At 66.7% G+C, this 57,671-nt stretch carries 46 protein-coding genes, 1 tRNA gene and 1 pseudogene (1 of these 48 running past the window's edge); 29 read left to right on the top strand and 19 right to left on the bottom strand.

All coding sequences use genetic code 11. The features are described 5' to 3' along the window. On the top strand, positions 1-883 hold the 3' portion of the coding sequence (locus ACFUTU_RS13625; RefSeq protein ID WP_377965086.1) for a MaoC family dehydratase. Its footprint begins 41 nt before the window's first position; 883 of the gene's 924 nt are visible here — the last part of the coding sequence; its start codon lies off the left edge, out of view; its stop codon occupies positions 881-883. 82 nt (positions 884-965) lie between these two features. On the opposite strand, the gene ACFUTU_RS13620 is transcribed toward ACFUTU_RS13625, so the two are convergent. The 4 genes from ACFUTU_RS13620 to ACFUTU_RS13605 form a co-directional block, all read right to left on the bottom strand. Then, positions 966-2,009 (bottom strand): aromatic acid exporter family protein, encoded by a 1,044-nt coding sequence (locus ACFUTU_RS13620; protein WP_377965098.1) that lies wholly within the window; start codon positions 2,007-2,009, stop codon positions 966-968. 94 nt (positions 2,010-2,103) lie between these two features. Continuing rightward, positions 2,104-3,285 (bottom strand): glutathione S-transferase family protein, encoded by a 1,182-nt coding sequence (locus ACFUTU_RS13615; protein WP_377965084.1) that lies wholly within the window; start codon positions 3,283-3,285, stop codon positions 2,104-2,106. A 9-nt stretch (positions 3,286-3,294) separates the two neighbouring features. After that, a complete protein-coding gene (locus ACFUTU_RS13610; RefSeq protein ID WP_377965082.1) occupies positions 3,295-4,059 on the bottom strand; it encodes a M50 family metallopeptidase in 765 nt (254 codons plus the stop codon). Positions 4,060-4,099: 40 nt separating this feature from the next. Continuing rightward, entirely contained in the window at positions 4,100-4,258 is a 159-nt protein-coding gene (locus ACFUTU_RS13605) for a hypothetical protein (protein WP_377965080.1), read from the bottom strand. A gap of 191 nt (positions 4,259-4,449) precedes the next feature. On the opposite strand from ACFUTU_RS13605, the gene ACFUTU_RS13600 reads away from it, so the two are divergent. Beyond that, positions 4,450-4,914 (top strand): GatB/YqeY domain-containing protein, encoded by a 465-nt coding sequence (locus ACFUTU_RS13600; protein ID WP_377965078.1) that lies wholly within the window; start codon positions 4,450-4,452, stop codon positions 4,912-4,914. A 79-nt stretch (positions 4,915-4,993) separates the two neighbouring features. Next, entirely contained in the window at positions 4,994-5,185 is a 192-nt protein-coding gene (locus ACFUTU_RS13595) for a hypothetical protein (protein WP_377965076.1), read from the top strand. Positions 5,186-5,233: 48 nt separating this feature from the next. Here the strand turns inward: ACFUTU_RS13595 and ACFUTU_RS13590 are convergent, their stop codons facing one another. The 4 genes from ACFUTU_RS13590 to ACFUTU_RS13575 form a co-directional block, all read right to left on the bottom strand. Continuing rightward, positions 5,234-6,436, bottom strand: coding sequence for a glycerate kinase (locus ACFUTU_RS13590; RefSeq protein ID WP_377965074.1), 1,203 nt, complete (start codon positions 6,434-6,436; stop codon positions 5,234-5,236). A gap of 1 nt (position 6,437) precedes the next feature. After that, entirely contained in the window at positions 6,438-7,883 is a 1,446-nt protein-coding gene (gene dctA, locus ACFUTU_RS13585; RefSeq protein ID WP_377965072.1) for a C4-dicarboxylate transporter DctA, read from the bottom strand. A gap of 204 nt (positions 7,884-8,087) precedes the next feature. After that, the gene (locus tag ACFUTU_RS13580) at positions 8,088-9,185 is read right to left on the bottom strand and encodes a tartrate dehydrogenase (RefSeq protein WP_377965070.1); all 1,098 of its coding nucleotides are present in this window, start codon (positions 9,183-9,185) and stop codon (positions 8,088-8,090) included. 135 nt (positions 9,186-9,320) lie between these two features. Next, complete coding sequence (locus ACFUTU_RS13575; RefSeq protein WP_377965068.1) at positions 9,321-10,226, bottom strand: LysR family transcriptional regulator; 906 nt, start codon at positions 10,224-10,226, stop codon at positions 9,321-9,323. A 206-nt stretch (positions 10,227-10,432) separates the two neighbouring features. Between ACFUTU_RS13575 and ACFUTU_RS13570 the strand changes: the two genes are divergently transcribed. Next, on the top strand, positions 10,433-10,909 hold the full coding sequence (locus tag ACFUTU_RS13570; RefSeq protein ID WP_377965066.1) for a cyclase: 477 nt from the start codon (positions 10,433-10,435) through the stop codon (positions 10,907-10,909). Between the two features lie 9 nt (positions 10,910-10,918). Here the strand turns inward: ACFUTU_RS13570 and ACFUTU_RS13565 are convergent, their stop codons facing one another. From ACFUTU_RS13565 to ACFUTU_RS13535, 7 genes are all read right to left on the bottom strand, one after another. Then, positions 10,919-14,053: an efflux RND transporter permease subunit gene (locus tag ACFUTU_RS13565; protein WP_377965064.1), complete on the bottom strand. Its 3,135-nt coding sequence runs from the start codon at positions 14,051-14,053 to the stop codon at positions 10,919-10,921. A gap of 1 nt (position 14,054) precedes the next feature. After that, entirely contained in the window at positions 14,055-14,510 is a 456-nt protein-coding gene (locus tag ACFUTU_RS13560) for a hypothetical protein (protein WP_377965062.1), read from the bottom strand. A gap of 15 nt (positions 14,511-14,525) precedes the next feature. Then, the gene (locus tag ACFUTU_RS13555) at positions 14,526-17,693 is read right to left on the bottom strand and encodes an efflux RND transporter permease subunit (RefSeq protein WP_377965060.1); all 3,168 of its coding nucleotides are present in this window, start codon (positions 17,691-17,693) and stop codon (positions 14,526-14,528) included. Between the two features lie 328 nt (positions 17,694-18,021). Further along, the gene (locus ACFUTU_RS13550) at positions 18,022-19,140 is read right to left on the bottom strand and encodes an aminotransferase class V-fold PLP-dependent enzyme (RefSeq protein ID WP_377965058.1); all 1,119 of its coding nucleotides are present in this window, start codon (positions 19,138-19,140) and stop codon (positions 18,022-18,024) included. Positions 19,141-19,167: 27 nt separating this feature from the next. Next, positions 19,168-19,644, bottom strand: coding sequence for a hypothetical protein (locus ACFUTU_RS13545; protein ID WP_377965056.1), 477 nt, complete (start codon positions 19,642-19,644; stop codon positions 19,168-19,170). A 103-nt stretch (positions 19,645-19,747) separates the two neighbouring features. Then, positions 19,748-21,424, bottom strand: coding sequence for a monocarboxylate uptake permease MctP (gene mctP, locus ACFUTU_RS13540; RefSeq protein WP_377965054.1), 1,677 nt, complete (start codon positions 21,422-21,424; stop codon positions 19,748-19,750). Further along, positions 21,421-21,792, bottom strand: coding sequence for a DUF3311 domain-containing protein (locus ACFUTU_RS13535; protein ID WP_377965052.1), 372 nt, complete (start codon positions 21,790-21,792; stop codon positions 21,421-21,423). The genes mctP and ACFUTU_RS13535 overlap by 4 nt, the downstream gene beginning before the upstream one ends. A gap of 333 nt (positions 21,793-22,125) precedes the next feature. Here ACFUTU_RS13535 and ACFUTU_RS13530 point away from each other — a divergent pair, with 333 nt between their 5' ends. Both ACFUTU_RS13530 and ACFUTU_RS13525 read left to right on the top strand, forming a co-directional pair. Then, the gene (locus tag ACFUTU_RS13530; RefSeq protein WP_377965050.1) at positions 22,126-28,065 is read left to right on the top strand and encodes an Ig-like domain-containing protein; all 5,940 of its coding nucleotides are present in this window, start codon (positions 22,126-22,128) and stop codon (positions 28,063-28,065) included. A gap of 334 nt (positions 28,066-28,399) precedes the next feature. Further along, positions 28,400-28,882 carry a DUF3592 domain-containing protein gene (locus ACFUTU_RS13525; protein ID WP_377965048.1) on the top strand — a complete coding sequence of 161 codons (483 nt, stop codon included), beginning with the start codon at positions 28,400-28,402 and terminating at the stop codon, positions 28,880-28,882. Between the two features lie 170 nt (positions 28,883-29,052). Here ACFUTU_RS13525 and ACFUTU_RS13520 read toward each other — a convergent pair. Then, a tRNA-Leu gene (locus ACFUTU_RS13520) sits at positions 29,053-29,135 on the bottom strand. A gap of 192 nt (positions 29,136-29,327) precedes the next feature. Between ACFUTU_RS13520 and ACFUTU_RS13515 the strand changes: the two genes are divergently transcribed. Both ACFUTU_RS13515 and ACFUTU_RS13510 read left to right on the top strand, forming a co-directional pair. Beyond that, entirely contained in the window at positions 29,328-30,632 is a 1,305-nt protein-coding gene (locus tag ACFUTU_RS13515; RefSeq protein WP_377965046.1) for a M20/M25/M40 family metallo-hydrolase, read from the top strand. A 24-nt stretch (positions 30,633-30,656) separates the two neighbouring features. Continuing rightward, the gene (locus ACFUTU_RS13510) at positions 30,657-31,817 is read left to right on the top strand and encodes an acyl-CoA dehydrogenase family protein (RefSeq protein ID WP_377965044.1); all 1,161 of its coding nucleotides are present in this window, start codon (positions 30,657-30,659) and stop codon (positions 31,815-31,817) included. 72 nt (positions 31,818-31,889) lie between these two features. Here the strand turns inward: ACFUTU_RS13510 and ACFUTU_RS13505 are convergent, their stop codons facing one another. Continuing rightward, positions 31,890-32,123 carry a DUF5703 family protein gene (locus tag ACFUTU_RS13505; RefSeq protein WP_377965042.1) on the bottom strand — a complete coding sequence of 78 codons (234 nt, stop codon included), beginning with the start codon at positions 32,121-32,123 and terminating at the stop codon, positions 31,890-31,892. A gap of 39 nt (positions 32,124-32,162) precedes the next feature. Here ACFUTU_RS13505 and ACFUTU_RS13500 point away from each other — a divergent pair, with 39 nt between their 5' ends. Beyond that, on the top strand, positions 32,163-32,426 hold the full coding sequence (locus tag ACFUTU_RS13500) for a hypothetical protein (protein WP_377965040.1): 264 nt from the start codon (positions 32,163-32,165) through the stop codon (positions 32,424-32,426). A gap of 5 nt (positions 32,427-32,431) precedes the next feature. Here the strand turns inward: ACFUTU_RS13500 and ACFUTU_RS13495 are convergent, their stop codons facing one another. Continuing rightward, positions 32,432-33,370 (bottom strand): aldo/keto reductase, encoded by a 939-nt coding sequence (locus tag ACFUTU_RS13495; protein ID WP_377965038.1) that lies wholly within the window; start codon positions 33,368-33,370, stop codon positions 32,432-32,434. Between the two features lie 51 nt (positions 33,371-33,421). On the opposite strand from ACFUTU_RS13495, the gene ACFUTU_RS13490 reads away from it, so the two are divergent. Next, a complete protein-coding gene (locus ACFUTU_RS13490) occupies positions 33,422-34,255 on the top strand; it encodes an undecaprenyl-diphosphate phosphatase (RefSeq protein ID WP_377965036.1) in 834 nt (277 codons plus the stop codon). A gap of 15 nt (positions 34,256-34,270) precedes the next feature. Next, positions 34,271-35,548 carry a cysteine--1-D-myo-inosityl 2-amino-2-deoxy-alpha-D-glucopyranoside ligase gene (mshC, locus tag ACFUTU_RS13485; protein ID WP_377965034.1) on the top strand — a complete coding sequence of 426 codons (1,278 nt, stop codon included), beginning with the start codon at positions 34,271-34,273 and terminating at the stop codon, positions 35,546-35,548. 84 nt (positions 35,549-35,632) lie between these two features. Here mshC and ACFUTU_RS13480 read toward each other — a convergent pair whose 3' ends face one another. Then, on the bottom strand, positions 35,633-36,538 hold the full coding sequence (locus ACFUTU_RS13480; RefSeq protein ID WP_377965032.1) for a PAC2 family protein: 906 nt from the start codon (positions 36,536-36,538) through the stop codon (positions 35,633-35,635). Positions 36,539-36,678: 140 nt separating this feature from the next. Here ACFUTU_RS13480 and ACFUTU_RS13475 point away from each other — a divergent pair. The 18 genes and pseudogenes from ACFUTU_RS13475 to ACFUTU_RS13390 all read left to right on the top strand — a co-directional run. Beyond that, positions 36,679-37,341, top strand: a pseudogene (locus ACFUTU_RS13475) (HAD family hydrolase); the annotation flags it as partial. A gap of 79 nt (positions 37,342-37,420) precedes the next feature. Continuing rightward, positions 37,421-38,665, top strand: coding sequence for a site-2 protease family protein (locus ACFUTU_RS13470; protein WP_377965030.1), 1,245 nt, complete (start codon positions 37,421-37,423; stop codon positions 38,663-38,665). A 130-nt stretch (positions 38,666-38,795) separates the two neighbouring features. Further along, entirely contained in the window at positions 38,796-39,863 is a 1,068-nt protein-coding gene (locus ACFUTU_RS13465; protein ID WP_377965028.1) for a tRNA (adenine-N1)-methyltransferase, read from the top strand. Positions 39,864-39,945: 82 nt separating this feature from the next. Beyond that, on the top strand, positions 39,946-41,685 hold the full coding sequence (arc, locus tag ACFUTU_RS13460; RefSeq protein WP_377965026.1) for a proteasome ATPase: 1,740 nt from the start codon (positions 39,946-39,948) through the stop codon (positions 41,683-41,685). A 50-nt stretch (positions 41,686-41,735) separates the two neighbouring features. Continuing rightward, the gene (gene dop / locus ACFUTU_RS13455) at positions 41,736-43,355 is read left to right on the top strand and encodes a depupylase/deamidase Dop (RefSeq protein ID WP_377965096.1); all 1,620 of its coding nucleotides are present in this window, start codon (positions 41,736-41,738) and stop codon (positions 43,353-43,355) included. Between the two features lie 84 nt (positions 43,356-43,439). Continuing rightward, positions 43,440-43,640, top strand: a complete 201-nt coding sequence (locus tag ACFUTU_RS13450; protein WP_104138540.1) for a ubiquitin-like protein Pup — start codon at positions 43,440-43,442, stop codon at positions 43,638-43,640. 85 nt (positions 43,641-43,725) lie between these two features. After that, positions 43,726-44,547: a proteasome subunit beta gene (gene prcB, locus ACFUTU_RS13445; protein ID WP_377965024.1), complete on the top strand. Its 822-nt coding sequence runs from the start codon at positions 43,726-43,728 to the stop codon at positions 44,545-44,547. Between the two features lies 1 nt (position 44,548). Then, complete coding sequence (gene prcA / locus ACFUTU_RS13440) at positions 44,549-45,256, top strand: proteasome subunit alpha (RefSeq protein WP_377965022.1); 708 nt, start codon at positions 44,549-44,551, stop codon at positions 45,254-45,256. Between the two features lies 1 nt (position 45,257). After that, positions 45,258-46,622: a Pup--protein ligase gene (gene pafA / locus ACFUTU_RS13435; protein WP_377965020.1), complete on the top strand. Its 1,365-nt coding sequence runs from the start codon at positions 45,258-45,260 to the stop codon at positions 46,620-46,622. Positions 46,623-46,735: 113 nt separating this feature from the next. Then, a complete protein-coding gene (locus ACFUTU_RS13430; RefSeq protein ID WP_377965018.1) occupies positions 46,736-47,665 on the top strand; it encodes an FKBP-type peptidyl-prolyl cis-trans isomerase in 930 nt (309 codons plus the stop codon). Between the two features lie 35 nt (positions 47,666-47,700). After that, a complete protein-coding gene (locus ACFUTU_RS13425; RefSeq protein WP_377965016.1) occupies positions 47,701-48,096 on the top strand; it encodes an FKBP-type peptidyl-prolyl cis-trans isomerase in 396 nt (131 codons plus the stop codon). A gap of 158 nt (positions 48,097-48,254) precedes the next feature. Then, positions 48,255-50,255, top strand: a complete 2,001-nt coding sequence (locus ACFUTU_RS13420; protein WP_377965014.1) for a helix-turn-helix transcriptional regulator — start codon at positions 48,255-48,257, stop codon at positions 50,253-50,255. 58 nt (positions 50,256-50,313) lie between these two features. Next, a complete protein-coding gene (locus tag ACFUTU_RS13415) occupies positions 50,314-50,679 on the top strand; it encodes a hypothetical protein (RefSeq protein ID WP_377965012.1) in 366 nt (121 codons plus the stop codon). Positions 50,680-50,714: 35 nt separating this feature from the next. Then, positions 50,715-50,984 carry a Sec-independent protein translocase subunit TatA gene (gene tatA / locus ACFUTU_RS13410; RefSeq protein WP_377965010.1) on the top strand — a complete coding sequence of 90 codons (270 nt, stop codon included), beginning with the start codon at positions 50,715-50,717 and terminating at the stop codon, positions 50,982-50,984. Between the two features lie 48 nt (positions 50,985-51,032). Beyond that, complete coding sequence (gene tatC, locus ACFUTU_RS13405; RefSeq protein WP_377965008.1) at positions 51,033-51,827, top strand: twin-arginine translocase subunit TatC; 795 nt, start codon at positions 51,033-51,035, stop codon at positions 51,825-51,827. Positions 51,828-51,850: 23 nt separating this feature from the next. Next, positions 51,851-54,745, top strand: a complete 2,895-nt coding sequence (locus ACFUTU_RS13400) for a DEAD/DEAH box helicase (RefSeq protein ID WP_377965006.1) — start codon at positions 51,851-51,853, stop codon at positions 54,743-54,745. 78 nt (positions 54,746-54,823) lie between these two features. Next, on the top strand, positions 54,824-56,485 hold the full coding sequence (locus tag ACFUTU_RS13395; protein ID WP_377965004.1) for an amidohydrolase: 1,662 nt from the start codon (positions 54,824-54,826) through the stop codon (positions 56,483-56,485). 379 nt (positions 56,486-56,864) lie between these two features. Beyond that, positions 56,865-57,602 (top strand): polyprenol monophosphomannose synthase, encoded by a 738-nt coding sequence (locus tag ACFUTU_RS13390; protein WP_377965002.1) that lies wholly within the window; start codon positions 56,865-56,867, stop codon positions 57,600-57,602. Positions 57,603-57,671: the final 69 nt, after the last annotated feature.

Raw genomic sequence — 57,671 nt, 5'->3', positions numbered from 1 at the left:
CTCCAAGCTCTACGTCAATGCCGCCGCAACAGCCGCGCGCCGCAGGATCCTCGGCTCCTCCGCGGCGGCAGTGCTGCCCACGGTGAGCCACGAAGTCCGGGAAGTCCGTCCCGACGTCGAAATCCTTACCGCCTACCAGCACCTGCTGGGTGAGACCGCAAGCGATGTACTGCCGGCCGGGTTCATCCATGCCCTGGCGTTCCCGGTGGCCATGAGCGTCATGAACCGCGACGACTTTCCGCTGCCGCTGCTGGGGATGATCCACCTGCGGAACGTGATTGAGTACCGCAGGCCGGTCACCTTCACCGAACCGCTGGACATCGTGGCCCGGGCCGATGCGCTCCGGGCCCACCGCGCCGGAACCCAGGTGGATGTGGCGGTGGAGGTCCGCGCCTCGGGTGACGGTGCCTCGGGTAAGAACAGCGTGTGCTGGTGCGGCGTATCCACTTATCTCGCCAAGGGGGTGTTCCTCCCGGGCATCGACAAGGCCTCCGCAGCGCCCGCGCCGCAGGCATTCTCCGCACCGGATCCCACGGCTCTGTGGCAGCTTGGAGTGGACACCGGCCGTGCCTACGCTGCCGTCTCAGGGGACTTCAATCCGATCCACCTGAGCGTGCTGTCCGCCAAGGCCATGGGTCTGCGACGGTCGATTGCCCACGGCATGTACCTGGCGTCCCGGGCGCTGGCAGATGTGGGCGCCGTCAAAGGCGACGCCTTCCGCTGGGAGGTGGGGTTTGAGGCCCCCGTTTTCCTTCCCGCGCGGGTGGCGCTGGATATCTCGACGGCGGAGTCCGGGGAAGGCGGCTGGCTGCGGTCCGACTATGTGGCGTGGAGTCCGCGGTCCGGGCGGAAGCACTTCAGCGGCACTGTGTCGGCCCTTTAGGACTGTGTCGGCCCATGCATACAGGGCAGCTAAGACGCAAGGATGCTTAAATACCGGGCAGTGCGTGACCAGGCCTTGGCTGCTACTTGCCGGGGTCGGCGACGCGGAGGATGCGGTGCAGGCTGAGCAGGATTGATCCGGCGGCGCTCGGCCTGCCGCGCCCGATTCCTTCTGCGGCTGTGCGGTCCTCAAGTGAGGCGAGCGCCGAGCGGGCCGCCTGGAAAAGCTCGGCCTGCCGGTCCGCGTCTTCTTCCTCCGCCGAACGGAGCACCTCGCCCACGGCGGTGAGGGCCTCCGCCAAAGGTTCGCTGTAGGGCAGGGGGATGGTGAACGGCATGTCCTCGTTCCAGATGACGTCGGCAAGCACCTCGGTCATGTCCTGGATGTGGAACGTGATTTGCTCCAGGTCGCGGACGCTGCGGTAGTCCCTGTCCACGTCGCGCGGATGGAGCCGGCGCCGGGGATTCGCTGCCCGGCTCGCATCTGCCTTCTCCACGGCCGCACGGACGGACCGGGCCGAGCGGGCCAGGTCCTCCGAGCGCCGGGACCAGTCCTCGTGTTCGGGTGGCCATTTTTCATGCATGGCCGCTCCCATGTCGTGCAGCTGGCGGGCCAGCGAAAGCCTCAGCTCCGCGAGGCTCAACGCGGCGGCATTGAAGTGCAGGGGCGGAAACACCAGCAGGTTGACCGCGACGCCCACGACGACGCCCACGCCCATTTGCAGAAGGTAGGCGAAGGAGAAATCGTCCGGGTTCTGCCGGCCCACCAGCAGCACCAGCAGGGCCGCCGTCGGAATCCAGTCCCGGCCGGCGCCCAGGCGCGGCAGCCCCGCCAGCAGTACGCCCAGGGCCATGACCAGCGCAACCGACACCGGTGTGGCGCCGAAGCTGAAGAGCAGGAAGGCCAGGCCGATGCCTGCCCCCAGGCCCACCAGGGTCTGGAAGCCCTGGCGCATCGAACCCGAGACGTTCTCGTACATGGCCACCAGTGCGCCGAGCGGGGCATAGTACGCATAGTTCGCGGCGGCTCCGGGCATAAGCGGCGCCACGGAAAAGGCGATGCCGGCGGCGAGCCCTGCCTTGGCGGCGAGCTGAAGGCGCGGGGCGGCAAGGGCCCGGGCAACCATGGCGGACCATGACCGCCAGAACCGGCGCAGCAGTGGATCCCGGTTATCCGTTTGCTGTTGTTGGGGGGTGCTCATCACTGCTGTTGCGGCGCTTCTAGGCAGCTCCGTGCCCGGCAGCCACTTCCTCGCCTGCCTTCACCGGCCCCGGCGGGGTCCCGTCGCCGAAGGGCCTGCCGCCCAGGGACTCCCGCCCGTGCGGCGTCAGCCACCCGGACAGGTCCGGGCCGGCCGGGACGATCTGCGTGGGGTTGATGTCCTCGTGAACGATGTAGTAGTGCTGCTTGATCTGCACGAAGTCGATGGTGTCACCGAAGCCGGGCGTCTGGAACAGGTCCCGGGCATAAGCCCACAAAACCGGCATTTCGCTGAGCTTGTTCCGATTGCACTTGAAGTGCCCGTGGTACACGGCGTCGAACCGTGCCAGTGTGGTGAACAGCCGGACGTCTGCTTCGGTGATGGTGTCGCCCACCAGGTACCTCTGGCCGGCCAGCCGCTCCTCGAGCCAGTCCATGGCGTCCCACAGCCGGGCGTAGGCAGCGTCATAGGCCTCCTGCGACCCCGCGAAGCCGCACCTGTACACACCGTTGTTGACCTCGGTGAACACCCGCTTGTTGACGGTGTCAATCTCCGCGCGCAGGTGTTCGGGGTACAGCTGCGGCGCGCCCGGCCGGTGGAACTCCGTCCATTCGGTGGAGAAGTCCAGCGTGATCTGTGGGTAGTTGTTGGTCACCACGCCTCCGCTGGCGGTATCCACCAGCGCGGGAACGGTGATGCCGCGGGGATAGTCCGGGAACCGGGTGAAGTAGGCGTCCTGCAACCGCTCAATGCCCAGCACAGGATCCTTGCCGTCCGGATCCAAGTCAAAGGTCCAGGACCGGGCATCGTGGGTGGGGCCGGGCTGGCCGAGGCTGATGACATCTTCCAGTCCCAGGAGCCGGCGGACGATGACGGTGCGGTTGGCCCACGGGCATGCCCGCGCGGCTATGAGCCGGTAGCGCCCCGATTCAACCGGCCAGCCCGGTTCGCCGTTGGGCCCCGGCGTGCCGCCGCGGGTGATGCGGTCCTCAACGTAGTTGGTGTCTCGGTTGAACTCGCCGCCGGTGACGTAGGCGCCCAGTGTGCTGTGGGAGTCTGTGCTGGATTGGCCTGTGCCCGGCTGGTCCTTGCTGGGCTGGTCCTTGCTGCGCGGTTCCGCGGCGTGAAGTTCGGGGTTGCGCGGTTCCCCGGCGTGGCGGCCCCTGCTGTGTGCTTCGACTGTGCTGGTCTTCTCACTCATGGCACCAGACTATGTTGCCCCCGCGAAGACCCGCGACATTGGCTGCCAGGCAATCAGCCAGCAGGCCGCCACCACCAGGGAGAACAGTGCGATCCACACGCCGGACGGTACGGCCGTGGCGCGGTAGAGGATATACGCGTCGGAAGACCGCAGCTGGTCGCGGCGGCGGAGGTGGACGTTGGTGAGCTTGAGCAGGTCCCGGACGGCGGCGACGAGGAGCGCGACGCCCAGAATGATGGCCGCGTGGCCGGTGAACGCGGCGGGAACGTTGATGATCATGGCCGCCACTGCCACCACCGTCCCGAGGAGAATGAGCACGCCGGCGGCGTTGCGGATGAAGAGCAGCGATGCCAGCAGGATCAGCAGTCCGGCAGACAGGGCGGCCGGGCCCCAGCCGCTGAAGCCTGCCCACACCAGCACGGCGCCGGTGATGCCGGGAACAGGATAGCCCCAGAAGCCCGACCACACGGCGGCGGCACGTCCCCGCGTGTAGGAGGTGGTGGTGCCGCCATGGTTGAGCTGCAGCCGGATGCCGCCCAGCCGCTGGCCGCTGGTCAGGGCAGCAAAGGCGTGCCCCAGTTCATGGGTCACTGTGGCGAGCAGGCCGAAATAGCGCCACGTGGCACGGGGGACGGACAGCACGGCCGCAATGAGCACCACGGCCAGAAGTTCGGTGACGGAGACCGAGGGAACGGCAGTTTGGGTGAATCCGGAAGCCACGCGGTCCCACCATTGTTCGGGCAGCGACGGGCCGGGGACTTGCAGGTAAACCATGGGAATCAAGGCTACAGGGGCATGGTCCTTTGGACGGAGTTCAGAGCCCAGGCAGCGGCGGCGGGTCCTCCGTCAGTGCGGAGGCGTCGTCCGGGACCACCAGATCCAGCATGCTTACCACGGGGGCCTCGCCCATCGCGACGAGGAGCTCATTGATTGACATCTGCCCCTCGAGTTCACCCGGATGTTCCTCTTCCATACATAGAACATATGTGCGAAAACCGCCGGTAACGGCGAAAGACACGCGGCAACACCCCATCACGCCGCACCGGCAACCGGGCTGCAGACGTCTATGGCCTGAACGGCGAGTAAGGCCTGGCCAGGGTCTATGGTCCGGCCAGGGCCCGCTGGTCCACGATGGAGGTACACCGTTAACGAGAGAAGGACACCATGACCACGCTGAAGGAACGCCTGCATGCGGACGTCGTTGCACATCTGAAGGAGCGCAACAAGGTGGCGCTGGGCACCGTGCGCAGCGTCCTGGGCGAGATCGAGACCCGCGAGAAGTCGGGCAAGACGCCCGTGGAACTGGACGACGCCCAGGTAACGGCCCTGCTGCAAAAGGAGGCGGCAAAGCGCCGCGACACGGCCCGCATCTACATGGACGCGGGCGAGTCGGAGCGGGCAGCGGCAGAGATTGCCGAAGCGGAGGTTATTGAGGCGTACCTGCCCAAAGCACTCTCCGCCGCCGAAGTGGAGGGCATCGTCGACGAGGTTATCGCAGGATTGCGCGAGGACGGTTCAGAGCTGTCCGTGCGGCACATGGGTGCGGTGATGAAGCCGGTGACCGCGCGGGTGGCCGGCCGGTTCGACGGTAAGGCCGTGAGCGACATCGTCCGCCAGCGGCTCACCTGACCAGCGGCCCAACCGGGCAATCGACACCCGCCGGCTATGGGAGGACGATTAACGTACACCCACTGTTAGGAGGTCGGTGATGTGCTATTCATCGTGTGAGGGATGGCGGAATTACAGGAAAGAAGCGGCCAGGGAAGCCGAGGGACGCCGGGAAGCGAAACCGGCCGAGACCACCGAATCCCAGGTGCAGGCGGAGGAAAGCAGGATGTGGGCCTACCTCGCCCGGCTGGAGGAAGCCGCTGAGAAAGACCGCGTCCGCGAGAACGCGTAAGCACATAAGGAAAGGCCCCGCCGCAGCGGGGCCTTTCTTTGCATCTGGCTACTGGAAGCCGGCCGCTATGTCCTGCCCGATTTCACGGAGCAGCGCCGCGGACAGCGCCGGATCCCGGGCCGAGTCCCGGTCCGTGTACTCGGCCAGTGCATAGACCCGGGCCACAGCCATTTCGGACCAGCGTTCCCTAGGGAGCAGGGACCTGCCTGCCACCGCGATGACCGGGCGGGTGCCCGACCGCCGGGCGACGGCGGCCGGGAGCTTGCCGGCCAGGGTCTGTTCATCAATGCTGCCCTCGCCGGTGATGATGACGTCGCAGCCGTCCTTGCGGGTATCGAAGTCCAGCAGGTCCAGGAAGTAGTCGGCACCGGAGACCTGCGTTGCGCCCAGCAGCAGGCAGGCGAAACCGAGGCCCCCTGCGCTTCCCGCGCCCTCGTGCCCTGCGAGCGCCCTGGCGTCGGTCATTCCCGCGTTTTCCATTGCGGCGATGAGGTTCTCCAGGCCGGCGTCCAGGACCGCGATCTGGCGGGGGCCGGCTCCCTTTTGCGGACCAAACACCGCGGGTGCGCCGCCCGGGCCGGTCAGCGGGTTGTGGACGTCGCTCGCCACTACCAGCTCGACGCCGGCAAGGCCCGGGAAGGGCGGACGCCGGACAGAGCGGATCCTCGCCAGGTCCCGTCCGCTGCCGGAGAGTTGAGCACCGTCCGCATCCTGGAAGCGGTAACCCATGGCGGCGAGCATGCCCATTCCGCCGTCGGTGCTGGAACTGCCGCCGAGGGCCAGGACTACCTTGGCCGGCTTCAGGCTGAGCGCGAAGGCCACCGCTTCGCCGAACCCGCGGCTGGACGCGTCCAGCGGTTCCAGTTGTCCGTCCCGGAGGAGGGCCAGACCACAGGTGTTCGCTACCTCCACGACTGCCGTGACGCCGTCGAACGCTATGTCCGCCCGGACCGGCCGCCCCGTGGGGCCGGCGACGGTGACGCTGTGGCGGGTGAAGCCGGAGGCGACGGCGGCGTCGACGCTGCCGTCACCCCCGTCCGCCAGGGGAAGGAGCTCGCAGTACACCGTCCCGGCTCCGGCGGACAGCTCTGCGGAGCGGAGCCCGGCTGCCAGGGCACCGGCCACCTCAGCCGCGGTGAGGCTGCCTTTGAACTTGTCAGGCGCGATCAGGGCCCGCACGGTCTTCGGCGCGGCGGTCTCCAGGACAGTGGTCTGCAAGACAGTGGTCTCCAGGGCGGCGGGGTTGGTCATGTCAGAGGGATTCCGAGTAGGCGGGGCGGCGGTCGGTGGCGGAAGAAGGATCCGCCTGGTGCTTTGGTCCGTGGTGGCCGTAGGAGGCCAGGTCGCCGTCGAGATCGGAGACGTCGTCCACATGGACCGGATCTTCACTGGCCAGCGGCTCCACGCTTTCCCCGGCAAAGACGCGGCGGACGCGGTCGGCGTCGAGGGTGCGGTCCCACCAGGCGATGAAGAGGGTGGCCACGGCGTTGCCGGTGAAGTTCACCAGGGCGCGGCACTCGGACATGAACTTGTCGATGCCGAAGATGAGCATGATGCCGGCCGCCGGGATGGTGCCGATGGTGGTCAGGGTGGCGGTGAGGGCAATGAAGCCGCCGCCGGCGACGCCCGCCGCGCCCTTGGAGGTGAGCAGCATGACGGCGAGCAGGCCCAATTGCTGGCCGATGGTCAGGTTCGTGTTAGTTGCCTGGGCAATGTAGAGGGCCGCAAGTGAAAGATAGATGGCGGCGCCGTCCAGGTTAAAGCTGTAGCCGGTGGGGACCACCAGGCCCACGGTTTCCTTCTTCACACCGGCATGCTCCAGCTTGCGCATCAGGCCCGGAAGGGCGGGTTCGGCGGTGGAGGTGCCCAGGATGAGCATGTACTCCTCTTTGAAGTGCCGGATCATCGTGAAGATGTTCAGCTTGAGGAACGCCATGATCGATCCGAGCACAACCACCACGAAGAGGATGGAGGTGGCGTAGAACAGCGCGATCAGGCCGCCCATGCTGGTCAGGGAGGAGACACCGAACTTGCCCACCGCATAGGCCATGGCACCGAATGCGCCCACGGGGGCAGCCTTCATGATGAAGCCCAGGATCTTGAACATCACTCCGGTGAGACGCTGCACGCCGTCCAGCACGGGGGCGCCAACCTTGCCCATGGCGTTCAGGGCGATGCCGAACACCACGGCGATGAAGATGATCTGCAGGATGTCCCCTTCAACGAAGGGCGCCACCACACTGTTGGGGATGATGTGGGTCAGGAACTGCCACCACTCCTGGTGCTGGCCGGCGTCGATGAGCTTGGCCGCGGACTCGGACGTCTTGATGGCGCTCGCATCCGCGTTGACACCCTCACCCAGGCGGAAGATGTTGATGGCCACCAGGCCGAAGGCCATGGCACAGATGGTGCCGATCTGGAAGTACGTGAGGGCCTTCAGGCCGGTCATCCCCACCTTTTTCAGGTCGGCCACGCTGGCGATGCCGCCCACGATGGTCAGGAACACGATCGGGCCGATGAGCATCTTCATCGCGTTGACGAACGTGGTACCGATGGGTTCCATGGCGATACCGGCAGCCGGCGCCAGCCAGCCGAGCAGGATGCCAAAGACAATGGCTGTCAGTACCCAGAAATACAGCTGCCTGTACCAACGTGTTTTGCGGGCCGGGATCGCCTGGCCGGGGGTGGTGTGGTCCATGATTCCTACCTCATTGTGGAACGCGGTGGTCCCTTCCCGACACTCGCATGCTCGTGTCGGGACCCTCGGGACGCCGCTTATGGCTAAGGGGCTTACGACGGCGGCCGGCTGGCCGCCCGCGGAGGTCCCGTCCCAACGTCCGCAAGCTCGCGTCGGGACCCTCGGGACGCCGCTTGGGACGGGTCCTCCGTGGAAAAGTTGGAACTAGACCGCCGCCGGGGCGAGTGTCAGTGCCTTGATAATGGCCTCGGTGACGTCCTCGGTATCGGAGTTGCCGCCGACGTCGCGGGTCAGGTGGCCGGCGCCGGTGGCTGCTTCGATGGCGGCCTCCACGCGGCGGGCTTCCTCGTGCAGGCCGAAGTGGTCCAGCATGAGCGCGGCGCTGGCGATGGCACCGATCGGGTTGCTGATGCCCTGGCCGGCGATGTCCGGGGCCGAGCCGTGGACCGGTTCGAACATGGAGGGGAAGCGGCGTTCCGGGTTCAGGTTGGCGCTCGCCGCCAGACCGAGGCTGCCGGCCAGGGCGGAGCCGAGGTCGGAAAGGATGTCTGCGTTGAGGTTGGAGGCGACGACTACGGACAGGTCCTCCGGCTTGAGGATGAACTTGGCGCTCATGGCGTCCACCAGGACACTTTCGGTCTGCACGTCCGGGTAGTCGAGGGCCACACGGTTGAACACTTCGTCCCAGAGGACCATGCCGTACTGCTGGGCATTGGACTTGGTCACCGAGGAAACCTTCTTCACGGTACGGGTGCGGGCGAGATCGAAGGCAAACCGCATGATGCGCTCGCAGCCCTTTTCGGTGAACAGTGCGGTCTGCAGGGCCACCTCGTTGCCGGGTCCGCGGCCGCTGAGGTTCCGGCCGCCGAGGCCTGCGTATTCGCCTTCACTGTTCTCGCGGACCACGATCCAGTCAAGCTCGGTGTTGTCCGCCTTGCGGAGTGGGGACTCGATGCCGGGCAGGAACTTGACGGGGCGGATGTTGGCCCACTGGTCGAAGTTCTGCGTGATGTTCAGGCGCAGGCCCCACAGGCTGATGTGGTCCGGGACGTTTTCCCAGCCGACGGCGCCGAAGTAGATGGCGTCAAAGTCCTTGAGGGCGTCCAGGCCTTTGGGGTCCATCATCTGGCCGGTCTTCTCGTAGTAGCCGCAGCCCCAGGGGAACTCGGTCCACTCGAAGGCGAACCTGCCGCTGGACTCCTTGGCCAGGGCATCCAGGACGCGGCGGCCGGCGGCCACGACTTCCTTGCCCACGCCGTCGGCGGGGATTGCGGCGATGCTGAATTTCTGGGCGGCGCTCATGGCGTTCCTCCTCGTTGAGTGTGTTGGCAGTGCGTTCCTGTTGTCGGGGTCACACTGTTTTCTTCCTCTTCAAGTAGAGGCCACACGGCCACACCGCGTCTAAGACCAAGATTCAATCCGGCAAATAGGCTCAGCCTATGATTGCTGCGCCGCCTCCTGTGCCGCGTACCGCTCCGCAACTTTGAGGAACGCAGCCGCCGCCGGCGTCAGGCCGTCCTTCCTGCTCAGGATGGCCACATCCAGGTGGGAAACGGGTTCAATCCGGGCCGTGCGGAGCCCCGCCTTCCGGGCAGTCGGCGCCCACGAGGACGGCATGACGGCGTGCCCCACGCCTGCCAGCACCAGGGGCAGGATCGAGGTCCGGTGGGCGGCCTCGACGACGATCTCGACTTTGACGCCGTGGGCCAGGGCGTCGTCCACGAGCCAGCGCATCAGTGATCCGCGCTGGCTGGCGATCAGCCGGTGGCCGCCCAGATCCTCGCGCTTCAGGGTGGCTCCCTCGGGGAAGGTGTCCGCCTGCGGGTTGACGATGAGGATCAAGGGCTGGCGCTCAAGGTCGAGCACGTTGACGCCCGGGACCCGGATCGGCGTGGACGAGCCGGCCAGGCCGATTTCGGTGCTGCCCGCGCGGACCGACTCGATGACTTCCTCCGGCGTGAAGGCGGCACCGACGTTGAGGCGGACCTCCGGATGCTGCCGGGTGTAGGCGGCGATCATCGACGTGAGCGGCTCGATGCCGGGGGAGGGCATGGTGATGATGTCCAGCCGGCCGCTCCGGAGGCCGCGCAGTGCCTGCACCGCGGACTGGGCGACATCCAGGTCCCGCATCACCAGGCGGGCCGGACCGACAAGTTCCTTGCCGGCTTCGCTGAGGACTGCCCGCCGGCCGATGCGGTGGAACAGGGGGACGCCCAGGTCCTTCTCCAGGCTGGCGATGGTCTGGGACAGGGAGGGCTGGGCGATCAGCAGGTGTTCGGCGGCACGGTTGAAGCCGTCATGGTCCACGACGGCCAGAAAATACTTCAGCTTTCGGGTGTCCACGCCGGCTCCTTCATCCGTTGTGCTGACTGCCCGGACACGGCAGTGCAGGCTGCAGCGCGCGGGAGTGGAGTTTTTGTACAGATACCGCGGGTTCCAGACCCCTTTGCGGCCTTATCTGTACAAAAACTCCACCCCGGAAAGGTCCAGGGGCACTGATAGCCTACGCCTATCAGCGCTCTTCGGGATTCTGCTGGCATACTCTGGGCATGGCTGTCACCTTCGTCTGCACCACCCGCACCTCCATGGCGATGACCGAACTGTTTGACCTGTCCCGAAGCATTGACGCGCACAAGGACTCGATGGCCCGGTCCCGCGAGAAAGCCGTCTCGGGTGTCACCTCCGGGCTTATCTCCCTCGGGGAGGAGGTGACATGGCGCGCCTGGCACTTCGGGCTGCCGGTGCAGATGACCAGCCGGATTACCCGGATGCGGGCGCCGCACTGCTTCGTCGACGAACAGGTCAGGGGACCGTTCCGCTGCTTCCGCCACGTCCACGAGTTCAGCACGGATTCGAACGGAACCGTCATGGTGGACCGGATCGAGTTCGCGGCGCCGCTCGGGCTCCTGGGCCGCCTGGCCGAGAAACTCTTCCTGGCGCGCTACCTCCGCAGCCTCATCGAGACGCGCAACCGGCACCTGACCGCCGGGCACGTCGTGGGTGGGGCGCCCGGCGGCCGCGCGTAAGCAGGTCCGCTACTGGATTGCCGGTTCCAGTTCCGCCGCCCTCCTGGCTTTCCTCGACCGGGCGAACCTCAGATAGAGCGAGGGCACGATGAACAGGTTGAGCAGCGTGGAGGTCAGGAGTCCTCCGAGGATGACCACGGCCATCGGGTATTCGATCTCATGTCCCGGCACGTCCCCCATGACCACCAGCGGCACGAGGGCAAGCCCGGTGGCGAGCGTGGTCATGAGGATGGGGGAGAGCCGTTCACCGGCGCCGCGCAGCACGAGTGCGCCGCTGAATGGAACCCCCTCGACCCTTTCCAGGTGCTGGCAGTGGCTGATGAGCAGGATGCCGTTCCGGGCCGCGATGCCCATGACCGTCAGGAACCCCACGAGCGAGCCCAGCGACAGGACGCCGCCGGTGAAGTAAGCGGCCAGGACTCCTCCCACGAGCGCGATGGGCAGGGTCAGGAGCGCCAGGATAGCCAGCCGCCAGCTCCGGAACGAGGCCTGCAGCAGCACCAGGATCACAATCAGCGCTGCGACGGCAAAAATCGCCAGGCGTTCTGTGGCCTGCTGCCGCTCGGTGTACTCCCCGAGGAGCTGGACGCTGTAGCCGGCAGGCAGTTTCAGGGCTTCCAGGCGTTCCTGCACCTGTGAGACCACGCGGCCAAGGTCGGCCCCGGCGTCGATGAAGGACCCGACCTCGACCCTGCGGGATCCGTTGGTCCGGTCGATGAGGTTCGGCGTGGGCTGGACGCTGACTGAGGCGACGTCGGCAAGGCGCACGCGCTGCCCGCCTGGCGTGTCAATGGGCAGGTTCTGGACGGTGGTGACGCTGGTCCTGGTCTCCGGTGTGCTCCATACCTGGACGTCGTAGGCCCGCCCGTCCCGGAAGACGTCGCCCACTTCCTCGCCGGCCATCAGCGTTGCAGCAGCGCGGCGGACGTCGCCGGGCTTAAGGCCGTACTTCTCCGCCGCCGCGAGGTTCACTTTGACGGTGATCTGCGGGACGTCGACTTCCAGTGAGATATGGGGCTCGTCGGTCCCATTAACATCGGTGAGGAGCTGCTTGACCCGTTGCGCCTGCTCGCGCAGCACGTTCAGGTCGTCGCCGTAAATCCGGACGAGGATCGGTTCGCTGGCACCTGTCAGGACCTCTTCAATCCTCTCCTTCAGGTACGTCTGCACGTCGCGGTGCAGGCCCGGGTACCCGTCGACGACCTCCTGGACTGCCGCGACCGTCTGCTCATAGTTGGCATGGCGGTCAATGCTGATCCAGTGCTCGCCGGCATTGACGCCGACAATTTCGTCCGCCTGGAAGGCCTGGCCGATGTGCGTCCCGCAGTTGAGTACGCCCGGTACCTTGAGGAACGCCGCGCAGCCCCGCTGGGCTATGCGGTATTCCTCTGCCGCCGAGGTGCCAGGCTCCGATACCCAGTGCATCAGGAAGTCGCGTTCCTTGAACGTGGGGAACAGGGACTGCCCGAGCAGGGGTGCGATCAGCACACCCGCAATGGCGAGCGCCCCGAAGCCGGCGTAGCCGTAGCGCGGCCGGTTCATGGTGCGGGACAGGACGGCATGGTAGGCACGCTTGAGCACCCTCACCAAGGGCGGGTCGAGTTGCTCCAGCCTGGCCCGGGCCAACAGGATCAGGGCAAGGGCAGGGGTGACTGTCAGCGCCACGAGCATCGAGGCCAGCACCGCGAGCGTGTAGGAGACGGCAAGCGGCCGGAAGAACACCCCAGTGAGCCCGTCCAGGAAAAAGATGGGCAGGGCGGCCACCACGATGATGATTGTGGCGTAGACGATAGGGCTCCGCATTTCCAGCGACGCCTTCAGGACCACGGACGCCGTCGATTCACCGCCACCGTAACCCCGGTGCAGCCGCAGGCGGCGCATGATGTTTTCGACGTCGATGATCGCGTCGTCGACGACGACCCCCACGGCGATGACCAAACCGGCCAGCACCATGGTATTGACGGAACTGCCGGTGAGGTACAGCACCATCACGGCGGTGAGAAGGGACAGCGGAATGGCGATCAGGCTGATGAGCGCCGTGCGCCACTGGAACAGGAACGCGCTGAGGATCATGACCACCAGCAGGCAGCCCAAAAGGAGCGCGAGGCTGAGGTTGGAAATGGCCTCCTCAATGAAGCTCGCCGGGCGGAAGATGGTCGTGTCGAAGTTGATTCCGCTCAGACCCGGCTGGAGTTCGTGCAGGGCCTCCTCAACACCCCTGGTCACGTCCAGTGTGTTGCCCCAGGGGAGCTTCTCCACAATGAGCATCAGTCCATGGCCGTTGTTGATGACCGCATCACCGATCAGCGGCTGATGGTCCTCAACAACCCGCGCGACATCGCCCAGGTGCAGCGCAGTGCCGTGGTCTTCACGGATCGTCACCCTGGCCAGGTCCGCGGGGCTGGTGATCGGCTGGACGTGCCGGATGCTCATTCGCTGGTTGGGGCTGTCAACGAAGCCGCCGGTGCCAATGAATTTCCCGGGCGAGTACTGAAGCAGCCCGGCGTCCACAGCCCCGGCCGTCACCTCCATGACCTGGTTAAGCGAGACATTCCGGGCCTTGAGCTTCTCGGGCTGGACCTGGACCTGAAGCATCTGGAGCCGCTCGCCCCAGATGGCCACGTTGGCCACCCCCGGAACCCGGAGCAGCCGGGCCCGGATGGTCCAGTAGGACAGCATGGACATCTCGATCATGGACCGGTTGGCGGACGTCATGCCGATTTTCATGACACGGCTGGTGGAGGACAGCGGCTGCAGCATCACCGGCGGCGCAGCCCAGGTGGGCAGCGCCGCCGTCACCGCCGCCATCCGCTCGGACACCTGCTGGCGTGCGTTGAGCAGGTCCGTTCCCTGTTTGAAGATCAGGATGATCGAGGACAGCTGGGGAACGGACTTCGACCTCAGCTCGTCCAGTCCCGGCATCCCGGACAGGGACGCCTCGATTGGCACAGAGACGAGTTCCTCCACCTCCTGGGCCGTAAGCCCAAGGCACGCAGTCTGGATCTCAACCTGCGGGGGCGCGAATTCCGGAAAGACATCCAAGGACGCCTTGCTGAGCTGGACGGAACCCAGCAGCATGACCACACAGGCGAGGGCGACCACAATCGTCCTGAACCTGAGGCTGATTCCTACGATCCAGCGCATGTCAGCTCGCCACATCCAGTTCAGCGCCGAAGAGCTCTTCGGCCCCCGTGGTGACCACGGGGGTGCCCGGCGCCGGACCGTTGCTCAGCGTGGCCGTGGCACCGTCGATCCGCTCCACCGTGATGGACTGGCGGACGTAGACGCGAGGGGCGGGGATCGTGTAAACCCAGGTCTTCCCGTCGCTGTCGTAGAGGATCGCCAGGTAGGGGACCACGAGTTTGCCGCTCTTGGGATCCCGTGACGTCGTCGAGGTTTGGAGTCCGATGTTCTCGGCGGCGTGTTCGTTCAGCGTAATGCGCTTCAGGTCGGTCCCCGGAACCTCTTCAAGGCTCGCGGCGACGTCTCCTGCTGCCACCGGCTCCGCGGCGAGCTGGCTGCAGGCCGGCAATGCCGGTGTCAGCAGACCCAGGACGGTAAGAACCATCAGGCCGCGCATCCGCGGCGAGGTTGTTGTCATGATGCATCCCGGCTTTCAGGCGCCCGTCCGGGCTTCCATCGCTTCGGTTGGTGCCGTTGCTGTTGATGCCTGGCCGTAATCGAAGCGGATCAGGATGGCCGGCAGCACAAACAGGGCGAAGAGAGTGGTTGTCAGCAGGCCGCCCCAGAGAATGATGGCGACCGGCTGAATGATCTCCGTGCCCGTCACTCCACCCAGGAGAACCAGCGGAAGAAGGGCGACGGCGGTGATCACCGCGGACCCGAGCGTGGGCCTGAGCCTGTCCCGGGCAGCGCGAATGACAATCCAGCCTGCACGGGCTGTGCTGCTGTCCGCCCCGCCGGCGTCCCTGGCGCGGAGGCTTCGGACCTCCCGGGCGAGCAGGAGGCAGTTGCGGACCGCAATACCCAGAACTGCCGAGAAGGCGACAAACGCCGCCAGGTAGTTGGCTCCTCCGTCAGCCAATGCGGCAAGAACGCCGCCTGACAAGGAAGCGAGCAACCCAATGAAGACGGCCGCTGCGATCCGCCATCCGCCCAGTGCAGTTTGCAGCAGCACCAGGATGCCGAAGGCGGCAACCCCGGTCAGGAGCCACAGCCACTGGATGCTGGATTGCTGCTGCGCATACTGGGTGAGGATCTCGGCATGGTAGGCCACGGGGAACTGGATCTGCTGCAGCGCCTTGTCGATGTCCTGCTGGACCTCGGCCAATCCGCGCCCCTGGATGTCGGCCTTCACATCCACGCGCCGCGACGTGTCGTCGTGCAGAATGACGGCGTCGTTGGGCACGATGCTGACGTCGGCGACGTCGCCGAGACGGATATGCCCGCCTTTGGGCGTGTCGATCAGGAGCTCACGGACACTGGTGAGGCTGTTCCTGGTGGACGGCTCACCCTTGACGACCACGGAGAAGACTTTCTGCTGTTCATAGACGTTGCCCACTTCGATGCCCTGCAGCAGGGCAGCCGCAGCGCGGCGGACGTCGCCGGGTATGACGCCGGCCTTCTGTGCCGCCGCCAGATCGACCTTGACCTGCACGGTGGGCTGTTCGACGGGAGCCTCGACACGGGGATTCACGATCCCGGCGGTGTGCGCCAGGACCTGCCGCACCTCCTCGGCCTTCGCGCGGAGGATGGGCATGTCAACGCCGTAGACCCGGACGCCAAACGCGGAATCGGCGGCCGCCCGGATCTGGTCGATTTTTTGTTGCGGGTAGGTCGACACAGTTGCCCGCATGCCCGGGTAACCTGCCACCACTCTCTGCACATCGTCCACGGTGCTGGTGTAGGAGGCATCCTTGGCCACACCCACCCACAGCTCTCCGGAACTTACGTCGCCCACCTGGTCAGAGGTGACCGCACGGCCAACCTCGGAGGCGACGCTGGCAACACCAGGCACCGAGCGCAGCTCACCGGCGGCCGCATTGGTGATCCTGACCATCTCCTCATCGGAGGTGCCCGGCGCAGCACTCCACTGGACCACCAGCGTGTTGTCTGCCAGGACCGGCACCACCGGGCTGCCGGGCACCAGCTGCGGCGCCAGCGCCAGGGCGGCGAGCGCCACGGCTGCCGTCGCGGCAAAAACGGCGACGGGCCTGCCGGGCCGGCCGGACAGGGCACGCCCGTACCGGATCCGCAGGCGCTGCATGGTCTGGCCCTCACGCCCACGCGGCGCGGCCGCCGGAGGCAGCAGAAACACCAGGGCCGCCGTGACTGTCAGGGCCACGGCCATGGCAACCGCCAGGGCGAGCAGGTAGCTGAGTACCAGGGGGCCGAACATGGCGCCGTTTTCACCGGGGACAAAGAGCAGTGGCAGCACGCTGAGGGCCATGATCAGCAGGGAGTAGAACAGGGACGCGCGGACCGGCCGCAGGGCCCCGGCAACAAGGGTGCTCCTGGCATCCCCGGTGCCGGCCTCCCGTGCAGCACGGTATGCCCGGGCGGTGCCGTTCAGGTCTTCCAGCACATCGCCGATGATGACGGCGAGGGCCAGTACCATGCCGGTGAAGACCATGGTGTTCAGGCCGGCACCGCGCACCGAGAGCAGCACGGCGGCCGCAATGAGTGACAACGGGATGCTGATCAGGCTGATGAGGGCGCTCCGCCAGGACCTGAAAACCAGTCCGGTCGCCACTGCGACCAGCAGCAGCGTGGCGAGCAAGGCCACGGCCAGGGTTCCCGTTTCCTGCTCCACGAACGATTCCTGCCGGTAGACCGTGGTGTCGACCGTCACGCCGGGCAGCCCGGCCTGGAGCTCGCGCATGGTCTCGTCGAGCCCGCGGGTAACGTCAGCGGTGTTGGTCTCCGGGAACTTCTCCACCACCAGCAGCAGCTCGGCGTCCCGGCCGGGCTGCGCGTCACCGATCAGTGGCTGGTGGTCGGTCTGGACCTTGGCGACGTCCCCAAGAAGCAGTTTGTCAGAGCTGCCCTGCACGCTGATCCTGCCCAGGTCCTGTGGTGTGGTGATGGGCAGGACGTGCTGGACGCCCAGCCGCTGATGCCCCGTTTCCAGGAAACCGCCCGTGCCCGGGGTTGAGGCCTCAAGATAGCTCAGCGGGGACACCCACACGGAGTTGCCGGTTGTCCTGATGACCTGGTCCAGCGTCACCCCCTTGGCTTCCAGCTGCTTGGGGTCCACCAGCACCTGCAGCTGCTGATCGCGCTGGCCCCAGATGGAAATATTGGCCACACCGGGAACGGCCAGGAGTGCCGGCTTCATGGTCCACCGCGCCAGCACGGACATGTCGATGGGGGACATGTCAGTGGATGTCAGTTTGATCATCATGACGCGGCTGGTGGAGGACAGCGGCTGCATGAGGACAGGGGCTGCCGACACATTGGGCAGCGCCCGTGCCTGGGTGAGGCGTTCGGCCACCAGCTGGCGTGCCCGGAACATGTCGGTACCGGGTTGGAACACAAGCTGCACGGAGGACAGGCCGGGAAGCGACTTGGAACGGATCGCCTCCACCCATGCGACGCCGTTCAGCAGGTCGGCTTCCATGGGGGACGTGACAAGCTGTTCGACTTCGGCGGCGGAGAGCCCGAGGGCCTCGGTCTGTATTTCGACCTGGGGCGGCGCAAACTCGGGGAAGGCGTCAACTGACATGGCGGGCAGTGCTGTGAAGCCATACCCGAGGACGCCGGCGGCAACAACCAGGACGAGGATCCGGAACTGCAGGACCCAGCCCAGGACGGCGCCCATCATGGCCTGTTCACCGCCGTCCTCAAGGCCGCATGCCCCAGGGGTGCCGAAAGAAGGCCCTCCGGCCGGCAACGATGCCGGTGGTTTCCGGGCACTTCATCGGGTCTTGGTGTTTCAGGACGTCCTGCGTGCGGATTCACGTTCAGATCTGCTCCGAAGCGAACGTGGAAAAACGTTACATCAGCAGAAAAAGTATTCACGGCGCGGCTCCATTGCGTTTGCCATAGCGCCCCCCAGACGTCTAGCAGAATAATGGTCCTCGGGAGGGGGCGAGTCAATGCCTTGGGCAACCTTTTTCAACGTGCCGGGGGAGGCAGCCGGGGGAAATGGTTCAGCGGCCCGCAATCAGTTCTGCGGCGCGGGTGATTTCTTCCTCGAGATTGTAGAAGTGGCACGCCAGCCGGATCCTGCCGGCCCGGACGGAGACCATTACATTCGCGCCGCGCAGCCGTGCCATGACGGCGTCCGGATCACTGACGGGAACGGAGATGATGGTGGAGCGGTGCCGTTCCGGGAAGGACCGGAAGTTCACGCCCTCCGCTTCCAGGGCGTTCTGCAGGTGGCGCACAAGCGCCGCGTTGCGTTCGAGGACGGCACCGATACCGAACCGGCGAAGGACAGCGAGCGCCGCCTGGTCCGCCAGCGCCGGAAACCAGGCCAGTGACGCGTCCAGCTTCGACGAGGTAGGTGACAGCTCCATGTCCGGGCCCACGAAACTTTCGAACGGCAACCTGGCGGCCTTCCAGCCCGGCACGATGGGCCGGAGCTGGTCTGTCAGGCCCCGCCGGACGTAGAGGTAGCCCATGCCCCGCGATCCCAGCAGAAACTTGTGGCTGGCGGTGGCCAGGAAGTCCACGCCGTCGCGCAGCACGTTGAGGGGAACAGCGCCGGCGGCCTGGCAGGCGTCAACGAAGAACCAGGCCCCCGAACCGGCGGCGATGCGCCCGATTGCCGCCAGGTCCGCCCGGTAGCCGGTGACGGGATGCACGGCACTGACAGCGATGAGGCGGGTGCCGCCGTCGGCTGCCCGGCCAAGAGCCGCGGCCGTCACCACATCCTCTTCGGCAGGCACAGTGCGCACGTCGTAGCCGCGCTCCCGCAGCAGGAGCCACGGAAAGTAGTTCGACGCAAATTCGTTCTCGGGAACCACAATGTTTTCGCCGGTACTGGCCGGCGGCATATTGGCGGCCACAATCCCCGCCGCCGTGCTGACGGCGGGGACGACGGCAATGTCTGCCGCTGTGGCTCCGATGATCTCTGCGAACATGCCGCGGGCGTCCTCACCCGCCTGCTCTGCTTCCATCCAGTCGAACTGCCCGGCGGACCAGCGCTCCAGCGCCCGCCGGTAGGCTCTCACGGCGGGGGAGCAGCCGACGCACATGGTGGCGGTGTTGAGGTAGATGGTGTCTTTGAGCCCGGGAAAAAGCCCGCGGATCCCACTGACGTCCATGGCGAAGAACCGCCCTTCATCCGTTCATTACGGTTGCGTGCAGGTGACGGTCGTTCCTCCCCGGACCAGCCGGTCGTGCACGGCGAGCAGATCGTCGTCGAACGTGCACGTGGTGCCGTCCGGAAGGGTCCGTGTCGTGGTCCCGTCGATACTGACCATCGTCGTGTCGAAGATGAGCGGGTCCAGCCAGAAACTGAAGACGCTTTGCACCCTGTGACTGCCGGCAGACGTTTCCACGGTTCCGTCGTCGTATGTGGTGGTCATCGTGGACGTTCCCGTACTGCGGAAAAGTGCCCGCCCTGTGGGGGTGTGAACCTCCAGGGTCCGCTCCTTTGAGCTGGAGCAGATGGTCAGGCCCCACTCGTCCACGGGCACGCACCACGATGACTCAACGGTCTCGACGCCTTCCGTAGCAGCGGCATTGGCCGGCAGGGCCGCAGCGGGCACCAGCATGGACGCGGCTCCGATGCTGAGGACCGTGCGCCGCAGGGATTTTCCAAACATAGTGAGACCAGCCTTTTAACGGAGCGGGCCCGGAAGCGCACAAAAGGCCGGGGTGTTCCGCCAGCATAAATCCAATTAGTGGATAAAACCAGCGTCCAAGGTCTTAAGCCACCGGCGGGGGGCCTCCCGGTTCCACGAAACGCTGCGTCCGCTCGATCTCCACAACTTTGGGGTCGGTTTCGTCGGCGCCGTAGTCGGACGGGCGGGTCGTGTCCTCTCCCTGCGGCACCTTCAGTGCACGCAGCACCAGCGTCAGTACGACGGCGACCATCATGTTGAGCGCGAACGCGGATACAGCGATGTAGACAGTGAAGTCAGTCCCGGGGACAGGGGCAATGGAGCCGCCGAAGTGGGCCTTCGTGACGGGATTGATGACGTTGTAGGCCGAGACCGTGCCGAAGGCTATGCCCACGACCCAGCCTGCCAGGAGCGCCCACCGGTCAAACCAGCGCGTATACAGGCCGGCAACCACTGCGGGGAAGGTCTGCAGAATCCAGATGCCGCCCAGCAGCTGCATGTTGATGGCCGCCGACTGGTCCATGGCGATCACGAAGATCAGCGCGCCGACCTTCACCACCAGGGAGACAATCTTGGACACCTTCGCCTCGGTTTTGGGGTCCACATTGGGCCGGAAGAAGTCGCGGTAGATGTTGCGCGTAAACATGTTCGCCGCGGCGATGGACATGATGGCAGCCGGAACGAGGGCCCCGATGGCAATGGCTGCCAGGGCCACCCCCGCGAACCATGCCGGGAAGTGGTCCAGGAACAGCTGCGGAACCACAAGCTGCGGGTTGACGGACCCGTTCAGGTCAATCGGCCTGGTGCCGGCCTTAATGGCCACGAAACCCAGCAGCGCGAGGAAACCAAGCATCAGGGAATACAGCGGCAAAATCGCCGCATTGCGCCGGATCGTGTTGCGGCCCTTTGACGCGAGCACGCCGGTGATGGAGTGCGGGTACATGAACAGCGCCATCGCCGAGCCCAGCGCCAGCGTCCAGTAGGCCGAGTAGTTCGATGCGGACGGAATGAACACGCCGGTGGGCTTGCCCGTCGCTTCGTTCACGGTGTCCAGCTTCGTCTTTGCCGCACCGAAGATCGTGTCCCACCCGCCGAATTTGATTGGCAGGTAGATGACCGCGACGATGACGGCGAGATAGATAAGCAGGTCCTTGACGACGGCGATCATCGCCGGCGCCCGCAACCCCGACGTGTAGGTGTATGCGGCCAGCACCACGAACGCCAGGATGAGCGGCAGGTCCGTCAGCAGTACATTCTCTGCGCTGCCCAGCCCGAGCACCGTGAGGACGGCCTTGATGCCCACCAGCTGCAGGGCGATGTACGGCATGGTGGCCACGATGCCCGTGACCGCGACGGCCAGGGACAGCCACCGGCTCCCGTACCGGCCGCCCACGAAATCTGCCGAAGTGACATAGCCGTGCCGGTGCGAGACGGACCAGAGCCGGCTCATGATGATGAAGATGATCGGGTAGAGGACGATGGTGTACGGCACCGCGAAGAAGCCGCTGACGGCGCCGGTGGCCCACATCGCGGCCGGCACGGCAACGAAGGTGTAGGCGGTGTACAGGTCGCCGCCGAGCAGGAACCATGTGATCCAGGTTCCGAAGCCGCGTCCGCCCAGGCCCCATTCGTCGAGGCTGTGCAGCCCCTCGGCCTCGGCGGACCGGCGCCACCGGGCCGCCATAAAGCCCATGACGGCGACTACGACGAAGAGCAGCACCACGATGATGAGGGCGACCCAGTTGATACTGCGCCCGCTCATGGCCGTTCATCCCCGTCCGCGGGCCCGTCCGGATCTGCCGGGCCGCCCTCGCGGGCCACGGCCCGCCGGCGCCGGTCTTCGGTGTTTACGAGCCAGTACGCCACGCCGCTTAGGGCCGCGGAAAGGGGAACCCAGAGCAGCTGGTACCAGTAGAAGAACGGCATGCCGCCCAGGGCCGGAGCATTGAAGGAATATGTCTGCGGCATGAGCGGAAGCAGGATCGCCAGGGAAAGCAGGACGCCGGCGATGACGTACTTCCCGCGGCGGGCGGGCCCGCGCGTTGCAGTGTTGCGGGTAGGTTGTCCGGTGCCCGGCGGAGCCCCGTGGACGGGGCGCCTTCCCGGTTCAGGACGATCTCGATGGGACACCCCACGACCTCCTTGTCAGCCCGTCTCGCGCTGCCCGGCGTTGCGGCCAGCGGTGAGGCGGAGGTTACAGATGTTGCCCTCCAGTTCCTTTGTACGCCGGTCCGATCCAGTCGGGAAGGCCCAGGCAAGGCCTGTGGCGGGGCCCCGGCAATCAACGCCCGGGCCAGGAACTGCGTATATTTGCTTGGGGCTATTCACGAGACTGGGGGACTAATGCGGCTTCGCTCATGGGCGCGCGCAAAACGACGGATGCTGGCGTCTGCGACAACGTTTTCGGCCGCAGGGCTGATGGTTGCGGCCGCAGTGGTTCACCCGGGCTTCAAAGAGACGCACGTGGACCTCAACGACGGCGGCGTGTGGGTAACCAATTCCGGGCTGAACATGGTGGGCCACCTGAACTTCCAGTCGAAAACGCTCGACGGCGGCCTCATGGCGGCCAGTTCAGACTTCGACGTCCTCCAGCACACCAGCAATGTCCTCATCTCGGACCGCGGCAACGCCTCGCTGGGCAGGGTCAAGGCCTCCACCGTCACCCTCGAAGCGCCACAGCAGCTGCCGGGATCGGCGGTCCCTGCCTTTGGGGAAAAGGCGGTGGCCCTGGCTGATCCGGCCTCGGGCAGCCTTTGGGTGGCTGAGAGCAGCATGCTCGGCTCCATCGATTTCACTTCGCAGGAACCGGTGGTGAGCGACGCCCGGGGAATCGTCGCCACCGTGGGAGTTGACGACGTCGTTCACGCCGCCGATCCTGTCCGCGGCGAGGTGACCACCCTTCACGTGAATGCCACCGGCGGAGTGGATTCCCGCAGCACCACCGCGTACGGGCAGCTCCGCAACAAGGAAAACCTCCAGGTGGCGGCAGTCGGGGACAAACCCGTGGTGTTCGACGGGGAAGGCGGATCACTTCATCTTCCCGGCGGCCGGGTGGCGAAGGTGCCGGACGCGGCCGGCGCGAAGCTGCAGAACAGCGGCCCGGCTGCGGACTTCGTCGCCGTCTCCACGAAAAGCGCCCTGATCAAGCAGCCCCTGGACGGTTCGGCCGCCACCGTCGTAGACCTCGAAGCGGCGGGAACGCCCGCCATTCCGGTCCAGCACAATGGCTGCGTCTATGCAGCCTGGTCCGGGACAGGCAAGTACCTGCGCGACTGTGCCAATGCCGCGGACAGCCGGAGGGCGGACATTCCCGGCGCGAACACCCGGTCCAACCTGGTCTTCCGGGTCAACCGGGACATCGTCGTCCTGAATGACGTCACCTCCGGCAACGTCTGGCTGGTCACCGAGAACATGAGGCTCGTGGCCAACTGGGACGAGATCATTCCGCCGCCGGATACAACGGAGGACCAGGACGAGCCTGCCGCGGACGACAGCCCGGTGGACACGCTCCCGGACCGCACCAAGGAGAACCGTCCGCCCTCCGCCGCCGATGACCAGTTCGGCGTGCGGCCGGGCCGGACCACCCTCCTGCCGGTCCTGGACAACGACTCGGACCCGGACGGGGACGTCCTCACCGTCCGGCTCCAGGGCGACAACCCTGCCGCCGGGAGCGTCCAGGCTGTGTATAACGGAACCGGCCTGCAGGTGAAGGTGCCGGCGGATGCGACCGGAACGTCGCAGTTCCAATACCTGGTCAGTGACGGCCGGGGTGGCACCGCCGGGGCCAGGGTCACCTTGACCGTTAAGGACCCCGCCGGCAACGAGCCCCCGAAGCAGAAACGCGTGCCCACCATCATCGTGGAGCAGGGCAAAAGGATCTCCCAGAACATCCTCACCGACTGGACCGACCCCGACGGCGACGACCTCCTGCTGCTCGGAGCCCGCCTCACCCGGGACGGCGACCAGGTCCGTACCCGGGCGGACGGCCTTCTGACGTTCCAGGACGTGGGCGCCACGCTGGGCAGGAAGGAAGTTGTGGTCACCGTCTCCGACGGGCGAGACCGGGTTGAGGGCGCGGTGACCGTGGACGTGCGCGCCAAGGGGGACCTTCCGCCAAAAGCCAACGCAGACCACGTCTCGGGAACCGCCGGGCAGGACATCGTGGTTGCTCCGCTGAAAAACGACAGCGACCCCACCGGTGAAGGGCTTCGCCTGACCCGGGTGCTGGGCGGTCCGGACCAGACGATCACCCCGGACTACCAGGCGGGGACCTTCACGTTCCGGGCGGCAAACGCGGGAACGTATTACCTGACATACCTCGTGACCAACGGACCGGAAAGCTCCGAGGGGCTCGTACGGATCGACGTCACTGCCGCCGGAGCCGGGCAGGGTGACCCGGTTGCCGTCGCCGACCTGGCGCTGCTGCCGATGGGCGGCGAAGTGCTGCTGGACGCCCTGGCCAATGACTCGGATCCGGCCGGGGGCGTCCTGGTCATCCAGTCCGTGGGGCTTCCCCGGAACTCGGCAGTCAGCGTCGCCGTCGTCAATCACCAGATCCTGCGCATTACCGACCTCCGCGGCCTGACCGGGCCCACCAGCCTGACCTACACGGTGTCCAACGGCGTGGCCAGCGCAACCGGACAGGTGACCATCCTGCCCATTCCGGCACCGGCAAAACTGCTGCCGCCCGTGGCCGCCCCGGACGAAATCACTGTCCGGGCGAACGACGTCGCCACCATCGCCGTCCTCGCCAACGATTCCCACCCCAACGGCGCCAAACTGAAGCTCAAGCCCGTCCTGGTGCAGGGCATCGGCTCCGGCCAGGGGCTCCTCGCCATATCCGGGGACGTGCTGCGCTTCAAGGCAGGGGCATCAGGAGGCACGGTTCATGCCATCTACGCGGTTTCCGGCCCCGACGGGCAGGAGGACTCGGCGCAGGTGACCATCCACATCCGCGGTGAGGGCACCAACTCCAGGCCGCTGCCCCAGAATGTCACCGGCCGGGTGGTGGCCGGCAACACGACGAGGATCGCCATTCCGCTGGACGGCATCGATCCCGACGGCGACTCTGTCACCCTGGTGGGGCTGGAGCAGGCACCGCGCAAGGGAACAGCCGCGGTGGGGGCGCACTATGTGGAGTACACGGCTCCGGCAAACGCCTCCGGGCAGGACACGTTCTCCTACGTGGTGGAGGACCGGTTCGGGGCGCGCTCCACAGCGCGGGTGACCGTGGGTATCGCGCCAGCCCCCGGAGCCAATCAGAGCCCCGTGGCCGTGGAAGACAGCATCACCGTTCTCCCGGGCCGCCACGTGGCCGCGGACGTGCTGGCCAACGACTCCGATCCCGATGGCGACAACGTCGCCCTGGCAGCCAACGGCCTGCAAGCCGCACCGGAGCTAAAGGCTGCGGTCGTCGACGGACGGGTGCAGCTCACCGCCCCCACGCCTTCCGGACCGACCGCCACGGCGATTGTCCGCTACGGGATCAGCGACCGCCGCGGCGGCACCGCCGTCGGAACCCTTAAAGTCCACGTCCGCAGCGACGCCGCCACACTCGCCCCCATCGCGCGGGACGACCGCGTGACCTTCGCCGAGACCCTGGGGAAGACGGTCGTCGACGTTCCCGTTCTGAAAAACGACGAAGACGCGGACGGAGTGGCCGCCGAACTGAAGATCACCTTCCCGGAGGCCGCACCCACGGCCAGCATTTCCGGCCCCGGAAGGGTCGCCGTGCGGCTGGAAAACCGGCCCCAGATCGTCGCGTACACCGTCACCGACATCGACGGGCTCAGCTCAACCGCGTTCATCCTGGTACCGGGCATGGACGGGCAGGCGCCCGCGCTGAAGAGTACGGCGCCGCTGGAAGTTGTCAGCGGCCAGCAGCTCACCATGAACCTTAAGGACCTGGTGGTGGTCCGTGCCGGCAAGAGCCCGCGCATCACCCAGGACTCCAAGGTCCAGGCAGTGGCTTCCAACGGAGCACCGCTCGTGAAGGACGCAACCACCCTCGTGTTCACTTCTGCAGACGACTACTCCGGACCGGCGGCGGTTTCGCTGGAGGTGACGGACGGCGCCAGCGCGGACGACCCCGACGGGCGGACCGCCGTACTGACGATCGGCATCACCGTCCTGCCGGACCCCGCACGCAATCATCCTCCCGCGTTCCCGTCGAGTACCCTCGACGCTGCTGTGGGGGAGGAGTCCACCCTGGATCTGCGCGAGGTGGCTTCCGACCCCGACGAAGCAGACCAGGACAGGCTCACCTTCGCCCTGGGCAAAATCCCGTCCGGCATTAGGGCCAGCCTGGACGGCGGCGTCTTCAAAGCCACCGTCGACGGCGCGTCCAAGGGAAGCAGGATCACGGTACCCGTCACCGTCTCGGACGGGCGCAGCACGCCTGTCCGGGGCTCGGTGGACGTCCGTGTGGTCGCGTCGAAGCGCCCGCTGGCCACTGCGAACGACGACATCATTGCCGGCGCGCGCGCCGGGCAATCCCAGCGCGTGCAGGTGCTGGACAACGACATCAACCCGTTCCCGGAGACGCCGCTGAAAATCCTCAGTGCCGCCGTCGAAACCGGAACGGGCACCGCAGCCGTGAACGGTGACGCCGTCACAGTGACCCCGGCCGAGAAATTCGTGGGCACGATGGTGGTGCGCTACCGGATCCAGGACAAGACCGCGGATGCCGAGCGCGAAGTTGACGGCCGCATCCGGCTCACCGTGAAGGACAAACCGGATGCGCCGTCCACGCCGACTGTCGGCGAGGTACGCGACCGCACCGTGGTGCTCAACTGGTCCCCGCCGGCCAACAACGGAGCACCCATCACCGGTTACAAAGTCAGCGGCAGCGGAGGGTTCTCGCAGCAGTGCCCCGCCACCACGTGCACGCTGGCGGGCCTGACCAATAACGTGGAGTACACGTTCACCGTTGTAGCGACCAACGAAGTGGGGGATTCGGCACCGTCCCCGGCGTCCGCACCGGCCCGGCCGGATGCGAAGCCGGACACCCCGGCGGCACCCACGCTGGTGTTCGGCGACAAGTCGCTGACCGTGAACTGGGTGGCTCCGCGCAGCCCGGGTTCTCCGGTGGAGAGCTACAACCTGGAGATCTCCCCGGCACCCCCGGCCGGAAACGTGCGGGCAAGCAGAGTCACGGGAACCTCCTACCGGTGGACGGGCCTGCAGAACGGGACACCCTACCAGGTGCGGGTCCAGGCCTCGAACAAGGCGCCTGACCCCTCGGAGTGGAGCCCCTACTCGGCGAGCACCATCCCGGCCGGCGCACCCGGCGCCCCGGGCAAGCCCGCCACCACCCGGTCCACCTCAGGCGGGGCGGAAACGATCATGGTGGTGTCGTGGGCTCCGGCGGCGGACAACGGCGCCTCCATTGACAGCTACACCGTCAACGCCCTGCAGGGCGGATCCACGGTAGCGAGCAGCACGGTGTCCGGCAGCCAGCTGAGTGTGCCCGTGACCGTAGGCAACTCCGCGACCGACTACACCTTCACAGTGGTGGCCAAAAACAAGGCCGGCACTTCCCCGGCAAGTCCGCCGTCGGACCCCCGCCGTGCTTTCGGCACCCCGGGAGCCGTCCCCGGCGTCCGCGCCGATCCGCTGGACAACGCGGTGCAGCTTTCCTTTGGTGAGGCCGCGGGCAACGGGGCGACCCCGAGCTACCAGTACCAGGTCAACGGAAGCGGCTTCATGGCAGTGCCGGCCGACAGGGTCATCCGGAGCGGCGTGCCCAACAACGGCAACTACACCATCGGGGTGCGCGCCGTGAACAGCATGGACGGAGCCACGTATGAAGGGCCGGTCACGAACTCCAACGCGGTGGCGCCCTACGGCAAACCACACGCGGCCAGCGTGAACCCCGTGACGGTCACCACGACTGTGCGGTTCGACGTCGGCGCCGTCACCAACAACGGACGCCGGGTAGTGGCGCTCGAGTACCAGTCGTCAGACGGCAAGTCGGGCACGCTGGGTGCCGGCGGAGGATCCGTCACAACGGGCAACGGGTACGACCAGGCCATCTCCATCACCGTAACCGTGGTGGATGACCTGGGCCAGCGCACCGCCGTCTCGGCAAGCGGCAGAACCGCTCCGGCGAAGTACCTGACGGTGGACAACGGCACGGCGAGCCCCGGCACCTGCGAATGGCCCACGAACGGCACCTCCGCCCCGGACACGGCCGCGAACTGCGCGGCCGGCGGCGGAACCTTCGTGGCCCAGGGCACCAGGGTGCAGGTCCAGTGCGTCACCACCGGCGCCGCGTACACCATCTACGACGGCGCGACCGGCCGCCCCACCGGGAGTACCAGCAACGTCTGGTACAAGGTGATCAACGACCTTTGGATCCGCCCCACGGACGGACCCGTGGACTCGGGCGTACCGGCCTGCTGATGACTGCACAGGTTCCTTTCCCCGCCGACCGGCCCGCGCACGGCCTTGACTACTGGCTGTCGCCGGAACTGGCCCGGGTCAGTCCGGCGACAGCCCCTACGCGGCTGCGGCAACTTGCCGACGCCCAGGGCAGCCTGGCTGCGGCCAGCGGGCGCGGCAGTCCTTCCGGCGACGCATCCGTGCGAACCCTGGGCTCCGCAAGGCTGTGGAAGACGACCTCGCCTCTTGGCGCGCCCCCTACGGTGACGCAAGCTATGGCCCGCTCTGAACGGAGTGACAGCCGAGGGAGGCCGGTTGGCCGGTCTCTCACCCGCTATCAGAAAGAATGGACGCCGTGACTTCCCCGGATACCGCCGCACCCCGAAAACTTCAGACCCTTTGGGCCAGCCTTGGAGGCTTCGCGTTCGTCGCCGTTTTACTCCTGGCCGGACCCGTGATGATCGGGATCGGATCCTCGATGACGGACTCGGATGGGGAACTGGCTCGCACCGGGACCCGGGTCACCGGCACCATCGTTGACTTCGACGACGTCCGAAAGGCGTCGAACCGGGACCTCACGGTGGAGTATATGTCGGCTGACGGCGTAAGCCGCCGCACCTTTGCAAATGTGGATCACGAGCAGCACCCCACGGTCGGTGACGATGTCACCGTGATCTACAGCGATTCGAATCCTGGAAAGGCAGTCGTGGTGGGCTACGAACGCGACGGCGTTTCCGTTCGCGGCATCGGCACCCTTTTCACGCTTGTATTCACCATTCCCTTGGGCCTGGCCCTGATCACCAAGAAGCTCAGGAAGCGCCGGAAAGAGCGGACGTAATACGTAACGGAACCGGTTTTTCTGGTCCGGCCCAAATACCTCCATAGGCCCAAATACCTCCATCGGCAAGGTGCCGCAGTCCGGCACTCGCGTGGATGGAATGCCGCAACGCGGGGTTCAAGGCGTAAAAAAGCCCCGGGATCCAGTGGATTCCCGGGGCTTTCCCTTTGTGCGCGGAGGGGGACTTGAACCCCCACCCCCTTTCGAGGACTAGCACCTCAAGCTAGCGCGTCTGCCATTCCGCCACCCGCGCAGGTGGTATTTCGAAGGGCGGCCCCGCCGTTCAGCGGTTCGTTGCTCTCCGAAGCAGCGAGAAAAACTCTAACACGAACTTTCGGCAAACATGGAATCGAGTCGACTGGGTAGGCTGAACCTGGACGTTCCGGCAGCCAAAAGCCGCCTAAACCCGCATGTATCCGCGTTTCCCCGCATCAAGGAGTGATCAATGTCTCACGTTCGGCCAGAGGATGAAGTTGTCACCATCTGCCAGGAGCTCATCCGCATCGATTCATCCAATTACGGTGACGGCTCCGGCCCCGGCGAACGTGCGGCGGCCGAATACACGGCAGGCCTGATCACCGAGGTGGGGCTGGACGCCGAAATCGTCGAATCCGAGCCCGGCCGCGCCAGCGTCGTCACACGGATGGCCGGGGAGGACCCTTCGGCAAGCGCACTGGTGGTCCACGGCCACCTCGACGTGGTGCCCGCCCTGCGCGAGCAGTGGTCCGTGGATCCGTTTGGCGCTGAACTCAAGGACGGGCTGATCTGGGGCCGCGGAGCCGTGGACATGAAGGACATGGACGCCATGATCCTGTCCGTCCTGCGCGACTTTGCGCGCACCGGTCGCAAGCCCAAACGGGACATCGTCTTTGCCTTCTTCGCAGACGAAGAGGCGGGCGGAGTCCACGGCTCCCAGTACGCGGTCAAGCACCGGCCCGAACTCTTCGAAGGGGCCACGGAGGCGATCTCGGAAGTGGGCGGTTTCTCTGCCACCATCGGCGGCCAGCGCACTTACCTTCTTCAGACGGCTGAGAAGGGCATCTCCTGGCTGCGGCTGGTGGCCCACGGCCGCGCCGGCCACGGGTCCCAGATCAGCACCGACAACGCCATCACCCGGCTCGCCGCAGCGGTGACCCGCATCGGTGAGTACGAATGGCCCATCGAGCTGACGGCCACCACCCGCCAGTTCCTCGACGGCGTGACAGAGCTGACCGGCGTCGAATTCGACCCCGACAATCCGGAGCGGCTCCTGAAGGAACTGGGCACGGTGGCGCGCTTCGTGGGGGCCACGCTGCAGAACACTTCCAACCCGACCCTCCTCAGGGGCGGCTACAAGCACAATGTCATTCCCGAGTCCGCCGAGGCGCTGGTGGACTGCCGCACCCTTCCCGGCCAGCAGGAGCACGTCCTGGAGATCGTCCGGGAGCTTGCCGGCAGCGGCGTGGACGTCAGCTACGTCCACCAGGACGTTTCCCTCGAGGTGCCCTTCTCCGGCAACCTCGTGGACTCCATGATCGACGCCCTGCACTCGGAGGACCCCGGCGCGAAAGTCCTGCCCTACACACTGTCCGGCGGAACCGACAACAAGGCCCTCAGCAAGCTCGGCATCACCGGCTACGGCTTCGCACCGCTGCAGCTGCCGGATGACCTCGACTTCACCGGGATGTTCCATGGCGTGGATGAACGGGTCCCGGCGGAGTCGCTGAAGTTCGGGGCACGCGTCCTGAACACGCTGCTCACCAACTACTGAGGCCCGGTGGAACCCTGGAGGCCCATGGAACCCGAACAGCTGCTGCCTGACAGCCTGCTGGAACGGCTCCGTGGAAGGGCCGCAGAGTACGACCGGCAGAACAGCTTCTTTACCGAGGACCTTGAGGAACTCTCCGCCGCCGGGTACCTGAAGATGTTCGTGCCGGAGTCCGACGGCGGATGGGGCCTTGGCCTGGAAGCTGCGGTCCGCTGCCAGCGGAGGCTGGCGACGGCGGCACCGGCTACCGCACTGGCCGTCAACATGCACCTGGTCTGGACGGGGGTGGCACGCGTCCTGGCCGCGCGCGGCGACGCCTCCCTGGAATTCGTGCTGCAGGAGACCGCCGCAGGGGAGATCTTCGCGTTCGGCAACTCGGAGGCCGGCAACGACTCCGTTCTCTTTGATTCGCTGACGGAGGCAAGGCCCCTTCCCGACGGCGGGTACTCGTTCACGGGGACCAAGATCTTCACGAGCCTTTCGCCGGCGTGGACCCGGCTTGGCATCTTCGGCAAGGACGCCGGCGCCCGCGAGGGCGCCGGCGAACTGGTGCACGGCTTCATCCGGCGTGACACTGGCGGCTACCGGATCTTGGAGGACTGGAACACTCTGGGCATGCGCGCCAACCAGTCAAACACCACACTCCTCGAAGGCACCATCGTTCCGCCGGACCGCATCTTCCGGAAGCTTCCGGTCGGGCCCAACGCGGACCCGCTGATCTTCGCGATCTTCGCGTGCTTTGAGACCCTGCTGGCCGCCGTCTACACCGGCATCGGGGAACGTGCCCTCGTCCTCGCCGTCGAGGCCGCCAAGCGCCGCACATCGTTCAAGAACGGCGGCCGCAGCCTGGCCCGGGACCCGGACATCCGCTGGAAGGTGGCGGAGGCCGCCCTCGCCATGGATGCCCTGTACCCCCAGCTGTCGGTGGTGGCCGGGGACGTGGACCGCCTGGCGGACCACGGCAGCCAGTGGTTCCCCAAGCTCGTGGGCGTGAAGCTGCGGGCGACGGAAACGGCCCGGACGGTGGTGGACCTTGCCATCCGGGTATCCGGCGGCTCCAGCTACTTCAGGGGATCCGAAATTGAGCGCCTGTACCGCGACGTCCTGGCCGGCATGTTCCACCCCTCGGACGACGAGTCGGCGCACAACACCGTCGCCAACGCGTGGCTGGGTCCGCTCGAAGACTGACCGGGCTGCTAAGAGGGCGGCACGGCAGTGGGCGCGCTTCATCACAGTGCGCGCCCACGTGGCCGGAGCGGCCTAGACGGTGCGCTGCACCTGGGTGACGCGGCGGCGCAGCCAGAAGCGCCTGCCGCCGCCCACATACAGCCTGCTGCGCTCGAGTTCCCACTTGCCGTACTCGGAGTGTTCCACGAGGCGGCGCCGGGCTTCGGGCAGGGAATCCTCAGGACCGACGGTCACTACGAGGTACTCGTATTGCCGGGCGTAGTCCCGTTCCCGCAGGACCGAGCTGGTCAGAAAATGTTCCTTCATTGCTCTCCATTTTCGTCCTTTTCCCGCTAACGTGAAGGCATGAGCATCGATCCGCGTGTCGCGCTTCAGTCCTTGACCGCCGCCTTGGAAGAACACCTTGCAGCCGCCTCAGCCCGCCGCGGGGATGGTGACCCTTCAGTGGAGGCAGCATTTTTTGCAGTTGCCGATGCCTTCGAAGTCTACGAGGACGCCCTGTATGAGGCCTACAACGAAGTGACGCCGCTGCAGGTTTTCGATGACGAGGAAGACGAGGACGAGGACGAAGAAGCGGACGACGAGGATCTGGAGATCGTCGAGGAGTAGCCCGGCTAGACCTGCGTGCTGGAGACATCCTCCAGGGCACGTGCAATTTCAGCCGGCAGCGGCGTGAGCTGGGCGTCCAGGATTTCCTTGAGCTGGACCGGCGTGCGCGCGCCCACGATGGCGGTCGCCACGGCGTGACGTGACAGCAGCCAGCTCAGCGCAACATCGAGGGAAGACCGTCCCAGGCCGCGGGCGGCCATCGCAACAGCCTCGACCACCTGCGACGAAGGCTGCTCCAGATAGGGCTCCACGTAGGTGGCCAGGCGCGTACCGGCCGCCCGTGAATCCGCCGGCACGTGGCCACGGTACTTGCCGGTGAGGACTCCGCGGCCCAGCGGCGCCCAAGCCATCAGCCCCAGGCCGGCATCTTCGATGGCCGGCACCAGCTCCGCTTCCGGCTTGCGGCGCAGCAGCGAGTACTCCGACTGGTTCGCGACGAGCGGGAAGCCGGCGATGGCAGCGGCCTTGGCGGTCTGCCAGCCGTTGTAGTTGGCGATTCCCGCATAGCGTGCCCGTCCGCTGCGGACGGCGAAATCGAGCGCCGACAGTGTCTCTTCGAGCGGGACGTTCGGGTCCCACGCCTGAGCGAACCAGAGGTCCACGTAGTCGGTTCCGAGCCGCGCCAGGCTTGCGTCGAGGCCGGACAGCATCGCGTTCCGCGACGCATCCACGCGCTGCCGGCCCTCCGACGGCGACACGCCGGCTTTGGTGGAAATGACCACTTCCGTGCGGGAGACGACGTCACCCAGCATCGACCCCAGCATGGCCTCCGCCTGGCCGTCAGCATAGGAGGCAGCGGTGTCCACGAGGGTCCCGCCGGCGTCCACGAACGTGCGCAGCAGCTCGGAGGCATCCTGTTCATCCGTTTCACGGGACCAGGACATGGTGCCCAGGGAGAGGGAGGAGGCGCGTAGGCCGCTGTTGCCGATGTAACGCTGCTGCATAGCAGATAGCTTACGGGGAAACCACCCGCACCATGACGTAGGGTCGTTAGCGTGAACTGGATTGAAGCGGCCCTGCTGGGTCTTGTGCAGGGACTGACCGAATTCCTACCTATTTCATCGAGCGCCCACCTCCGGATTGTGGGTTCCTTCCTGCCGAATGCGGCTGATCCGGGGGCGGCCTTCACCGCCATCACACAGCTCGGCACGGAGACTGCCGTGATTGTCTACTTCTGGCGTGACATCGTCCGGATCATCAAGGCCTGGTTCGGTTCGCTGAGCGGCCGGGTTCCCCGCCAGGACCCGGACGCCCGCATGGGCTGGCTGGTGATTCTGGGCAGCCTGCCCATCATCGTCCTGGGCCTGCTGTTCCAGGACCAGATTGAATCAGTCCTCCGCAGCCTGTGGATCGTGGCCACCATGCTCATCGTCTTCGGCCTGATCCTCGCCGTGGCCGACGCCGTCGGCAAGCAGGACCGGGACCTTTCCAGGCTGACCTACAAGCACGGCATCCTCTACGGCTTCGCCCAGGCCATGGCCCTGATCCCGGGCGTTTCACGCTCCGGCGGCACCATCACGGCCGGGCTGCTCATGGGCTACACGCGTGAAGCCGCCGCGCGCTACTCCTTTCTCCTTGCCATTCCCGCTGTCTTCGGCAGCGGCCTCTACCAGCTGTTCAAGGTGGCAACCAAGGACGGGGTGAGCGGCCCCTTCGGTCTGGGGGAGACCGCTCTGGCAACCGCGATTGCGTTTGTCGTCGGCTACGTCATCATTGGCTGGTTCCTGAAGTTCATTTCGACCCGCAGCTACCGGCTGTTTGTCTGGTACCGCATCTTCCTGGGCCTCGCCCTGTACCTGCTCCTCGGTTTCAATGTCATCAGCGCCTAGCACTAGGCTTGGTCTGTGAAATCCTGGATCTCCCGCCCCGTGCCTGTCCTGCCGGGGGAAATGCCCGCGCTCCGGCTGTTCGACACCACCGCGGACCGCGCCGTGACCCTGAATGCCGACGGCCAAAAGTCGATGTATGTCTGCGGGATCACGCCGTATGACGCGACCCATATGGGCCATGCCGCCAGCTACGTCGCGTTCGACCTGCTGAACCGCGCCTGGCGTGACGGCGGCCAGCAGGTTGCGTATGTCCAGAACGTCACCGACGTCGATGACCCGCTGCTGGAACGTGCCGAGGCCACCGGCGTCGACTGGCGGGAGCTGGCCGAGAGCCAGATCGAGCTTTTCCGCACTGACATGGAAGCCCTCAACGTCATTGCGCCGGATCACTACATCGGGGCCGTCGAAGCCATGCCGCTGATCGTCCCTGCCATTGAACGCCTCCTGCACCAGGGCCTGGCCTACCGGGTCAACGGCACCGCGGGTGAGCCCGACGGCGACGTCTACTATGACGTCGAGGCCGCCGGCAAGCACGCCGTCGGCGTCGAGGCCTGGACACTCGGAGCGGTCTCCGGACTGCCGGAAGCCGAGATGCTGGAACTGTTCGCCGAACGTGGCGGCGATCCCGGCCGCGCGGGCAAGCGCCAGGCCCTCGATCCGCTGCTCTGGCGCGTAGCGCGCGACGGCGAGCCCAGCTGGCCCGGCGGTGAGCTGGGGGAGGGACGGCCAGGCTGGCACATCGAGTGCACCGTCATCGCCCAGAAGTACCTGCCCGCGCCTTTCACGGTGCAGGGCGGCGGCTCGGACCTGGTCTTCCCGCACCATGAGATGGGTGCCGGGCACGCCTACTCACTGTCCGGCGTTCCCCTGGCCGAGCACTTCGCGCACGCCGGCATGGTGGGGCTGGACGGCGAAAAGATGTCCAAGTCCAAGGGCAACCTGGTCCTGGTCTCCCAGCTGCGCGCTGCCGGCGAAGAACCGGCAGCCATCCGCCTGGCCATCCTGGCGCACCACTACCGGTCCGACTGGTCCTGGACGGCGGAAGGTTTCGAGGAGGCCAAGACGCGCCTCGAAACCTGGCGTGCAGCATTGGCTGCGGCGCCGGCCGGAACCGCCACCGGGCTGATCGGGCAGATGCGCGAAGCCCTGGCCAACGACCTTGACGCCCCCGCCGCGGTGGCCGCCGTCGACCGGTGGGCGGAGACTGCCCGCAACAACGCTGGCAACGCGTCCGAAGCAGACCGAACCCTGGTGCGCGACGCCGTGAACGCGCTTCTCGGCGTCGAACTTTAACGGCCACTTCGAGGGTTCCCTGCCCACTAGACGTTCGGCAACGTCGAGCGGGAAGGGAACCGTCGAAACGGCGGAGCCGACTTCTTAGGGCTTGTCCTTGCCCCGGCGCTTCAGGTAGCGCTCAAACTCACGGGCAATGGACTCACCGCTGGCCTCGGGAAGATCGGCCGTGTCCTTCGCTTCCTCCAGCTGCCGCACATAGGCGGCGATTTCGGGATCCTCGGTGGCCAGTTCATTGACGCCGCGCTCCCATGCCTCGGCCTCTTCGGCCAGCTCGTGTGTGTCGAGCGGCACCTGCAGCAGTTCCTCGATCCGGTGCAGGAGCGCCAGCTGCGCCTTGGGTGACGGCGCCTGGGCCACGTAGTGCGGCACGGCTGCCCAGAGCGAGACGGTGGGAATGCCGGCGAGCAGGGAGACCTCGGACAGCACGCCCACGATGCCCACGGGTCCTTCGTACTGCGACGCCTCCAGGTTCAGCCGTTCCCGCAGCGCACTGTCGTCCGTGGACGTGCTGACGGGAATCGGGCGGCTGTGCGGCACGTCCGCGAGCAGCGCGCCCACCAGGACCACGTAGTCGACGTGCAGCGCCTCGGCGTGGACCAGGAGTTCCGCCGTGTAGGCCCGCCATTTGTAGGACGGTTCGGTTCCCTGGATGAAGATCACGTCCACGTTGGTGCCGGGAGCGCTGGCCTTGTAGATCCGGGTGGAGGGCCACTTGATCTTGCGTTCACCGGAGGCGGTGCGGCGGACGGTGGGCCGGGTGAACTGGAAGTCGTAGTACTCGTCAGCGTCGATGGACGCTACCTTCTTCCCGCCCCACAGCTTGTTGAGGTAACGGAGCGCATCACTGGCGGCTTCCCCCGCGTCGTTCCAGCCCTCGAACGCAGCCAGCATCACGGTAATGCGCTGGCCCTCGGGAACAGGCTGCAGCAACTGCTCCGCCTCAGGCGCGGTGCCCGGCTCGTTGGTGTCTCCGTCGAAGCTATTCATTCCCTCACCCTACGTCCACAAGCATTGCTGTTGCATAGAGCGAACCGCCGCAGATCCGGAAGCGGCACTGATATTCGCCGACGGCGTACGCCCGGGGACCGCGTCAGGGCGCCGCCGGGCGGCCCGGTACAGTGGAAAGCATGGAATCTGCCGCCGCTCAGCCCTTGCTCAAAGCCGTTTTATGGGACATGGACGGCACCATCGTCGACACCGAACCGTACTGGATCGAAGCCGAACACAACCTTGTCGAGTCCCACGGGGGGACGTGGTCCCACGAACAGGCCATGCAGCTCGTGGGCCAATCACTGGACCATTCCGCCGGCATCCTGCAGCGCGCCGGCGTGCGCCTGGAGGTCCGCGAGATTATCGATACCCTGACCGCCCAGGTAATCAGCCGGGTCCGGGAGAACGTGCCGTGGCGTCCGGGGGCCAGGGAATTGCTGGATGAACTTTTCGACGCCGGCGTGCGTTGTGCCCTTGTGACCATGTCAGAGGCACCGCTGGCCCGCGAGATTGTGGCGAGCCTTCCCCGGCCCTACTTCGAGTTCCTCGTTACCGGCGACACCGTGACCAGAGGCAAACCCCACCCGGAGGCTTACCTCAAGGCCGTGGGCCTGCTGAAGCAGCAGGACGCCCACCTGACGGTCGACCACTGCGTGGCCCTTGAGGATTCGGCGCCCGGCGTCGCCGCCGCCGTGGCCTCGGGTGCCGTCACCGTGGCCATTCCGCACCTCGTTCCGCTGCCGGACGACGCCCGCAGGACCACCTGGGACTCCCTCGCGGACCGCACAGTGGCCGAGCTGGAGGAGCTGGTCAGGCTCCGCCTCGGCGCCCGCGAACCGGCGGCAGCCCTCCAGAACCTCAACTAAGGAGCCCGGAAACGTGTCTGATCCCGCGGGATCCGGTCAGCAGATGCCAAACCCCCAGCCGCCGGGCCAGCAGCCACAAGGTCAGCCGGCCCAAGATCAGCCGGCACAGGGCCTGCCACCGGCTGGCCAGCAGCCACAGGCCAGCCGCAGGGAGGGTATCCCGCTCGGCAGGATCGCCGGCATCCCCATCGTGCTGGCCTACTCGTGGTTCATCATCGCCGCCTTCACCGTGATCGTCTACGGGCCCGTCCTGCAGCATGGCACCCCGTCCTTGGGCATCGGGGCCTACTACGTGGCATTCGCCTACGCGCTGCTGCTCCTGCTGTCAGTGCTCGTCCATGAGCTCGCGCACGCCCTGACGGCCAAGATCTACGGTTGGCCGAGCGAGAAGATCGTGCTCAACCTCTGGGGCGGCCACACCCAGTTTGAAAGCTTCACCGCCACACCCGGGCGCTCCGTGCTGGTAGCCATGGCAGGCCCCGCGGCCAACTTTGTGCTCGCCGGGGCGGCCTGGCTGGTGATTTCCGCCGGCGGACTGTCCGGCGTGGCGGACACCCTCCTGAACATCTTCTTCTGGGCCAACCTCGTGATCGGCATCTTCAACGTGCTGCCCGGGCTGCCCCTGGACGGCGGCCGCCTGGTGGAATCTGCCGTGTGGAAAGCCACCGGCAGCCACGCCAAGGGCACCGTCGCGGCGGGCTGGGGCGGGCGCATCATCGTTGTTGCCCTGGGGTTTTGGTTCCTTGTCCGTCCGATCCTTCGCGGGGACGTCCCGGACACCAGCATGCTGCTCATCACCATCCTGGTCGGCGGTTTCCTGTGGATGGGTGCGTCAGCGTCGATCCAGCAGGGCCGCCTGCGCTCCAGGCTCCACCTGGTGAGCGCCGCAGCGCTGGCCGAACCCGCCGTCGGCCTTCCGGAAGCGGGGAGCGTCAGCGACGTCCTCCAGGCATCAGCAGGGGGACGGCCCGCCGTCGTGCTGTGCGCTCCGGACGGCCGGCCCAGCAGTGTGGTGGACCCCGCGGCCCTGGCCGCCGTGCCGGCCGCCGTGGCCGGAACCACCCCGGCCGGAGCGGTGGCCTATCCGCTCGGCGCCGGAGCCTACGTGCCCGAATGGTCAAAAGGCCAGGAGCTGCTGCAGTACCTGGCCCAGCTTGAAGGACACGACTACGCGGTGGTTGACCACTATGGGCGGGTCACCGGCCTGCTCCGGCAGTCCACCGTCGTGACCGCCATAACAGGCAAGGCGCCCCGCTAAACACGCCCCCGCCCGGCGGAAACCGGTAGAGTTACGTGCCGGTCGTGAAATCGGCAGCAGGTGCACGGCGCCCTGCCCGGCCGCCAGGGCGCACCCCAACACAGCCTTTACAGGAGCGAGGAACACAGTCATGAGCAGCGAATCTGCCGCCAACGCAACCAGCACGGGCCTTTCCTCCGGCACTGCAGCCGGCACGGCGGGCCAGCCGGTGGGGGCTGCCCGGCGCCGCGGGCCCTTCCGCGAAGGCGAGCGGGTCCAGCTGACGGACGAGCGCGGGCGCATGAACACTATCAGCCTCGAGGCCGGCGGTGCCTTCCACACCCACCGCGGCTTCCTCAACCACGACGACATCATCGGCAAGGTTGACGGGTCCGTTGTTGTCAACAATGTTGGCCAGCAGTACCAGACGCTGCGCCCGCTCCTCTCTGACTTCGTCCTCTCCATGCCCCGCGGCGCAGCCGTCGTCTACCCGAAGGATGCCGCACAGATCGTCACGATGGCCGACATCTTCCCCGGGGCCAGGGTGGTCGAGGCCGGAGTGGGTTCGGGTGCGCTCTCCATTTCGCTGCTGCGCGCGGTGGGGGACCAGGGCTACCTGCACTCCTTCGAACGCCGTGAGGAATTCGCCGCCATTGCCCGCGGCAACGTCGAAACCATCTTCGGCGGCCCGCACCCGGCCTGGCAGATCTCCCTCGGCGACTTCCAGGACGAAGTGGTCCGCACCGAAGAGCCCGGCTCCATCGACCGTGTGGTGCTGGACATGCTGGCTCCGTGGGAATGCCTCGACGCCGTGGCCACCGTCCTGGCGCCCGGCGGCGTGTGGATCAATTACGTTGCCACCGTCACCCAGCTTTCACGCACCGCCGAGGCCATCCGCGCCGACGGCCGCTTCACCGAACCGGACGCCTGGGAATCCCTGGTCCGCGGCTGGCACCTCGAAGGACTCGCCGTGCGCCCCGACCACCGGATGGTGGCGCACACCGGCTTCCTCCTGGTCACGCGGCGGCTGGCCGACGGCGTAACCGGCATCTCCGTCAAGCGGCGCCCCTCCAAGACCGACTTCAACGAGGAGGACGTCAACGCCTGGACGCCCGGTGCCGTGGGCGAACGCCAGGTCTCGGACAAAAAGCTGCGCCGTGCGGCGCGGGACGCCATCGCGGGCACCAATGTGAAAGACGACCCGGAGATCACAAACTAGTCCGTATTTCGGATGTCGTCAGCTTTCCTCGCCGACTTGGGGCTATGGTCTTAATAGAAGCGCAGGAAGGGGCTGATGCATCATGGAGAACAATGACTCCGTGCCTACGCCGGCTGAACAGGCGGGCGCCAACGAACTGTCTGTCGCTGACCGGCAGGTCAATATCCTTCGGGACAAGCTGAGGCATATTGACCGGCAACTGGCAGCCGCCACGCAGAACAACACCAAGCTCGTGGCGATGCTCGAAACGGCCAAGGCCGAAATCCTCCGGCTGAAGAACGCCCTGGACCAGGAGGGACAGCCGCCGTACAGCTTCGGCACCATCCTCCAGCTGAACCCCCGGCGGCAACCTGCCGGCAGCGGCCAGGCGGCCACCGAGGAATCGGTGGACATCTTCAACGCCGGGCGCAAAATGCGGGTTGGCATCAGCCCCCTGGTCAACATCAACCAGCTGGCGGTCGGCCAGGAAGTCCTCCTCAATGAGGCCCTCCTGGTGGTGGCCGGTTTGGGCTACGAACGCGCCGGCGAACTCGTCACGCTCAAGGAGCTTCTGGGTCCGGACCGCGCCCTGGTGCTGGGCCGCGCCGACGAAGAGCGCGTGATCCGGCTCGCCGGGCCGCTGCTGAACGAAAAGCTCCGGGTGGGCGACGCCCTCTCCATCGATTCCCGCACCGGGTATGCCCTGGAAAAGGTGCCCCGGTCCGAGGTCGAGAACCTCGTCCTGGAGGAAGTCCCGGACATCACGTATGAGGACATCGGCGGCCTCGGCCCGCAGATCGAACAGATCCGGGACGCCATCGAACTGCCGTTCCTGCACCCGGACCTGTACCGCGAACACGGCCTCAAGGCGCCCAAGGGCATCCTGCTCTACGGCCCCCCGGGCTGCGGCAAGACCCTCATCGCCAAGGCCGTGGCCAACTCCCTGGCAGCGCGCGCCGCGGAACGCTCGGGCAACATCGACCTCAAGAGCTACTTCCTCAACATCAAGGGCCCTGAACTCCTCGACAAGTACGTCGGCGAAACCGAACGCCACATCCGGCTGATCTTCTCCCGGGCCCGCGAAAAGGCCTCGGACGGCAGCCCCGTCGTGGTTTTCTTCGACGAGATGGATTCGCTGTTCCGCACCCGCGGCACGGGCATCTCCTCCGACGTCGAAACCACCATCGTGCCGCAGCTGCTAAGCGAGATCGACGGCGTGGAGCGGCTGGACAACGTGATTGTCATCGGTGCCTCCAACCGCGAGGACATGATCGACCCCGCCATCCTCCGCCCCGGGCGCCTGGACGTGAAGGTCAAGATCCACCGTCCCGACGCCGAGGCCGCCGCGGACATCTTCAAGAAGTACATCACTCCGGACCTGCCGTTCCACGTGGACGACCTCGAGGAGCACGACGGCGACGTGCAGGAGACGGTGGACGCCATGATCCAGCGGACGGTGGAGGCCATGTACTCCACCGAGAAGTCCAACGAGTACCTCGAAGTCACCTACGCCAACGGCGACACCGAAATGCTGTACTTCAAGGACTTCAACTCCGGTGCCGTCGTCCAGAACGTCGTGGACCGGGCCAAGAAGTACGCCATCAAGGACCTCCTGACCACCCAGCAGAAGGGCCTGCGGATCGACCACCTGCTCCGCGCCGTCGTCGATGAGTTCCGCGAGCACGAGGACATGCCCAACACCACCAACCCGGACGACTGGGCACGCATCTCCGGCAAGAAGGGTGAGCGCATCACGTACATCCGCACCATCGTCCAGGGCAAGGCCGGCCAGGAGCCCGGCAAATCCATCGAGACCATGCCCAGCACGGGCCAGTACCTGTGACGGCCGCCTCCGACTCAGTGCTGGGAGGGGGCCTGCCGGCCGGCGGCGCCATGCGGGTCATGGGGTCCGAAACCGAATACGGGATTCACGCGCCGGCCGCACCGGGCGCCAACGCCACCATGATGTCCGCCCGGGTGGTCCAGGCCTACGCCCAGGTCACCCGGCTCCGGGCTGCCGGCGGCGCGGAAACCCGCTGGGACTACACGGACGAGGAGCCGCTGCATGACGCCCGCGGCTGGACACTCGAACGCGGCCAGGCCCACCCGAGCCAGCTGACGGACCAGCCGCCCGTGCTGGACGCCGAAGCCGTGGCGCTTGCCTACGGCCGCGACGAACTCGAGCTGGACGGCGAGGACGAGTCAGGCTCGCTGCTGATGAACATGGTCCTCGGCAACGGGGCACGGCTCTACGTGGACCACGCCCACCCGGAGTACTCCAGCCCGGAGGTCACCAACCCGGCGGCGGCAGTGGCGTGGGACGCCGCGGGGGACCTCGTGGGCCTGGCGGCGGTCCGCAGGCTGGCCGGCGATACGGAACTGCCCGCCGTCAACCTCTATAAAAACAACACGGACAACAAGTCGGTGTCCTACGGGTCGCACGAGAACTACCTCATGCCGCGGTCCGTGCCGTTCGGCGACATTGTCCGCGGGCTGACGCCGTTCTTCGTGTCCCGGCAGGTCATCTGCGGCTCCGGGCGCGTGGGCCTGGGCCAGGACAGTTCCCGGCCCGGTTACCAGATCAGCCAGCGGGCGGACTTCTTCGAGGCGGAGGTGGGACTCGAGACCACCATCCGGCGTCCCATCATCAACACCCGCGACGAGCCCCATGCAACGGCGGACAAGTACCGGCGCCTGCACGTCATCATCGGCGACGCCAACCTGAGCCAGGTGTCCAACTACCTGAAATTCGGCACCACCGCCATGGTGCTGAGCCTCATTGAGGCCGGACTGGCGCCGCGGATCGAGGTCCACGAACCGGTGGCCGCGCTGCAGGCCATCAGCCACGACACCTCGCTCACCACCAAGGTGCGGCTGCTGGACGGGCGCCGGGTGACTGCCCTGGACCTGCAGTGGATGTACCACGAGGCCGCCGCCAAGCTCGCCCAGGACACCGGAGTGGGGGACGCCGTCGACGGCGACGGCCACACACATGCTGTGCTGGAGCGGTGGGCCGCCACCCTGACCCAGCTGGACAGTGACCGGACAGCCGCCGCCACGTCCGTGGAGTGGCTGGCCAAGCTGTCCATCCTGGAAGGCTACCGCCAGCGCGACGGTCTCCAGTGGGATGACGCCCGGCTGGGCCTGGTCGATCTGCAGTGGGCCGACCTCCGGCCCGAAAAGGGGCTCTACTACCGGCTGCTGTCCCGGAACCGGATGCAGCGGATCGTCGACGACGCCGACATCGCCGCGGCGGTGACCGAACCGCCGTCGGACACCCGGGCCTACTTCCGCGGACGCTGCGTCAGCAGCTTCAGCAAGGACGTGGTGGGGGCCAGCTGGGACTCGGTCATTTTCGATGTTCCGGGCTACGGCAGGCTGCAGCGGGTGCCCACCCGGGAGCCGCTGCGCGGCACGCAGGCGCTGACGGGAGGGCTGTTTGCCAGGCACCGCGAGGCTGGTCCGTTCCTTGCGGAACTCCTCGGATCGGCGCCGGCTCCGCCACCGGCATAATGCACACCGCAAAGCCCTTTTGCGTGGCAATATGGGCTTACAGGATGTCCCTTCGCTACGGGGGACTGGATGAAGGAGAAGGACATGGCAGGCCAGGAGCAGCAGCAGCCGCAGCCACGCGACACCGAGGTCGAGGAAGAGGTCCCCGCACCCCCGGCGCCCGCGGAAGGACAGGCATCTGCGTCGACGCAGGGTGTTGACGATCTCCTCGACGAGATCGACGGCGTCCTGGAGTCCAACGCAGAGGAATTCGTCAGGGCATTCGTGCAAAAGGGCGGCCAGTAGACCGGCAGGGACACCACCCCGCACCGGGCACGGGAACCAGAGGTACCGGACAGCCGCCGAATCATCACGTTGAAGGAGTGCACCAGTGCAGGAGACAACAGCCAACAAGGTAGCCGCCCACGCGACATCGTCGTTCACTGAGCATCTCCAACGCGACCGTCCGGATTTGCTTCCCCAATACGCACCACTCGCTACGGGCACGGCCTCCGGCCAGGCGCCTGCCGTGCCCCACGCCACCACCATCGTGGCCCTGACCTACGCCGGCGGCATCGTCATGGCGGGCGACCGCCGGGCCACGATGGGCAACATCATCGCCAGCCGGCACATCGAAAAAGTCTTTCCCGCGGACCAGCACTCTGTTGTCGGCATCGCCGGCACGGCCGGCATCGCGATCGATCTGACCCGCCTGTTCCAGGTGGAGCTGGAGCACTATGAAAAAATTGAAGGAACCTCGCTGAGCCTGGAGGGCAAGGCCAACCGGCTCGGCGCCATGATCCGCGGCAACCTGCCCATGGCACTGCAGGGCCTCGCGGTCGTCCCGCTGTTCGCCGGGTTTGATACCGCCGCCGGGGCCGGCCGGCTCTTCTCCTACGACGTGACCGGCGGCCGGTACGAGGAACAGGAACACCACGCCGTCGGCTCCGGATCGATGTTCGCCCGCGGCGCGCTGAAGAAACTTTGGCGGCCCAACCTGCCGGAGGACGAAGCGGTCGCCGTGGCAGTGGAGTCGCTCTACGACGCAGCCGACGACGACTCCGCCACCGGCGGGCCCGATCCCGTGCGGCAGCTGTGGCCTGTGGTGTACGCCGTCAACCGGGCGGGTGCCCGCCGGGTCGCCGAACGTGAACTGGCGGCAACGGCCGGAAACATCATCGAGTCCAGGGCTGCTGCCCGGCGGGAGGCCTGATATGACACAGCAGTTTTATGTCTCCCCCGAGCAGCTGATGAAGGACCGTGCGGACTTCGCACGGAAAGGCATCGCCCGCGGCCGCTCGGTGATCGTGATCAGCTGCGAGGACGGGATCGCGCTGGTGGCGGAGAACCCGTCACCCTCGCTGCACAAGATCGGTGAGATCTACGACAAAATCGCCTTCGCCGCCGTCGGGAAGTACAACGAGTTTGAGAGCCTCCGCCAGGCCGGAGTCCGCTACGCCGACGTACGCGGCTATTCCTACGACCGTGAGGACGTCACGGCCAGGGGACTGGCCAGCGTTTATGCGCAGAGCCTGGGTGCCGTCTTCACCGCCGAGCAGAAGCCGTTTGAGGTGGAACTCGTCGTCGCTGAGGTGGGTGCGAGCCAGGATCTCGACCACCTCTACCGCCTCACCTTCGACGGCTCGATCGCGGACGAGCACAACTTCATCGTGATGGGCGGCCAGGCGGACAAGGTGTCCGGGGCGATCGAGGGCGGCTGGCAGCGCGATCTTTCGTTCGCGGCCGCGATCCGGCTCGCGGTCAGGGGACTGGCGACAGACAACGAGTCACCGGACCTGCCGGCGAAGGCCTTGGAAGTGGCGCTGCTTGATCGCAGTTCGGAAAGCAACAGGGGGACGCGGAGGGCTTTCCGCAGGTTGTCCAACCAGGACGTTGTGGAACTGCTGGCTGAGGAGAGCTGACATGGACAAGAGGATCTTCGGCATTGAAACCGAATTCGGGATTTCCTATTCGAGCCCGGACTCCCGGCCCCTCGCACCGGAGGAAGTGGCCCGCTACCTCTTCCGCAAGGTGGTCAGCTGGGGCCGGTCCTCGAACGTGTTCCTCACCAATGGGTCCCGGCTGTATCTCGATGTCGGCTCACACCCTGAATACGCCACCGCGGAGTGCGACGACCTCGCCCAGCTGATCGCCCACGACCGGGCGGGCGAGCTCATCCTGGACGACCTCGTGGACGAGGCCCAGTCCAGGCTCGCGGCCGAGGGCTTCAACGGCACCGTCTACCTGTTCAAGAACAACACCGACTCCGCCGGCAACTCCTACGGCAGCCACGAGAACTACCTCATTCCGCGGCGCGGCGAGTTCACCCGGCTGGCCGAGATCCTGATCCCGTTCCTCGTCACGCGCCAGCTCATTGCCGGTGCGGGCAAGATCCTGAAGACGCCGCACGGAGCCACCTACGCCTTTTCACAACGGGCGGACCACATCTGGGAGGGCGTGTCCTCGGCCACCACCCGGTCCCGGCCAATCATCAACACCCGCGACGAGCCGCATGCCGACGCCGAGTTCTACCGCCGCCTGCACGTGATCGTCGGGGACTCGAACATGTCCGAGACCACTGCGCTGCTCAAGGTGGGCACCGTGGACCTCATCCTGCGGATGATCGAGGCCGGGGTGATCATGCGGGACATGCGGATGGAAAACCCCATCCGCAGCATCCGGGAGATCTCCCACGACCTGAGCGGCCGCGCCCTGGTCCGGCTCGCCAACGGCCGCCAGCTCACCGCGCTGGAGATCCAGCAGGAGTACCTGAGCAAGGTCACGGCGTTCGTGGAGGAAAACGGCGCACACAACCAGCATGTCCCGCTGATCCTGGACCTGTGGGGGCGGACGCTGCGCGCCATCGAGAGCGGTGACTCCAGCAACATCGACACCGAAATCGACTGGGCGATCAAGAAGAAGCTCATGGACAGCTACCGCAGGCGCCACGGCCTGGGGCTGGACGCTCCGCGGATCGCGCAGCTGGACCTCACGTACCACGACATCTCCCGTTCCCGCGGCCTGTACTACCTGCTCCAGTCCCGCGGCGCCGTCCGCCGGGTCACCGAGGAGACCGCCATCAAGGACGCCGTGGATGCCCCGCCGCAGACCACCCGGGCCAAGCTGCGCGGCGACTTCGTCCGCAAGGCGCAGGAACTGGGCCGGGACTACACCGTGGACTGGGTCCACCTGAAGCTCAACGACCGTGCGCACCAGACCATCCTGTGCAAGGACCCGTTCCGCAACGTGGACGAGCGGGTGGATGCTCTTCTGGACTCTATGGGCTGATACCCAGCTTTCCGCGTTACTCTGGAAGAGGCCGTTCTGCGGTCCTGACTGCCGTGCCGTGTGCAGCACCTCCACCGGCAGGGCATCCATTTTGCCCCGACGAAAGTTCTTACGTGCGCCGACTACTAGCAATCCTTCTTCCCGCGCTGCTTCTCCTGACCGCCTGCGGCGGCCAGGAGCCTGCGGCCCCGGAACCGACCAGCCAGTCCGCGGGTGAGACCGCCAAGTTCGACTCGCTCAAGCTGACGGACAAGGGGGACAAGAAAGCCCCGGGCGTCGAGTTCACCAAGCCCCTCGATGTCACCCAGCCAACCGTCAAGGTCGTCACCGAAGGCACCGGCGACCGCGTCAAGGCGAACCAGGTGGCCGAGATCTCCGTCCTGGCCCTCAACGGCAAGGACGGCTCCACGCTCGACGACAGCTTCCCCCGGGATCCCGAGGGCCTCGAACTCAACGACGAACTCAAATCCGGCAACGCCCTCATCTACAACGCCTTTGTTGGCGCCAAGGTGGGTTCCCAGCTCGCCCTCGCCGTCCCGGGCAAGGCAGCGGCAGAAGGCCAGGCGGCCCAGCCCACCCAGCTCCTGATCATCAAGGTGATCTCAGCCAAGGACGCACCGAAGGTCCTGGAGAAGCCGGAAGGTGATCCTGTGACGCCGCCGGCCGGACTGCCGACCGTCACTGAGAAGGACGGCGTCCCGGAGATCTCCGTCAAGGGCGTCGCGGCGCCGAAGAAGCTCATCGCCCAGGACCTGATCAAGGGCAAGGGCGCCGTCGTCAAGGCCACGAACACCCTGACCGTCAACTACGTCGGTGTTGCCCTGGCCACGGGGAAGAAGTTCGACTCCAGCTTCGACAGCAAGAAGCCGGCATCGTTCGCCCTGAACCAGGTCATCAAGGGCTGGACCCAGGGCCTGACCGGCAAGACGGTCGGCTCGCGCGTCCTGCTGGTCATCCCCAAGGACCTCGCCTACGGCGAAGCCGGCCAGGGTGACGCGAAGGGCGACCTCGTGTTCGTCGTCGACATCCTGGGTGCCAAGTAGAGCTACCCAAGTTTCCACAAACAGAAGGAGCAACCATGTCATTTGGACAGCGCAACCTCGACCGTGAAAAGCCGGAGATCGATTTCCCTGAGGGCCCGGTCCCCACGGAACTCGTCATCACCGACATCATCGAAGGCGACGGACCCGAAGCCAAGGCCGGCGACACTGTGTCCACGCACTACGTCGGCGTGGCCTGGTCCACCGGCGAAGAGTTCGACGCGTCCTGGGGCCGCGGCGCACCGCTGGACTTCCGGGTCGGCGTCGGCCAGGTCATCCAGGGCTGGGACCAGGGCCTGCTCGGCATGAAGGTCGGCGGACGCCGCCGCCTCGAGATCCCCTCGGAGCTCGCCTACGGCTCGCGCGGCGCCGGCGGAGCCATCGGCCCGAACGAGGCACTGATCTTCGTCGTGGACCTGGTGGCCGTCCGCTAACCCCACCGGCTCCCCGCCCTCGCACGCTCGGGCCGGGACCCTCGCCGGCGTGGGCCCACCCGCCGTACAGCGAAAGCGCGGTAACAATCGGAAGGATTTTCCGGATTGTTGCCGCGCTTTCGCATTTTTGCCGGAACGGTTTTAGTAACGTAACGAAGGTGTCCGCCCAACGTACTGAACGCCTGCTGAACCTCCTGATCGCCCTGCTGAACTCGCGGTACGGGCTGCGGCGCAGTGAGCTGCGGGAGAAGATCTATGCCGGTGGCGCGGCCAGTGACGCCGCTTTCGGCCGCATGTTTGAACGCGACAAGAACGACCTTCGCGACTTCGGCTTCGACGTCGAGACAGTCACTGACCTGGGCTGGAGCTCTGACGATCCCGGCACCACCCGGTACCGGATCGGCAAGGAGTCCAACCGCCTGCCGGAGGTCGAGCTGAGCCCGGACGAATGGACCGTCCTGCTGCTGGCTTCCCAACTCTGGGAGCAGGCGGCCCTGGGAACAGCGGCGGGCAATGCCCTCCGCAAGCTCCAGGCGGCAGGCGGCCTGGCCGACGTCGAACTTCCCGCCGGAGTGCAGCCCCGCATCAAACCCGCCGGACAGGCGTTCGAGGACCTCGTGGCCGCCATGCACGCCCAGCACGCCGTCCGCTTCCGCTATCTGGCCGGCAGCACGGGCAGGGAAGAGGAGCGCGTCGTCGAACCGTGGGGACTGGGCAGCCGGTTCGGCCAGTGGTACCTCGTGGGCTTTGACCGGGGGCGCGGCGCCAAGCGCTTCTTCCGGTTGTCGCGCTTCACCTCCGCCGTGACGATTCTTGAGCGGGAGGCCTTCACTCCGCCCGCGGGCTTCAACGCCCGTGCGGAACTGAACAGCCTGCCGGAACTTCCCGTCAGCACCGCCGTCGTGGACGTCCGCAACGGCAAGCTGCTGGGCCTGCGGAAACGCGCCACCGCCGACGGTCAGCCGCCCCTGGACGCTCACGCCAACGGGGCGCCCGACGCCGGCTGGGACCGGCTGACGGTTCCCTACCGTGATGCTGAGGTGCTGGGCGAGGAGCTGGCGTCCTACGGCCCGCACGCCAAGGTGGTGGCCCCCGCGGAGCTGTCCGCTGCGGTGCAGCGGCGCCTCGCGAATGCCGCAGCCTTCCTCGCCGCCCCGGTGCCGGACTACTCCTTCGCCCACGCCGGGGCCGGAAAGCGGACCCGCAAGCGCACTTCGGAGGACCAGCTCAAGCGGATGCTGCAGCTGGTCCCGTTCCTGGTCCGCAACCAGGGCCTGCCCATCGAGGAGGTCGCCGACCGGTTCGGGGTGACCCGCCAGGAGCTGGAAAACGACCTGCTGATCCTCATCTGCTCCGGCCTGCCGCAGGGGTACCCGGACGAGCTGCTGGACATCCAATGGGAGGAAGGCCACGTTTTCATCAGCCAGTCCATGGAGCTGAACCGGCCGGTCCGCTTCACCGTGGACGAGGCCTGTGCGCTGCTCACCGGACTCGAGACCCTCAACGGCCTGCCGGAACTGGCCGAGGGCAGTGCCCTGGAATCAGTGACGCTCAAGCTGATGGCGGCCGCAGGGGAGGAGGGGCTCCGTGCGGCAGCCCTGTCCGGGCCCGAGGTGGGACCCAGCAACTCAGCCAACCTGGAGATCATCCGCGACGCGATTGAGTCGGGCTCACAGCTGCACCTCGTTTACCTTTCCGAGCAGAAGGACACCCTGTCGGAGCGGGACGTGGACCCGCTCCGGCTCTACTCCCTGGACAACACCTGGTATTTCGAGGCCTACTGCCATTCGGCTGCCGGACTCCGGAATTTCCGGCTGGACCGGATTGAGGACCTCGCACCAAACGGGAAGCCTGCCTCGTCCGGGATAAAGCCCGACGGCGGGTTCCCGGCCAAGCTGTTCACCCCCAACGACGACGACACCCTGGTCACCCTGCACCTCACCGCCCGCGGCACCGGGCTCGCGGACGACTACTACGCAGAGCGGACGGCGCCCCTTCCGGACGGCGGGCTGGTGGCAGAGATCCGGTTCGGCAACACCTCCTGGCTGCCCATGTTCGTGGCCCAGCACGGCGGAACGGCACGGATCCTGGAACCCGAGGTCTTTGCGCAGGCCTCCCGGGACTGGATCGACGCGGCCCTGGCGCTGTACAGGAGCTAACCAGTACAACGGCTAGCCTGTACAACGGCTACCCTCGGCGACAGCTAGACTACTCAGCATGCCTTGGTGGTCCTGGATCCTTATTTGGGTGGCACTTGTGTCGCTGTCGCTGCTGTTCTTCGTCGTCATGGGCGTACGCCTGTTCCGTCAGTTCATGGCAACTGTCAAGGAGCTCGGCGAAGCGGGGGAAAAACTCACGCGTCTTCCCGTTCCCGCGGCAGTGCCGGCGGGTGTCCACGCGGCAGCTGATCCGGAGCTCCCGGGAATTGCGCCGGGCATGGCTCCTTTTGCCTCGCCGCACCAGATGCGCCATGATTACCACGCAGCCAAAGAGGCCCGCAGGGAGGCCCGTCGCCAGCACCGTATCCGCCGGAAAGCCGAGCGGGGCCAGCCCCAGTCGCTGCGCGACATCGAATTCAGATAAACGTACGATGTATGTAAACGAAAGGAACACCCACCATGAGGCTTGAAGGCTGGCATCTCATCATCATCATCGTCCTGGCTTTGGTGCTCTTCGCTGCACCGAAGCTTCCCGGCATGGCCCGGAGCCTCGGCCAGTCGATGCGCATTTTCAAGTCGGAAGTCCGCGAAATGAAGAAGGACGGCACTGCCGAAGCCAAGGACGGCTCGGATCCGGTTGAAGGCACGGTCGTCAACCACCCGCGTTCCTCCGCCACGGATAACCGTCCCGCAGACGGCAACGACGTTCCGCCCCCCAACCGCGCCTAAGAGTACGTGGCACTAACCATGAGTCGTCGCTCCAATCCTGAGGGACGGATGGCTCTGCTTGACCATCTGCGCGAACTCAGGAACAGGCTGTTCAAGTCCGCCATTGCCGTAGTGCTTGCCACCGTTGCAGGTTTCCTGGTCTACCAGCCCATGCTTGCGGCCCTGATCAAGCCGATCAAGGACCTCAACGAAAGCGAGGGCCGGCAGGCGTCGCTCAACTTTGACGGTGTGGCCAGTTCCTTCGACCTCATGATCCAGGTGTCGGTCTTCCTGGGCGTCATCCTGGCCAGCCCTGTGTGGCTGTACCAGCTGTGGGCGTTCATCGTGCCAGGCCTGCACAAGAAGGAACGCCGACTGGCGCTGTCCTTCGTGGCGGCCGCGGTGCCGCTCTTCGTTGGCGGCGTCACCATGGCGTGGCTGGTCCTGCCCAATGCCGTCCGCGTGCTCACCGACTTCACCCCTTCCGGGGGTTCCAACTTCATCAGCGCGCAGGTCTACCTGTCCTTCGTGCTGCGGCTGCTGCTTGCCTTCGGCATTGCCTTCCTGCTGCCGGTTGTCCTCGTCGGGCTGAACCTCGCGGGCCTCCTCCGCGGGGAGCAGCTCATCAAGAGCTGGCGCATCACCGTGTTCCTCGTCTGCCTCTTCGCGGCCATGGCTGCCCCCGGCGGCGACGCGATGAGCATGTTCTACCTTGCCGGCCCCATGCTCCTGCTGTTCTTCCTGGCCATCGGCCTGTGTGTCCTCAATGACCGCCGCCGCGCCCGCCGGGCAGAAAAGCGCGTTGCTGAGACCGAGGCCACAGCCGATATCGCGACGCCGAGCAGTGAGCTGAAGAATCTCTAGCCGCCCGACGCTAGGCTTGAGGCATGTCCACCACCACCCCGTCGCCCTCCGAACGGTACAGAGCCAGCGCCGAACGGGCCGCGGAAGCCAAAACCCACCTGGGCGCGTTCGCCCGCACACTGAGCTTTGAACTGGACGACTTCCAACGGCAGGCGTGCAAGTCACTCCAGGAGGGCCGCGGGGTCCTGGTCGCCGCTCCCACCGGAGCCGGCAAGACCATCGTGGGCGAGTTCGCCGTCTACCTTGCGCTCCAGCGCGGACTGAAGGCCTTCTACACCACGCCCATCAAAGCGCTCAGCAACCAGAAATTCACCGAACTGACGGAGAAATACGGCGAGGCGAACGTCGGACTGCTGACCGGCGACACCAGCATCAACGGCGACGCACCCGTGGTGGTCATGACCACCGAGGTACTCCGGAACATGCTGTACGCCGACTCCGACACCCTCTTCGACCTGGGCTTTGTGGTCATGGACGAGGTCCACTACCTGGCCGACCGCTTCCGCGGGGCAGTCTGGGAGGAAGTCATCATCCACCTGCCCAGCGAGGTGCAGGTCGCTTCCCTGAGCGCCACCGTCTCCAACGCAGAGGAGTTCGGCGCCTGGCTGGACACCGTCCGCGGGGACACCGACGTCATCGTCTCCGAACACCGGCCTGTTCCGCTCTGGCAGCACGTCATGGTGGGCCGGGACATCGTGGATCTTTTCGCGGGCGAGACCACCTTCGATGAAATCGCCCCGGCCGGCAACCCGGCCGCGGCTGCCGCCCTGCCTTCGGCGCCTTCGGCCAACGACGCCGGCCAGCGCGGCTTCGAGGTCAACCCGGAACTGCTGACCCTTTCCAGGGCCGAGAGCCAGCTCAACTTCCAGGGCCGGTTCGGCCACGGCGGCCGCAGCCAGCGGCGGCAGCAGCGCCAGCGCTATGGCGACCGGCCCCAGCAGGAGACCCGGACCGCGGTGCGGCGGGCCAGCCGGCCACAGGTCATTGCCAGCCTGGACCGGCAGGACCTGCTGCCGGCGATCACCTTCATCTTCTCGCGGGCCGGCTGTGACGCCGCCGTCGCGCAGTGCGTGGCTTCCGGGCTGTGGCTCACCACAGAACGGGAGCAGCGGATCATCGCCCAGCGCGTGGACGAGGCCGGCCAGGACATTCCGTCCGACGACCTTGAAGTGCTGGGCTTCTGGACCTGGCGCGACGGCCTCCTGCGCGGGATCGCAGCCCATCACGCGGGCATGCTTCCCACCTTCAAGGAAGTAGTCGAAAAGCTTTTTGCCGACGGCCTGGTCAAGGCGGTCTTCGCCACCGAAACCCTGGCCCTCGGCGTCAACATGCCCGCCCGCTCGGTGGTGCTGGAGAAACTGGACAAGTTCAACGGCGAATCCCACGTGGACATCACGGCAGGGGAGTACACCCAGCTCACCGGCAGGGCAGGCCGGCGCGGCATCGACGTCGAAGGCCATGCCGTGGTCCTGTGGCAGCCGGGCACCGATCCGGCCGCGGTGGCCGGCCTTGCCTCCCGGCGGACGTATCCGCTCAATTCCAGCTTCCAGCCCACGTACAACATGAGCATCAACCTGCTCGCCCAGTTCGGCCGGCCGCGCGCCCGGGAGATCCTGGAGTCCTCCTTCGCCCAGTTCCAGGCTGACCGCTCGGTGGTTGGCTTGGCGCGGCAGGTCCGCAGCCGCGAGGAATCCCTGGCAGGCTATGCCAAGTCCATGACATGCCGTCTGGGCGACTTCACCGAATACGCGCGGCTGCGGCGGGAACTGTCCGACGCCGAGAACTTCAGTTCGCGGAGCAAGTCCAGGGCGCGCAAATCGCTCAACGAGGACTCCCTGAGCCGGCTCCTGCCGGGCGACGTTGTGGACGTCCCGGCCGGCAGGGCTCCCGGTTTCGCCGTGGTCCTCAGCTCCGACCACAGCTCCCGTGAGCCGCGGCCAGCGGTGCTGACGCTGGAAAGCCAGCTGCGCCGCATCGGAGTCGACGACCTCGAGGGCCCCATCGCGCCGCTGACCCGGATCCGGATCCCCAAATCCTTCAACGCCAAAGTTCCCAAGTCGCGACGGGACCTGGCGTCGTCGGTCCGGAACGCCCTGCGGGAGAACCGGCCGCCGGCGAGGGGAAGCAGCCGCAACAACGACTTCGGGCTCGGCTCCGCCCTGCAAAACCAGGAAAAGAAGATCGCCGACCTGCGGCGCGCCCTGCGTGCCCACCCCTGCCACGGCTGCAGCGAACGCGAGGACCACGCCCGCTGGTCTGAACGCTGGTGGAAGCTGCGCAAGGAAACCGACGGCCTGGTCCGCCAGATCCAGGGCCGCACGAATACCATCGCCAAGACGTTCGACCGCGTGTGCGACGTCCTGTCCGCGTACGGCTACCTCGAAGCCGCCGAGGACGGGCAGCACCGCATCAGCACCGACGGGCAGCGGCTGCGCCGGATCTACGGCGAAAAGGACCTGCTGATTTCACAGGCCCTGCGGCAGGGCGCGTTCGATGACCTCGACGCCGTGGAGGTGGCTGCGTTCGCCAGCGTGCTGGTGTACCAGGCAAAGCGTGAGGACCGCGGGCTGCGGCCCCGCATGCCCAGCGTCTCGCTCGAAACAGCCGTGGACATCGTGGTGCGCGAGTGGTCTGCGCTGGAGGACGTGGAGGAGCAGAACAAGCTCCCGCTCACGGGTGAACCGGAGCTGGGACTGATCTGGCCCATGTACAAATGGGCCCGCGGCCGGCACCTGCAGGAAGTGCTCAACGGCACGGACCTGGCCGCCGGCGACTTCGTCAGATGGACCAAGCAGGTGATCGACCTGCTCGACCAGCTGGCCAAGATCCCCGGGCTGGACCCCCGCCTGGCCCGGCTCTGTGCCGAAGCCATCAAGCTGATCCGGCGGGGCGTCGTCGCCTATTCCACGGTGGGTTGAACCCCCACGCACTGAGGCCCGGCACCACAGGCCGCATATGCCCAAACACCCGTACTGAACACACCAAGGAGCGCCTCCATGGCCGATGCCCCTGTCCGTCCGCAGGCAGGAAACGGACCGTCAAAGGTCACGCTGTACCGCAACGGTTCCGTCTACACGGCGGCTGATCCCTTCGCCACCGCCATGCTCGTGGACGGCGGCACTATCGCGTGGGTGGGATCGGAGCAGGCGGCCACCTCGATCGCCGACAGCTCCATGGACATCATCGATCTGCGCGGCGCCCTGGTGGCCCCGGGGTTTGTCGATTCCCATGCCCACCTGACGGAAACCGGCATTGCGCTGGACTCGCTGCAGCTGGGCGGCGTGCGCTCGGCCCGCGAGCTGCTGGACGCCGTCGCCGCGTCCGGCGGGAACGGCGCAGTGCTGGGGCATGGCTGGGATGAGTCGCGCTGGGATGATCCCACGCTTCCGGACGCCCGGGAACTGGAACGGGCAGCCGCGGGCCGTCCGGTCTATCTTTCCCGGGTGGACGTGCATTCCGCCCTCGTCTCGCCGTCGCTTGCGGCCAGTGCCGGGCTGGCGGACCTGGACGGCTACGCGCCGGGCGGCCACGTCACGCGCCAGGCGCACAGCGCCGCCCGGCAGGCCACCCGGCGGCTGCCGGCCGCTGCGCTGCAGGGATACCAGCGCCGCGCGCTGGGCGAGGCTGCAGCCAACGGGTACGTGGCCCTGGCCGAGATGGGTGCACCGAAGATCAGCAGCATCGACGACCTGCGGCTGGCCGCAGGGTGGAATGACGCGGCAGGCTCCGCGGCGGTCCCGGAAGTGTTGCCGTACTGGGGCCAGCTGACAACGACGCCCGCCGACGCCGAGGCGCTGCTGGCCGAGCTCGGCGTCCGCGTCCGCGGATTCGCCGGTGACCTGAACATTGACGGATCGATCGGTTCCCGCACCGCGTCCCTCCGGGAGCCCTACGCCGATGCCCCCGGCGAGTCCGGCACCAGCTACCTGTCGGTGTCCGAGGCTGCCGCACACCTGGCGGCGTGCTCGGTGCTGGGTATCCAGGGCGGATTCCATGTCATCGGCGACGCCGGCCTGGACGCGGCCCTGCAGGCCCTCGAGGAGGCAGCGGCGGAGGTGGGGGAGCAGCGCGTCCGGGCTGCGGGCCACCGCTTCGAGCACGTCGAAATGGCCGACGCCGACGCCATCGCCCGGCTGGCAAAGTACTCCGTGACGGTCAGCGCCCAGCCTGCCTTCGATGCCGCATGGGGCGGGGCGGGACGGCTGTATGAGCAGCGCCTCGGATCCCGCAGCAGGGGCATGAACCCGTTCGCCTCCTTCTATTCAGCGGGGGTCCCCATCTGCTTCGGCAGCGATACCCCGGTGACGCCGCTCCGCCCCTGGTCGAGCGTGCGGGCCTGCCTTGAGCACCACGACGCCGGCCAGCGGATCTCTGCCCGCGCCGCCTTCCTCGGCCACACGCGCGCCGGGTGGCGCGCCGCCCGCTACGAGAACCCGATGGCCGGCCAGCTGGTGCCCGGCGCCCCCGCAACATTCGCCGTCTGGGAGGTGGATGAGCTCATGGTGCAGGTGGCCGACAACCGGGTCCAGTCCTGGAGCACGGATCCCCGCGCCCGTACCCCGCTGCTGCCCGCGCTGGACACGGGCACGGATCCGCGGTGCCTGCAGACTGTGCGGAACGGGCAGGAGCTGTTCTCCGCCGAAGCCCTCCGCGGGTAACGTTCAACCGGCTTAATCCTGCGAAACATGGCGCCTCAGGCCCGCCACAATGAGCATGCGGGAACCGCGCAAACACAGTCCTGACCTGCGGCGATACATGAATAAGCAGGTCAGGGGGCTGTTGACAGCCCCCACCCAGTCCGTAGCATTGAGCTTCCGGGGCGGGTCCACAGCGCAGCAGAAAACAGTTCCTTCATCCGCCCAACGCGGCATCAGCAACTGGCCCGTAGCGCATGGACCCGCCCGTGGCGAAGCCGGATCCCCGGTGCGGACAGATGGGCCCGGCGTGGCCCGTATAATGGGGAGTTGCGCTTTGCGAGTCGGCGTTCCCGTCCGGCTCCACGCGCGCTGACCGCTCCCATCCAGGAAAGGCCTCCCTGTGCGTGTCCTCACCATCATCCCCACCTACAACGAGCTGGAGTCGCTCCCCAAGACGCTGGGACGGCTCCGCGCCGCGGTGCCGGCTTCCGACGTCCTCGTTGTGGACGACAACAGCCCGGACGGTACCGGACAGCTGGCGGACAGCATCGCTGCCGGGGACAACCAGGTCCACGTCCTGCACCGCAAGGGCAAAGAGGGGCTGGGCGCCGCCTACATCGCGGGTTTCAAGTGGGGACTCGACGCCGGATACGACGTCCTGGTCGAGATGGACGCCGACGGATCGCACCAGCCCGAGCAGCTGCCTTCGCTGCTGGAGGCCGTGGACCAGGGCGCAGACCTTGCCATGGGCTCCCGCTGGGTCAAGGGCGGCAGCGTGGTGAACTGGCCGCTGTACCGCCAGGCTATTTCCCGGACCGGCAGCACGTACGCGCGCATCATGCTTGGCCTCAAGATCAAGGACGTCACCGGCGGCTACCGGGCGTTCCGCCGCACCACGCTGGAGAAGCTCAACCTGGACCAGGTCGACTCCGTGGGTTACGGCTTCCAGGTGGACCTCGCGTGGCGCGTTGCCAAGATGGGACTGAACATCGTGGAGCGGCCCATCACCTTCGTGGAGCGTGAACTGGGCGCTTCGAAGATGAGCGGCAACATCGTGGTTGAAGCGATGATCAACGTGACCAAGTGGGGCCTGGCCGCCCGCTGGAAGAAGCTGACGGGCAAGACCCCGCGCGGCTAGCGGGCACGTGAGCCGGCAAATACCGATACACAAAAGGCCGGATCCGCTGCAACCGCGAGGTGCAGCGGC

This window comes from Arthrobacter sp. NPDC057388 (assembly GCF_042668165.1).
Taxonomy (GTDB): domain Bacteria; phylum Actinomycetota; class Actinomycetes; order Actinomycetales; family Micrococcaceae; genus Arthrobacter.
This window is presented reverse-complemented; position numbering and strand designations above follow the sequence as displayed.

Excerpts from the sequence above, each read along its gene's own strand:
- ACFUTU_RS13550 (WP_377965058.1), bottom strand. The coding sequence starts at position 19,140 with ATGGACGTCAGTGGGATCCGCGGGCTTTTTCCCGGGCTCAAAGACACC.
- ACFUTU_RS13495 (WP_377965038.1), bottom strand. The coding sequence starts at position 33,370 with ATGCAGCAGCGTTACATCGGCAACAGCGGCCTACGCGCCTCCTCCCTC.
- ACFUTU_RS13500 (WP_377965040.1), top strand. The coding sequence starts at position 32,163 with ATGAGCATCGATCCGCGTGTCGCGCTTCAGTCCTTGACCGCCGCCTTG.
- dctA (WP_377965072.1), bottom strand. The coding sequence starts at position 7,883 with ATGGACCACACCACCCCCGGCCAGGCGATCCCGGCCCGCAAAACACGT.
- dop (WP_377965096.1), top strand. The coding sequence starts at position 41,736 with ATGCGGGTCATGGGGTCCGAAACCGAATACGGGATTCACGCGCCGGCC.
- ACFUTU_RS13580 (WP_377965070.1), bottom strand. The coding sequence starts at position 9,185 with ATGAGCGCCGCCCAGAAATTCAGCATCGCCGCAATCCCCGCCGACGGC.
- ACFUTU_RS13560 (WP_377965062.1), bottom strand. The coding sequence starts at position 14,510 with ATGACAACAACCTCGCCGCGGATGCGCGGCCTGATGGTTCTTACCGTC.
- ACFUTU_RS13450 (WP_104138540.1), top strand. The coding sequence starts at position 43,440 with ATGGCAGGCCAGGAGCAGCAGCAGCCGCAGCCACGCGACACCGAGGTC.
- prcA (WP_377965022.1), top strand. The coding sequence starts at position 44,549 with ATGACACAGCAGTTTTATGTCTCCCCCGAGCAGCTGATGAAGGACCGT.
- tatC (WP_377965008.1), top strand. The coding sequence starts at position 51,033 with ATGGCTCTGCTTGACCATCTGCGCGAACTCAGGAACAGGCTGTTCAAG.
- ACFUTU_RS13555 (WP_377965060.1), bottom strand. The coding sequence starts at position 17,693 with ATGATGGGCGCCGTCCTGGGCTGGGTCCTGCAGTTCCGGATCCTCGTC.
- ACFUTU_RS13570 (WP_377965066.1), top strand. The coding sequence starts at position 10,433 with ATGGCTGTCACCTTCGTCTGCACCACCCGCACCTCCATGGCGATGACC.
- arc (WP_377965026.1), top strand. The coding sequence starts at position 39,946 with ATGGAGAACAATGACTCCGTGCCTACGCCGGCTGAACAGGCGGGCGCC.
- ACFUTU_RS13565 (WP_377965064.1), bottom strand. The coding sequence starts at position 14,053 with ATGCGCTGGATCGTAGGAATCAGCCTCAGGTTCAGGACGATTGTGGTC.
- ACFUTU_RS13600 (WP_377965078.1), top strand. The coding sequence starts at position 4,450 with ATGACCACGCTGAAGGAACGCCTGCATGCGGACGTCGTTGCACATCTG.
- ACFUTU_RS13395 (WP_377965004.1), top strand. The coding sequence starts at position 54,824 with ATGGCCGATGCCCCTGTCCGTCCGCAGGCAGGAAACGGACCGTCAAAG.
- ACFUTU_RS13510 (WP_377965044.1), top strand. The coding sequence starts at position 30,657 with ATGGAACCCGAACAGCTGCTGCCTGACAGCCTGCTGGAACGGCTCCGT.
- ACFUTU_RS13465 (WP_377965028.1), top strand. The coding sequence starts at position 38,796 with ATGAGCAGCGAATCTGCCGCCAACGCAACCAGCACGGGCCTTTCCTCC.
- ACFUTU_RS13415 (WP_377965012.1), top strand. The coding sequence starts at position 50,314 with ATGCCTTGGTGGTCCTGGATCCTTATTTGGGTGGCACTTGTGTCGCTG.
- mctP (WP_377965054.1), bottom strand. The coding sequence starts at position 21,424 with ATGAGCGGGCGCAGTATCAACTGGGTCGCCCTCATCATCGTGGTGCTG.
- tatA (WP_377965010.1), top strand. The coding sequence starts at position 50,715 with ATGAGGCTTGAAGGCTGGCATCTCATCATCATCATCGTCCTGGCTTTG.
- ACFUTU_RS13610 (WP_377965082.1), bottom strand. The coding sequence starts at position 4,059 with ATGGTTTACCTGCAAGTCCCCGGCCCGTCGCTGCCCGAACAATGGTGG.
- ACFUTU_RS13595 (WP_377965076.1), top strand. The coding sequence starts at position 4,994 with ATGTGCTATTCATCGTGTGAGGGATGGCGGAATTACAGGAAAGAAGCG.
- pafA (WP_377965020.1), top strand. The coding sequence starts at position 45,258 with ATGGACAAGAGGATCTTCGGCATTGAAACCGAATTCGGGATTTCCTAT.
- ACFUTU_RS13505 (WP_377965042.1), bottom strand. The coding sequence starts at position 32,123 with ATGAAGGAACATTTTCTGACCAGCTCGGTCCTGCGGGAACGGGACTAC.
- ACFUTU_RS13515 (WP_377965046.1), top strand. The coding sequence starts at position 29,328 with ATGTCTCACGTTCGGCCAGAGGATGAAGTTGTCACCATCTGCCAGGAG.
- ACFUTU_RS13620 (WP_377965098.1), bottom strand. The coding sequence starts at position 2,009 with ATGGTTGCCCGGGCCCTTGCCGCCCCGCGCCTTCAGCTCGCCGCCAAG.
- ACFUTU_RS13545 (WP_377965056.1), bottom strand. The coding sequence starts at position 19,644 with ATGTTTGGAAAATCCCTGCGGCGCACGGTCCTCAGCATCGGAGCCGCG.
- ACFUTU_RS13615 (WP_377965084.1), bottom strand. The coding sequence starts at position 3,285 with ATGAGTGAGAAGACCAGCACAGTCGAAGCACACAGCAGGGGCCGCCAC.
- ACFUTU_RS13590 (WP_377965074.1), bottom strand. The coding sequence starts at position 6,436 with ATGACCAACCCCGCCGCCCTGGAGACCACTGTCTTGCAGACCACTGTC.
- ACFUTU_RS13400 (WP_377965006.1), top strand. The coding sequence starts at position 51,851 with ATGTCCACCACCACCCCGTCGCCCTCCGAACGGTACAGAGCCAGCGCC.
- ACFUTU_RS13605 (WP_377965080.1), bottom strand. The coding sequence starts at position 4,258 with ATGGAAGAGGAACATCCGGGTGAACTCGAGGGGCAGATGTCAATCAAT.
- ACFUTU_RS13425 (WP_377965016.1), top strand. The coding sequence starts at position 47,701 with ATGTCATTTGGACAGCGCAACCTCGACCGTGAAAAGCCGGAGATCGAT.
- ACFUTU_RS13480 (WP_377965032.1), bottom strand. The coding sequence starts at position 36,538 with ATGAATAGCTTCGACGGAGACACCAACGAGCCGGGCACCGCGCCTGAG.